The sequence below is a fragment of the Streptomyces sp. T028 genome, assembly GCF_048159505.1.
Taxonomy (GTDB): Bacteria; Actinomycetota; Actinomycetes; order Streptomycetales; family Streptomycetaceae; genus Streptomyces.
Genome location: NZ_JBLRVZ010000020.1, coordinates 113,791 through 170,963, shown reverse-complemented (window position 1 = coordinate 170,963; position 57,173 = coordinate 113,791). Strand labels below are relative to the sequence as shown.

General features: G+C 72.4%; 47 protein-coding genes and 2 pseudogenes (2 of these 49 only partly in view). 25 read left to right on the top strand and 24 right to left on the bottom strand.

The window, feature by feature from the left end; genetic code table 11:
• Both ACLZN2_RS20875 and ACLZN2_RS20870 read right to left on the bottom strand, forming a co-directional pair.
• Positions 1-741, bottom strand: partial view of an NAD(P)/FAD-dependent oxidoreductase gene (locus tag ACLZN2_RS20875; RefSeq protein ID WP_416980195.1) — the 5' portion only. The gene continues 366 nt to the left of window position 1, outside the view; only the first 741 of its 1,107 coding nucleotides appear in the window; its start codon is at positions 739-741; the stop codon falls past the left edge of the window.
• Between the two features lie 55 nt (positions 742-796).
• Complete coding sequence (locus ACLZN2_RS20870) at positions 797-1,828, bottom strand: LacI family DNA-binding transcriptional regulator (RefSeq protein WP_416980233.1); 1,032 nt, start codon at positions 1,826-1,828, stop codon at positions 797-799.
• Between the two features lie 238 nt (positions 1,829-2,066).
• Here ACLZN2_RS20870 and iolC point away from each other — a divergent pair, with 238 nt between their 5' ends.
• The 12 genes and pseudogenes from iolC to ACLZN2_RS20810 all read left to right on the top strand — a co-directional run bounded on the left by iolC (position 2,067) and on the right by ACLZN2_RS20810 (position 14,716).
• Positions 2,067-3,020: a 5-dehydro-2-deoxygluconokinase gene (gene iolC, locus ACLZN2_RS20865; RefSeq protein WP_416980193.1), complete on the top strand. Its 954-nt coding sequence runs from the start codon at positions 2,067-2,069 to the stop codon at positions 3,018-3,020.
• Positions 3,010-3,882 (top strand): aldolase, encoded by an 873-nt coding sequence (locus ACLZN2_RS20860; protein ID WP_416980191.1) that lies wholly within the window; start codon positions 3,010-3,012, stop codon positions 3,880-3,882. Before iolC ends, ACLZN2_RS20860 begins: the two co-directional genes overlap by 11 nt.
• Positions 3,879-4,748 (top strand): 5-deoxy-glucuronate isomerase, encoded by an 870-nt coding sequence (gene iolB / locus ACLZN2_RS20855; protein ID WP_416980189.1) that lies wholly within the window; start codon positions 3,879-3,881, stop codon positions 4,746-4,748. Before ACLZN2_RS20860 ends, iolB begins: the two co-directional genes overlap by 4 nt.
• Positions 4,745-6,622, top strand: a complete 1,878-nt coding sequence (gene iolD, locus ACLZN2_RS20850; RefSeq protein ID WP_416980187.1) for a 3D-(3,5/4)-trihydroxycyclohexane-1,2-dione acylhydrolase (decyclizing) — start codon at positions 4,745-4,747, stop codon at positions 6,620-6,622. The genes iolB and iolD overlap by 4 nt, the downstream gene beginning before the upstream one ends.
• Positions 6,623-6,634: 12 nt before the next feature.
• Positions 6,635-8,125, top strand: coding sequence for a CoA-acylating methylmalonate-semialdehyde dehydrogenase (locus ACLZN2_RS20845; protein WP_416980185.1), 1,491 nt, complete (start codon positions 6,635-6,637; stop codon positions 8,123-8,125).
• A 28-nt stretch (positions 8,126-8,153) separates the two neighbouring features.
• Positions 8,154-9,104 (top strand): TIM barrel protein, encoded by a 951-nt coding sequence (locus ACLZN2_RS20840; protein ID WP_416980183.1) that lies wholly within the window; start codon positions 8,154-8,156, stop codon positions 9,102-9,104.
• A gap of 60 nt (positions 9,105-9,164) precedes the next feature.
• A pseudogene (locus tag ACLZN2_RS20835) lies at positions 9,165-9,335 on the top strand (MFS transporter); the annotation flags it as partial.
• 86 nt (positions 9,336-9,421) lie between these two features.
• Positions 9,422-10,438, top strand: coding sequence for a Gfo/Idh/MocA family oxidoreductase (locus ACLZN2_RS20830; RefSeq protein WP_416980181.1), 1,017 nt, complete (start codon positions 9,422-9,424; stop codon positions 10,436-10,438).
• Positions 10,435-11,301, top strand: a complete 867-nt coding sequence (locus ACLZN2_RS20825; protein WP_416980179.1) for a sugar phosphate isomerase/epimerase family protein — start codon at positions 10,435-10,437, stop codon at positions 11,299-11,301. Before ACLZN2_RS20830 ends, ACLZN2_RS20825 begins: the two co-directional genes overlap by 4 nt.
• Before the next feature lie 285 nt (positions 11,302-11,586).
• A complete protein-coding gene (locus tag ACLZN2_RS20820; RefSeq protein WP_416980177.1) occupies positions 11,587-12,636 on the top strand; it encodes a substrate-binding domain-containing protein in 1,050 nt (349 codons plus the stop codon).
• A 116-nt stretch (positions 12,637-12,752) separates the two neighbouring features.
• The gene (locus tag ACLZN2_RS20815; protein WP_416980175.1) at positions 12,753-13,865 is read left to right on the top strand and encodes an ABC transporter permease; all 1,113 of its coding nucleotides are present in this window, start codon (positions 12,753-12,755) and stop codon (positions 13,863-13,865) included.
• 35 nt (positions 13,866-13,900) lie between these two features.
• Positions 13,901-14,716 (top strand): ATP-binding cassette domain-containing protein, encoded by an 816-nt coding sequence (locus ACLZN2_RS20810; RefSeq protein ID WP_416980173.1) that lies wholly within the window; start codon positions 13,901-13,903, stop codon positions 14,714-14,716.
• Positions 14,717-14,820: 104 nt separating this feature from the next.
• Here the strand turns inward: ACLZN2_RS20810 and ACLZN2_RS20805 are convergent, their stop codons facing one another.
• Positions 14,821-16,251 (bottom strand): amino acid permease, encoded by a 1,431-nt coding sequence (locus ACLZN2_RS20805; RefSeq protein WP_416980171.1) that lies wholly within the window; start codon positions 16,249-16,251, stop codon positions 14,821-14,823.
• 186 nt (positions 16,252-16,437) lie between these two features.
• On the opposite strand from ACLZN2_RS20805, the gene ACLZN2_RS20800 reads away from it, so the two are divergent.
• Together ACLZN2_RS20800 and ACLZN2_RS20795 are read left to right on the top strand one after the other, a co-directional pair.
• Positions 16,438-17,136 (top strand): FadR/GntR family transcriptional regulator, encoded by a 699-nt coding sequence (locus ACLZN2_RS20800; protein WP_416980169.1) that lies wholly within the window; start codon positions 16,438-16,440, stop codon positions 17,134-17,136.
• 79 nt (positions 17,137-17,215) lie between these two features.
• Positions 17,216-18,688 (top strand): APC family permease, encoded by a 1,473-nt coding sequence (locus ACLZN2_RS20795; RefSeq protein ID WP_416980167.1) that lies wholly within the window; start codon positions 17,216-17,218, stop codon positions 18,686-18,688.
• A 106-nt stretch (positions 18,689-18,794) separates the two neighbouring features.
• On the opposite strand, the gene pqqE is transcribed toward ACLZN2_RS20795, so the two are convergent.
• The 7 genes and pseudogenes from pqqE to ACLZN2_RS20760 all read right to left on the bottom strand — a co-directional run bounded on the left by pqqE (position 18,795) and on the right by ACLZN2_RS20760 (position 24,537).
• Positions 18,795-19,919, bottom strand: coding sequence for a pyrroloquinoline quinone biosynthesis protein PqqE (gene pqqE / locus ACLZN2_RS20790; RefSeq protein WP_416980165.1), 1,125 nt, complete (start codon positions 19,917-19,919; stop codon positions 18,795-18,797).
• Positions 19,916-20,179, bottom strand: coding sequence for a pyrroloquinoline quinone biosynthesis peptide chaperone PqqD (gene pqqD / locus ACLZN2_RS20785; protein WP_416980163.1), 264 nt, complete (start codon positions 20,177-20,179; stop codon positions 19,916-19,918). Before pqqD ends, pqqE begins: the two co-directional genes overlap by 4 nt.
• Before the next feature lie 260 nt (positions 20,180-20,439).
• Positions 20,440-21,150: pseudogene (gene pqqC / locus ACLZN2_RS20780) on the bottom strand (pyrroloquinoline-quinone synthase PqqC); the annotation flags it as partial.
• Positions 21,147-22,052: a pyrroloquinoline quinone biosynthesis protein PqqB gene (gene pqqB / locus ACLZN2_RS20775; protein ID WP_416980161.1), complete on the bottom strand. Its 906-nt coding sequence runs from the start codon at positions 22,050-22,052 to the stop codon at positions 21,147-21,149. The pseudogene pqqC and the gene pqqB, both read right to left, overlap by 4 nt.
• A 9-nt stretch (positions 22,053-22,061) precedes the next feature.
• Positions 22,062-22,202 carry a pyrroloquinoline quinone precursor peptide PqqA gene (pqqA, locus tag ACLZN2_RS20770; protein WP_416980159.1) on the bottom strand — a complete coding sequence of 47 codons (141 nt, stop codon included), beginning with the start codon at positions 22,200-22,202 and terminating at the stop codon, positions 22,062-22,064.
• Between the two features lie 68 nt (positions 22,203-22,270).
• The gene (locus tag ACLZN2_RS20765) at positions 22,271-23,371 is read right to left on the bottom strand and encodes a PQQ-dependent sugar dehydrogenase (protein WP_416980157.1); all 1,101 of its coding nucleotides are present in this window, start codon (positions 23,369-23,371) and stop codon (positions 22,271-22,273) included.
• A gap of 59 nt (positions 23,372-23,430) precedes the next feature.
• Complete coding sequence (locus ACLZN2_RS20760) at positions 23,431-24,537, bottom strand: PQQ-dependent sugar dehydrogenase (protein ID WP_416980155.1); 1,107 nt, start codon at positions 24,535-24,537, stop codon at positions 23,431-23,433.
• A gap of 253 nt (positions 24,538-24,790) precedes the next feature.
• On the opposite strand from ACLZN2_RS20760, the gene ACLZN2_RS20755 reads away from it, so the two are divergent.
• Genes ACLZN2_RS20755 through ACLZN2_RS20745 form a run of 3 tightly spaced genes read left to right on the top strand, consistent with a single transcriptional unit; the run spans position 24,791 to position 30,592 of the window.
• Positions 24,791-25,636 (top strand): hypothetical protein, encoded by an 846-nt coding sequence (locus tag ACLZN2_RS20755; protein ID WP_416980153.1) that lies wholly within the window; start codon positions 24,791-24,793, stop codon positions 25,634-25,636.
• Positions 25,636-27,927 carry an ABC transporter substrate-binding protein gene (locus tag ACLZN2_RS20750; RefSeq protein ID WP_416980151.1) on the top strand — a complete coding sequence of 764 codons (2,292 nt, stop codon included), beginning with the start codon at positions 25,636-25,638 and terminating at the stop codon, positions 27,925-27,927. Before ACLZN2_RS20755 ends, ACLZN2_RS20750 begins: the two co-directional genes overlap by 1 nt.
• Before the next feature lie 10 nt (positions 27,928-27,937).
• Positions 27,938-30,592: an ABC transporter substrate-binding protein gene (locus ACLZN2_RS20745; protein ID WP_416980149.1), complete on the top strand. Its 2,655-nt coding sequence runs from the start codon at positions 27,938-27,940 to the stop codon at positions 30,590-30,592.
• A 10-nt stretch (positions 30,593-30,602) separates the two neighbouring features.
• Here the strand turns inward: ACLZN2_RS20745 and ACLZN2_RS20740 are convergent, their stop codons facing one another.
• Complete coding sequence (locus ACLZN2_RS20740) at positions 30,603-33,560, bottom strand: helix-turn-helix transcriptional regulator (RefSeq protein ID WP_416980147.1); 2,958 nt, start codon at positions 33,558-33,560, stop codon at positions 30,603-30,605.
• Positions 33,561-33,677: 117 nt separating this feature from the next.
• Positions 33,678-35,552: an ABC transporter ATP-binding protein gene (locus ACLZN2_RS20735; protein ID WP_416980231.1), complete on the bottom strand. Its 1,875-nt coding sequence runs from the start codon at positions 35,550-35,552 to the stop codon at positions 33,678-33,680.
• Positions 35,553-35,738: 186 nt separating this feature from the next.
• Here ACLZN2_RS20735 and ACLZN2_RS20730 point away from each other — a divergent pair, with 186 nt between their 5' ends.
• Both ACLZN2_RS20730 and ACLZN2_RS20725 read left to right on the top strand, forming a co-directional pair.
• Positions 35,739-36,698 carry a lysylphosphatidylglycerol synthase transmembrane domain-containing protein gene (locus ACLZN2_RS20730; RefSeq protein ID WP_416980145.1) on the top strand — a complete coding sequence of 320 codons (960 nt, stop codon included), beginning with the start codon at positions 35,739-35,741 and terminating at the stop codon, positions 36,696-36,698.
• A gap of 227 nt (positions 36,699-36,925) precedes the next feature.
• Positions 36,926-38,032: a mechanosensitive ion channel family protein gene (locus tag ACLZN2_RS20725; protein WP_416980143.1), complete on the top strand. Its 1,107-nt coding sequence runs from the start codon at positions 36,926-36,928 to the stop codon at positions 38,030-38,032.
• 18 nt (positions 38,033-38,050) lie between these two features.
• Here the strand turns inward: ACLZN2_RS20725 and ACLZN2_RS20720 are convergent, their stop codons facing one another.
• Positions 38,051-38,497 carry a hypothetical protein gene (locus ACLZN2_RS20720; protein WP_416980141.1) on the bottom strand — a complete coding sequence of 149 codons (447 nt, stop codon included), beginning with the start codon at positions 38,495-38,497 and terminating at the stop codon, positions 38,051-38,053.
• A gap of 218 nt (positions 38,498-38,715) precedes the next feature.
• Between ACLZN2_RS20720 and ACLZN2_RS20715 the strand changes: the two genes are divergently transcribed.
• On the top strand, positions 38,716-40,935 hold the full coding sequence (locus tag ACLZN2_RS20715; RefSeq protein ID WP_416980139.1) for an NADP-dependent isocitrate dehydrogenase: 2,220 nt from the start codon (positions 38,716-38,718) through the stop codon (positions 40,933-40,935).
• Positions 40,936-41,029: 94 nt separating this feature from the next.
• Here ACLZN2_RS20715 and ACLZN2_RS20710 read toward each other — a convergent pair whose 3' ends face one another.
• Positions 41,030-41,371 carry a DUF5713 family protein gene (locus ACLZN2_RS20710; protein ID WP_416980137.1) on the bottom strand — a complete coding sequence of 114 codons (342 nt, stop codon included), beginning with the start codon at positions 41,369-41,371 and terminating at the stop codon, positions 41,030-41,032.
• 87 nt (positions 41,372-41,458) lie between these two features.
• On the opposite strand from ACLZN2_RS20710, the gene ACLZN2_RS20705 reads away from it, so the two are divergent.
• Complete coding sequence (locus tag ACLZN2_RS20705; RefSeq protein WP_416980135.1) at positions 41,459-42,253, top strand: N-formylglutamate amidohydrolase; 795 nt, start codon at positions 41,459-41,461, stop codon at positions 42,251-42,253.
• Between the two features lie 32 nt (positions 42,254-42,285).
• On the opposite strand, the gene ACLZN2_RS20700 is transcribed toward ACLZN2_RS20705, so the two are convergent.
• The 3 genes from ACLZN2_RS20700 to ACLZN2_RS20690 all read right to left on the bottom strand — a co-directional run bounded on the left by ACLZN2_RS20700 (position 42,286) and on the right by ACLZN2_RS20690 (position 44,889).
• The gene (locus ACLZN2_RS20700) at positions 42,286-42,795 is read right to left on the bottom strand and encodes a hypothetical protein (RefSeq protein WP_416980229.1); all 510 of its coding nucleotides are present in this window, start codon (positions 42,793-42,795) and stop codon (positions 42,286-42,288) included.
• Positions 42,796-42,818: 23 nt separating this feature from the next.
• A complete protein-coding gene (locus ACLZN2_RS20695) occupies positions 42,819-43,394 on the bottom strand; it encodes an RNA polymerase sigma factor (RefSeq protein ID WP_416980133.1) in 576 nt (191 codons plus the stop codon).
• 82 nt (positions 43,395-43,476) lie between these two features.
• Positions 43,477-44,889, bottom strand: a complete 1,413-nt coding sequence (locus tag ACLZN2_RS20690) for a S8/S53 family peptidase (protein ID WP_416980131.1) — start codon at positions 44,887-44,889, stop codon at positions 43,477-43,479.
• A 346-nt stretch (positions 44,890-45,235) separates the two neighbouring features.
• On the opposite strand from ACLZN2_RS20690, the gene ACLZN2_RS20685 reads away from it, so the two are divergent.
• Entirely contained in the window at positions 45,236-47,839 is a 2,604-nt protein-coding gene (locus ACLZN2_RS20685; RefSeq protein WP_416980129.1) for a CHAT domain-containing protein, read from the top strand.
• Between the two features lie 12 nt (positions 47,840-47,851).
• On the opposite strand, the gene ACLZN2_RS20680 is transcribed toward ACLZN2_RS20685, so the two are convergent.
• Entirely contained in the window at positions 47,852-50,218 is a 2,367-nt protein-coding gene (locus tag ACLZN2_RS20680; RefSeq protein WP_416980127.1) for a LuxR C-terminal-related transcriptional regulator, read from the bottom strand.
• A gap of 96 nt (positions 50,219-50,314) precedes the next feature.
• On the opposite strand from ACLZN2_RS20680, the gene ACLZN2_RS20675 reads away from it, so the two are divergent.
• Positions 50,315-51,400 (top strand): M12 family metallopeptidase, encoded by a 1,086-nt coding sequence (locus ACLZN2_RS20675; RefSeq protein WP_416980125.1) that lies wholly within the window; start codon positions 50,315-50,317, stop codon positions 51,398-51,400.
• A gap of 58 nt (positions 51,401-51,458) precedes the next feature.
• On the opposite strand, the gene ACLZN2_RS20670 is transcribed toward ACLZN2_RS20675, so the two are convergent.
• The 6 genes from ACLZN2_RS20670 to ACLZN2_RS20645 all read right to left on the bottom strand — a co-directional run bounded on the left by ACLZN2_RS20670 (position 51,459) and on the right by ACLZN2_RS20645 (position 56,227).
• Positions 51,459-51,800: a hypothetical protein gene (locus ACLZN2_RS20670; RefSeq protein ID WP_416980239.1), complete on the bottom strand. Its 342-nt coding sequence runs from the start codon at positions 51,798-51,800 to the stop codon at positions 51,459-51,461.
• A 105-nt stretch (positions 51,801-51,905) separates the two neighbouring features.
• Positions 51,906-52,226 carry a hypothetical protein gene (locus ACLZN2_RS20665; protein WP_416980123.1) on the bottom strand — a complete coding sequence of 107 codons (321 nt, stop codon included), beginning with the start codon at positions 52,224-52,226 and terminating at the stop codon, positions 51,906-51,908.
• Complete coding sequence (locus ACLZN2_RS20660; protein ID WP_416980121.1) at positions 52,189-52,698, bottom strand: hypothetical protein; 510 nt, start codon at positions 52,696-52,698, stop codon at positions 52,189-52,191. Before ACLZN2_RS20660 ends, ACLZN2_RS20665 begins: the two co-directional genes overlap by 38 nt.
• A gap of 28 nt (positions 52,699-52,726) precedes the next feature.
• Entirely contained in the window at positions 52,727-53,431 is a 705-nt protein-coding gene (locus ACLZN2_RS20655) for an ABC transporter ATP-binding protein (RefSeq protein ID WP_416980119.1), read from the bottom strand.
• On the bottom strand, positions 53,428-54,138 hold the full coding sequence (locus tag ACLZN2_RS20650; RefSeq protein ID WP_416980117.1) for an ABC transporter ATP-binding protein: 711 nt from the start codon (positions 54,136-54,138) through the stop codon (positions 53,428-53,430). Before ACLZN2_RS20650 ends, ACLZN2_RS20655 begins: the two co-directional genes overlap by 4 nt.
• Positions 54,119-56,227, bottom strand: coding sequence for an ABC transporter permease subunit (locus ACLZN2_RS20645; RefSeq protein WP_416980115.1), 2,109 nt, complete (start codon positions 56,225-56,227; stop codon positions 54,119-54,121). Before ACLZN2_RS20645 ends, ACLZN2_RS20650 begins: the two co-directional genes overlap by 20 nt.
• A gap of 71 nt (positions 56,228-56,298) precedes the next feature.
• Between ACLZN2_RS20645 and ACLZN2_RS20640 the strand changes: the two genes are divergently transcribed.
• Entirely contained in the window at positions 56,299-56,763 is a 465-nt protein-coding gene (locus tag ACLZN2_RS20640; RefSeq protein WP_416980113.1) for a pyridoxamine 5'-phosphate oxidase family protein, read from the top strand.
• Between the two features lie 72 nt (positions 56,764-56,835).
• Positions 56,836-57,173, top strand: partial view of a nuclear transport factor 2 family protein gene (locus tag ACLZN2_RS20635; protein ID WP_416980111.1) — the 5' portion only. 73 nt of this gene lie beyond the right edge of the window; the window shows 338 of its 411 coding nt (coding positions 1-338); its start codon is at positions 56,836-56,838; the stop codon falls past the right edge of the window.

Sequence of the window (57,173 nt, the reverse complement as noted above, 5' to 3'; positions counted from 1 at the left end):
CGTGCCGTTGAGCCAGTCACCGTGCCCGGCCAGGCGCAGCCAGAGCGTGTTGGGGGTGGTGCCGGTGGCCCAGAAGGACAGGTCGGCGGCCAGGACGGTGCCGCGGGCGTCGCGGTAGGTGCCGAAGTCGTTGCCGGGGGACATGAAGGACTCCAGCCGCACCTCCACCCCGTGGGACTCCAGCCAGGCGCGGGCCTTGCGACCGGCCCGGGCACTGCCCGTGGAGGTCAGCAGTTCCGGTCCGGAGTGGGCGAGGGTGACACGGGCGCCCGGGCGGGCCAACCGGATCTCGGCGCTCAGCTCGACCCCGGAGGGGCCGCCGCCGACCACCAGGACGTGCTCGGCAGCGGCGACCTTCCGCTGGTACTGGCCGAACACCCTCGCCGCCTCCTCGGCCGTCCCGCCGCTGAAGCGGGCCGGCTCGGGGTAGTCGGCCCCGGTGGCGATCACCAGGACGTCGTACGGCAGCCGTTCGCCCGCCGCGAGGACGACCTCCCGGCCGACGGGGTCGATCCGGACCGCCTTGCCCACGACCACCCGGCCGTTACGCAGCAGCCGGTCGTAGGGGATGAACGGGGTCACCGTCCACTCCGGGCGCACACCGGCACGCAGGGAGGCTATACGGTGGAAGAAGACCTCCTTGCGGTCCACGAGTGTCACGTTCGCCGTCGCGTCCAGGCGCTTCGCGAGGCGGACGCCCGCGTAACCGCCGCCTATCACCACTACGTTGCCGTCTCGCACAACGAGTCTCCTGTGCTGGGTGGGGGGAATGAGCGCGAGCGTAGTCCCTTGAAACCTAAAGTACTTGCGGACTTCGTGAAGGTTCGGTGAAGACGTGCACCGGCGCCGGCCCGCTGGACCCCCGCACCACCAACTTGGGATCCAACACCACTTCCCGCGGCTGGAGTTCGGGGTTCTCCAACCGCTCCATGGCGAACCGCACGGCGTGTTCCGCCATCAGCACCGCGTCCTGGCGGACGGTGGTCAGGCCGATCGGCATCAGATGGGAGAGGTGGCTGTCGTCGTAGCCGACGACGGACAGATCGCGGGGCACCTCCACGCCGGCCCGGGTCAGGGACATCAACAGGCCCATGGCGCAGCGGTCGTTGCCGGCGAGGACCGCCGTCGGCAGCGGCCCGCCCTGGTCGCGTTCGGTGAGCAGCAGCAGCCCGGTCTCGATGCCCGACTGCTCGGTGTGCTCCCCGGGGATGACCCGGGCCTCGGACCCCAGCCCGTGCCGGCGCATCGCGGAGCGGTAGGCGCGCCGCCGCTCGACGGAACCGGGACCCCGGCCGCCGTCGATGTGCACGATCCGGCGGTGCCCCAGTTCGACGAGGTGGTCCATGGCCTGCCGTACGCCCTCCCCCTCGGCGGAGTGCACGAGGTCCGCGCGCACCCGTGGCGCCCGGCGGCCCACCGAGACGGTGGCCACCCGCCGCCCCAGCTCGTCGAGGTCGACGGCCTCCACCTCGGAGCCGAGCACGATCAGCGCCTCGCAGCGGTGCCCGAGCAGCGCCTCCACGGCCTTGGTCTCGCTGCGGCCCTCGGCGGCGGCGGAGAGCAGCACGTCGTAGCCGAGCCGCTCCGCCTCCGGGTAGATCCCCTGGATGAGGTCCTTGTGGAAGGTCTGCTGCACGGCGAACATCACACCGAGGGTGCGGCTGCGACCGCGCGCCAGCAGCCGGGCCGCACTGTCGGGCCGGTAGCCGATCTCGTCGGCGACCTTCAGCACCCGCTCCCGGGTCTCGTCACTCGCGCCCGGCTGGTTGCGGAACACGATCGAGACCAGCGCCCGCGAGACACCCGCCTTCGCGGCCACGTCCGCCATCGTGGGCCGCTGTCTGCCCGGAGCGTCCACCCCTGATCCACCCTCCGACGGGGCCCACCTCAGCGGGCGCTCCTGAAATCCCCCGGCAACAAGCTATTGACATGACATTTGGACAGGGGTCATCGTACTCGCACTAGAGCGCGCTAGTAGAGCGCGACAGAACCTCCTTCCACCACAGGAACACCACTCGTCCGTGACGGCTCCCCGGAGTCTCCGGAGCGAAAGGAAATCAAGCGTGATGCCGTTCGAAGTGCTGACCATGGGCCGTGTGGGGGTGGATGTGTATCCGCTCCAGACGGGGGTGGGGCTGGCGGAGGTCACCTCGTTCGGCAAGTACCTGGGCGGCAGCCCGACCAACGTCGCGGTGGCGGCGGCGCGGTACGGGCGTTCGGCGGCTGTGATCACGAAGACGGGCCGGGACCCGTTCGGGGATTACGTCCGTACGGCGCTGGAGGGCCATGGCGTCGATGCCCGTTACGTCGGTACGTCGGAGATCGCGCCGACGCCGGTGACGTTCTGCGAGATCTTCCCTCCGGACGACTTCCCGCTGTACTTCTACCGCCTTCCCAAGGCTCCTGACCTGGACATCCGGCCGGACGAGCTGGATGTGGCGGCGGTGCGTGAGGCCTCGGTGTTCTGGATGACGGGGACCGGGCTGAGCGAGGAGCCGAGCCGGTCGGCGACGCTTGCGGCGTTGGAGGCACGGGCCAAGGCCGGTTTGACGGTGTTCGACCTGGACTGGCGGCCGGTGTTCTGGACGGACCCCGCCGAAGCACGCGCGTACTACCGGGATGCGCTGCGGCACACCACGGTCGCGGTCGGCAATCTCGACGAGTGTGAGGTCGCCACCGGTGAGCGTGAGCCGTATGCGGCGGCGAAGGCGCTGCTGGCGGCCGGTGTGGAGCTGGCGGTGGTGAAGCAGGGCCCCAGGGGCGTGCTGGCCATGGGCTGGGACGGGGTCGCGGTGGAGGTGGCGCCGGTGCCGGTGGACGTGGTCAACGGCCTGGGCGCGGGTGACGCGTTCGGCGGTGCGCTGTGCCACGGGCTGCTGTCCGGCTGGGACACCCGGCGCACGGTGTCCTTCGCCAATGCCGCCGGCGCGATCGTCGCCGGCCGGCTGGCCTGCTCGGAGGCGATGCCGACCGAGGCCGAAGTCAACGCCAGGCTCGATGAGGTGACCCGTGCTGTCTGAGAAGCTGAGCCGGATCGTGGACGCCCGGGTGAACGATCCCGGCGCGGTCGCGGCCGCTGCCGCCCGCCGTGTGAAGGCGACTTCGCTGCTGGGGGAGCACGGCAAGGCGATGATCATCGCCGCCGACCACCCCGCCCGCGGCGCGAATGGTGTGGGCGGGGATCCGAACGCCATGGTCGACCGCGCCGAACTCCTCGACCGCATGTGCGTCGCGCTGGAGCGGCCGGGTGTGACGGGTGTCCTCGCCACCGCGGACATCCTGGAGGACCTGCTCCTGCTGGGTGTGCTAAACGGCAAGAGCGTGTTCGGTTCGATGAACCGGGCGGGGCTCGCGGGGTCGGTGTTCGAGATCGACGACCGTTTCACCGGCTACGACGCCGCCACGATCGCCGCGATGGGCTTCGACGGCGGCAAGATGCTCACCCGCATCGCCCTGGGCGACCCGGCCACCCCCTCCGTGCTGGAGAACACCGCCCACGCGATCAACAAACTCAACGACCGCCAACTCGTCGCCATGGTCGAGCCGTTCATCTCCGTGTGGCAGGACGGCAAGATCCGCAACGACCTCTCCACGGACGCGGTCGTCAGGTCGGTCACCATCGCCTCCGGGCTCGGCCGCCGCACGGCCTACACGTGGCTGAAGCTGCCGGTCGTGGAGAACATGGAGCGCGTCCTGGCCTCCTCGACGCTGCCCGCGCTGCTGCTGGGCGGTGAGGTGAAGGACGCGGAGGCCGCCTTCGCGTCCTGGGGCAAGGCGCTGCGGCTGCCGACCGCGCAGGGGCTGGTCGTGGGCCGCTCCCTGCTCTACCCGGCGGGCGGCGATGTCGCGGGCGCGGTGGACAAGGCGGTGAGCCTGCTGTGAGCAGCACCTGCCATCTGCCGGCCGGTTCGTCGGCCGGCGGCCCCTACGAGGTCCTGGTCACGCCGGAGTCGGCGGGCTGGGGATACTCCGGCCTCAGGATCCTGACCCTGGAGGCGGGTGAGGCGCACGCCCTCACCACGGGCGACTCCGAGTTCCTGGTCCTTCCCCTGCGCGGTGGGTGCACTGTCACCGTGGGCGGGCAGAGCTTCGAACTCGACGGTCGGACGGACGTGTTCGCCTCGGTCACCGACTTCGCCTACCTCCCCCGCGAGTCGGAGGCCCTCATCAGCAGCGCGGACGGAGGCATGTTCGCGCTGCCCTGCGCCCGTACCGGGCGGGGCTCACTCCCCGCCCGGTACGGGCCCAAGGAAGACGTCCCCGTCGAGCTGCGCGGCGCGGGGGCGTGCTCGCGGCAGGTCAACAACTACTGCCTGCCGGGGACGTTCGAGGCCGAGCAGCTGCTGGTTTGCGAGGTCCTCACCCCGGGCGGCAACTGGTCCTCGTACCCGCCGCACAAGCACGACGAGGCCCGGCCCGGCGTGGAGTCGGAGCTGGAGGAGATCTACTACTTCCAGGTCGCGGGCGGGGAGAACGCCTTCGGCTACCAGCGGGTCTACGGCACCCCCGAGCGCCCCATCGACGTCCTCGCCGAGGTCCGCTCCGCAGACACCGTCCTCATTCCGCACGGCTGGCACGGGCCGTCCATCGCCGCTCCGGGCTACGACCTGTACTACCTCAACGTCATGGCGGGTCCGGGACAGGACCGTGCCTGGCTGATCTGCGACGACCCCGCCCACGGCTGGGTCCGCTCCACCTGGGACACCCAGGACGTGGACGACCGGCTGCCCTTCGGAGAAGACCGATGAACACCGTACGACTGACCACCGCCCAGGCCCTGGTGCGCTTCCTGGCCAACCAGTACAGCGAGCGTGACGGACAGGAGCAGCGCCTCATCCCCGGTGTGTGGGGCATCTTCGGGCACGGCAACGTCGCCGGTATCGGGCAGGCACTGCTGCAGGCCGCGACGACCGGCGAGGCGGATCTGCCGTACTACCTGGCGCGTAACGAGCAGGGCATGGTCCACGCGTCGGTGGCGTACGCCAAGATGCGCGACCGCCTGGCCACCTTCGCCTGTACGGCCTCCACCGGCCCGGGCTCCACGAACATGATCACGGGTGCGGCACTCGCCACGACCAACCGGCTTCCGGTCCTGCTGCTGCCCTCGGACATGTTCGCCACCCGGGCCGCCGACCCTGTCCTGCAGCAGCTGGAGGACACCCGCGGCGGGGACGTCACGGTCAACGACACCTTCCGTGCCGTGTCGAAGTACTTCGACCGCATCTCCCGCCCCGAACAGCTCATCCCGGCCGCACTCGCCGCGATGCGGGTGCTGACCGACCCCGTCGAGACCGGCGCCGTCACCCTCGCAATGCCGCAGGACGTGCAGGCCGAGGCCTACGACTGGCCGGTCTCCTTCTTCCGGCGCCGGGTGTGGCACGTGGGCCGCCCGGTGCCGGAGCCCGCCGCCGTCGAACGGGCCGCAGCCCTCATCAGAAACGCGAAGAAGCCGCTGATCGTCGCCGGTGGCGGGACCGTGTACTCCGGTGCGGAGACCGTGCTGCGGGCGTTCACCGAGGGCACCGGGATCCCGGTCGCCGACACCCACGCCGGCAAAGGCGCGGTGCCCTGGGACCACCCCTACGCCGTCGGAGGTATCGGCTCGACCGGCTCATACGCGGCCAACGAGCTGGCTCGTGAGGCGGATGTGGTCCTGGGCATCGGCACCCGCTACAGCGACTTCACCACCGCCAGCCACACCGTCTTCGCCAACCCGGACGTCACGTTCGTCAACCTCAACGTGGCCCGCCTCGACGCCGTCAAGCACTCCGCCGAACCCCTCGTCGCGGACGCCCGCCTCGGTATCCAGGCCCTCGCAGCGGCGCTGAAGGACTGGGAGGTCGCACCCGAGTACCGCCGCCATACGCGTGAACTGATCGCCCGTACAAGGGAAATCGAGGAAGCCTGCTTCAGCGTCGGCCATGGCCCGCTACCCGCCCAGACGGAGATCCTCGGCGCCCTCAACGACGTCCTGGACGACCGGGCGGTGGTCATCAACGCGGCGGGCTCCATGCCGGGTGACCTGCAGCAGTTGTGGCGGGCGAGGGATCCGAAGGCCTACCACGTGGAGTACGCGTACTCCTGCATGGGCTACGAGGTCGCCGCCGGCGTCGGCGCCAAGATGGCCGACCCCACCCGCCAGGTCGTCGTCCTGGTCGGCGACGGCTCCTACCTGATGATGGCCCAGGAAATCGTCACCATGGTCTCGGAAGGCCTCAAGGTCATCATCGTCCTGATCCAGAACCACGGCTTCGCCTCCATCGGCGCTCTCTCCGAATCCCTCGGCTCCCAGCGCTTCGGCACCAAATACCGCTACCGCAACGACGATTCGGGCCAGCTCGACGGCGACGTCCTCCCCGTCGACCTCGCCGCCAACGCCTCCTCCCTCGGCGCGGACGTCCTGCACGCCACGTCGGTGGACGAGTTCCGTACGGCGATGGAGAAGGCCAAGGCCGCCACCCACACCACCGTCGTCCACGTCGAGACCGACCTCTACGGCCCCAACCCGCCCGGCCACGGCTGGTGGGACGTCCCCGTCAGCGAAGTCTCCGCCCTCGACACCACCCGGTCCGCGTACGACACCTACGCCGCCCACAAGCAGACCCAGCGCCACTACCTGTAAGGAAACCCCGCTGTGAACACCATCCCGCACTGGATCAACGGCGCCGAGGTCACCACCGAGACCACCGCACCCGTGTTCAACCCCGCCACCGGCGCAGAGCAGGCCCACGTCGCCCTCGGCGGCAGCGCGGAAGTCGACGCCGCCGTCCAGGCCGCCACGACGGCGTTCGAGACCTGGTCGCAGTCCTCCCTCACCCAGCGCACCCAGATCATGTTCACCTTCCGCCAACTCCTGATGGAGCACGAGGAAGAACTCGGCCGGATCATCTCCGCCGAGCACGGCAAGACCGTCGACGACGCCCGCGGCGAGATCACCCGCGGCCGCGAAGTCGTCGAATACGTCTGCGGCCTCGGCGACGTCCTCAAGGGCAGCTTCTCCGACCAGGTCTCCCGCGGCGTCGACGTGCACAACTTCCGCCAGCCCCTCGGCGTCGTCGCCGGCATCACCCCCTTCAACTTCCCCGCCATGGTGCCCCTGTGGATGCACCCCGTCGCCATCGCCACCGGCAACACCTTCATCCTCAAGCCCTCCGAACGCGACCCCTCCGCCGCCAACTTCGTCGCCGACCTCTACCAGAAGGCCGGCCTGCCCGACGGCGTCTTCAACGTCGTCCACGGCGGCAAGCCCGCCGTCGACGCCATCCTCACCCACCCCGGCATCGAAGCCGTCTCCTTCGTCGGCTCCACCCCCATCGCCAAGTACGTCCACGAACAGGCCACCGCCCACCACAAGCGCGTCCAGGCCCTCGGCGGCGCCAAGAACCACGCCGTCGTCCTGCCCGACGCCGATATGGAGTTCGCCGCCAACCACATCACCGCCGGCGCCTACGGCTCCGCAGGCGAACGCTGCATGGCGGTGTCGGTAGCCGTCGCCGTCGGCGACGCCGCCGACCAGCTGATCGAGATCCTCACCCGCAAGGCAGGCGAGGTGAAGGTCGGCCCCGGCGACCAACCCGGCACCGACATGGGACCCCTCGTCACCAAGGCCGCCCAGGAACGCGTCGAGAACGCCGTCGCCACCGCCGCCACCCAGGGCGCCACCATCGTCGTCGACGGCCGCGGACTGAAGATCGAAGGCCACGAGAACGGCTTCTTCACCGGCCCCTCCCTCCTCGACCACGTCACCACCGACATGGACGCCTACAAGGAAGAACTCTTCGGCCCCGTCCTCGCCATCCTCCGCACCGACACCCTCGACCAGGCCATCGACCTCATCAACGCCAACCCCTACGGCAACGGCACCGCCCTCTTCACCGCCTCCGGCGAAGCCGCCCGCCGCTTCCAGCGCAAGATCAAGGTCGGCATGATCGGCATCAACGTCCCCGTCCCGGTCCCGATGTCGTACTACTCCTTCGGCGGCTGGAAGGACTCCCTCATCGGCGACAACCCCATCCACGGCCCCGAAGGCATCCGCTTCTACACCCGCCCCAAGGTCGTCACCACCCGCTGGCCCCAGCCCACCCAGCAGGTCACCGCCGGCTTCAACTTCCCCACCTCCAACTGACCGCTCCCCTCCCCCCGAAGGACACACCATGGCAACGGCGCCATCCTCCCTCCGTACCACTGTGGGCAATCTGTGCCTCGGCTCCGCTCCCGACTCCTGGGGCATCTGGTTCCCGGAGGACGAGCACCAGGTCCCGCACACCCGCTTCCTCGACGAGCTGAAGCAGGCCGGCTACGAGTGGTTCGAGCTCGGCCCGTACGGCTACCTCCCCACCGACCCCCAGCGTCTGAAGGAGGAGCTGGACGCGCGCGGTCTGAAGGTCTCCGGCGGTACCGCCTTCGGCGCGCTGCACCGCCCCGAGGCATGGGACGAGATGCTCGCCCACGTCCGCCAGGTCGCCACGCTGACCGCCGCCGCGGGCGCCCACCACCTGGTGCTCATCCCGCCGATGTACCGCGACGAGAAGACCGGTGAGTTCACCGAGTCGCCCGAGCTGACCGCCGTCCAGTGGGCGGGCTTCGGCCGGGCCGCCGACCGGCTGGGCAAGCTGCTGCTCGACGAGTACGACGTCCGCCTCGTGGTCCACCCGCACGCGGACAGCCACATCCAGACGCAGCCCGAGATCGAGCGGCTGCTCAACGAGTCCGACTCCCGGTACACCAACCTGTGCCTGGACACCGGTCACGTGGCCTACGGCGGCGGTGACAACATCGATCTGATCCGCCGGTTCGGCGAGCGCGTCGGATACGTGCACATCAAGCAGATGGACCCGGCGGTCCTCGCCCAGGTCGCCGCCGAGGACCTGTCGTTCGGCGAGGCCGTCAAGCGGGGCGTGTGCGTCTCGCCGCCGGCCGGGGTGCCGAACCCGGCCGACGTGGTGGCCGAACTGGCCAAGCTGGACGCCGAGTTGTTCGTGATCGTCGAACAGGACCTGTATCCGTGCGCGCCCGAGGTGCCACTGCCCATCGCGGTCAGCACCCGTGAGCACCTCGCCGGCTGCGGCCTGAGCGGGACCCGGCGCCCGAACCTCGACCGGTAGAGGACGGCTCATGAACGTCAGGGACGACGCGATTCAGGCCCCCGCCCTCACCACCGACCCGGCTATGACACGGGCGTCATCAACGGCGCCCTGCCCTACATGACCGACGACCTCGGTCTGACCCCGGTCACCGAGGGCATGGTCACCAGCTCGCTGCTGCTGGGGGCCGCGCTCGGCGCGGTGACCGGCGGGCGAGACGGGGATCTTCTCGCTCATCTTCGTCAAGCTCTACGTCCCCGAGATCAGGGGACGCACCCTCGAAACCCTCGAAGCCGAACTCCGGGCGCGCTTCTCCTGACCCCCTGAAGGGAATGACCATGACCGTACGCGTAGGAGTCATCGGTGCCGGCTGGATCGGCAAGGAACACATCCGGCGGCTCACCGAGACCGTCACCGGTGCCCGGGTCACCGCGGTCACCGACATCGACGCGGCCCGTGCCGAGGGGGCGGCGGCGCCGGTCGGCGCCCGGGTGCTGCCGGACGGCGCGGCCGTGATCGCGGCGGACGACGTCGACGCCGTCCTCGTGACCTCGTGGGGCCCGACCCACGCCGAGCACGTGCTGAACGCGATCGCCGCCGGGAAGCCGGTGTTCTGCGAGAAGCCCCTCGCCACCACCGCCGAGGACTGTCTGAAGATCATCGAGGCGGAGACGGCGCACGGCCGCCGACTGGTCCAGGTGGGTTTCATGCGTCGCTACGACATCGGCTACCGGCAGCTGAAGCAGGTCATCGACTCCGGCCGGATCGGCGAGCCGCTGATCGTGCACTGCGCCCACCGCAACCCGACCGTCCCGGAGTCGTACACCTCCGCCATGGCCGCGCTGGACACGGCGGTGCACGAGGTGGACGTGCTGCGCTGGCTGCTCGACGACGAGATCGTCTCCGCCCAGGTGGTCACCCCGCGCTCCACGAGCAAGCGGTTCGCGCACCTCAAGGACCCGCAGATCATGCTGTTCGAGACCGCCAAGGGTGTCCGTATCGACCTGGAGGTCTTCGTCAACTGCCAGTACGGCTACGACATCCAGTGCGAGGCGGTCGGCGAGGAGGGCCTGGTCCGGCTGCCCGACCCGGCCTCGGTCGCCGTACGCACCGCCGGTGCGCAGACCACGACGGTGCTCACGGACTGGGTGGGCCGTTTCGCGGACGCCTTCGACACCGAGTTCCGCGAGTGGATCGCGAACCTCGCCGCCGGCGACGAGCCCACCGGGCCCTCGGCCTGGGACGGCTACGCCGCCACCGTCATCACCGCCGCGACCGTCGAGGCCCTGGAGTCGGGCCGCGTCGTCGCCACCGACCTCAAGCCCCGTCCCACCCTCTACGGAGGCACCGCGTGAAAATCGCCCTCGACCCGTACATGTTCCGCGCCCTGCCGATCGACGACATGGTGCGCACGGTGGCCGAACTCGGCTACGAGTACATCGAGTTGTCGCCGCGTGACGACTTCATGCCGTTCTTCCTGCATCCGCGGGCGGACGACGAGCGCATCCAGGAGCTCAAGAACTCCCTGCGCACACACGGCGTGAAGCTGTCGTCGGTGCTGCCCCTGTACAAATGGTCCTCGCCCGACGAGACCGAGCGGCATGCCGCCGTCCGCTACTGGAAGCGGATGATCGAGATCACCGCGGACCTCGGATGTCCGCTGATGAACTCGGAGTTCAACGGCCTCCCCGAAAGGGCCGCCGAGAGCGAGGCCGCGTTCTGGCGCTCGCTGGAGGAACTGCTGCCGTTGTTCGAGCGCGAGGGCATCGCGCTGAACCTGGAGGCGCACCCGGACGACTTCTGCGAGGAGAACACCCCCGCGGTCGATCTCGTCCGGGCGATCAACAAGCCGTGGGTGAACTACCTGTACTGCGCGCCGCATTCCTTCCATCTGTCGGGCGCCGACCCGACGGCGGACATCGCGGCGATGATGCGCTACGCCGGCGACAAGCTCCAGCACGTGCACATCGCGGACTCCTTCAACCACAAGGGCTCCTCCGGTCTGCGGTACATCCTCAACCCGCCCGGCACCGCCGCGCGCATCCATCAGCACCTCGACATCGGTCAGGGCGAGGTGGACTGGGACGCGTTCTTCGGCACCCTGCGCGAGCTGGGCTTCGACGGGGTCGCCACGGCCTGTGTGTTCGCCTGGGAGGAGCGCGCCCGCGAATCCTCCGCATTCATGCTCGACCGCATCACCAAGGAACTCGCCGCCTGATTTCGGCAATGAATTAATTCGAAAATAGCGAAGAAAGAGCCTTGCCGAGCGCTGCCCGCGACCCGGTAGGGCCCTTTCCTCTGCCCAAAAACACCCTCCCCACCAGGCAGAACGACTCACAGAACACGTGACCTCTTCGTTGGAATTCGATATGCGCCACCGTATTGACACCCCCGGCCAAAAAGGCGCTAATTTTCGCCAACGGGGTCGCCGACCGCACTGCGGCGAATTCAGGACCTCAACTCATTCAGCGCCGTTCTGATTCCTCATAGGAGAGGTAGGACCATGTCGCACTCCGCTCACTCCCCCCGGAGAGCCCGCCGGATCGCCGGCTGGCGCGCGCTCGCCGTCGTCCCCGCGCTGGCCCTGCTCGCCGTCGGCTGTTCCGGGGGCTCCGGCGACACCGCGTCCGCCTCGGGCAAGGGAACCTCGCTGAAGTCGGGTCTCGGCAGCAAGGCGAAGGACCGCAAGGTCACCTTCCTGCTCCCGCAGGACCCGGGCGACCCGTTCTGGACCACCATCGCCCAGGGCGCCAAGGACGCCGCGCAGTTGCTCAACCTGGACCTCAACCTGCAGACCAGCTCGGGCGACCAGACCAAGTACAACGACCTGATCGGCAGCGCCGTCGCGGACAAGCCCGCCGCCCTGGCCGTCGTCCTCGACGACCCGAACAAGTACACCGAGAACGTCTGCGCGGCCGACAAGGCCGGCATCCCGGTGATGAGCTACAACATCACCCAGGAGGGCGAGGTCGGCGAGTGCACCCTCGGGTTCGTCGGCCAGGACTTCGAGGAGGTCGGCTACCTGCTCGGCAAGCGCCTCCTCGCCGACAACCCGGACATCGGCAAGGGCGACACCGTCCTGACCCCGGTCGAGTTCCCGGACCAGGTCTACGCCGTCCAGCGGCACGCCGGCGTCAAGCGGGCGCTGGACGAGGTGGGCGCCAAGACGGACATCCTCGGCACCGGCATCGAGGACTCGGCCGCGCTCGACAAGATCACGCAGTACCTGCTCGGCCACAAGGACACCGCCGCGGTCGTCCCGCTGGGCGGCACCCCGCACCGCAACGTCGTCAAGGCCATGGAGGACGCCGGGGTGAAGGCCCCGGTCGTCGGCTTCGACCTGGCGCCGCAGATCGTGAACGGCATCAAGTCCGGCGCCATCGACGCGGCGGCCGACCAGCAGGGCTATGTGCAGGGCTTCCAGACCGTCATGGAGCTCGGTCTGAAGCTGGACTTCGGTCTCAGCCCGGCCAGCATCAACTCCGGTGGCAGCGGCCTGGTCGACAAGGACAACGTCGGCATCGCCGAGGAGCTCGCCGGCAAGGTCCGCTGACCTCCCCGTCAGCACCCGCGGCACCACCTCGTCCGCCGACGAATCGGCCCCGGGGCGGCCAGGCACCATCTCGGCCGGCCGCCCCGCCCACCCCACATCAGGAAGGCAGTACGACCATGAGCGAGCGCAGCGGTCAGGTGACCGCGGGGAGCGTCCCGGCGGCAGGGGGCGCCGTCGCGGACCCGGACGCCACCACCGAGGGCGTTCCCGCCCAGAAGCGGACTCTCGCGGACTCCGCCCCCGTCTCCACCTCCGACCGGCTGGCCGAGCGCCTGCGCCAGATCCGCGGGCGCGGCGCGCTGGAGATCGGCCTGGTCTTCGTCCTGGTGCAGCTCGGCTGCGTCATCTACTACCTCGTCGACCCGGCGGGCTTCCCCTACCTGGAGAAGTCGAACTTCAACGTCCTCAGCCAGAGCATCCCGGTGCTGGCGATCCTGGCCATCGGTGCCGGCATCCTGATCATCGCCGGTGAGTTCGACCTGTCGCTGGGCGCCAACTTCACGTTCTGCGCGCTGGTGTTCACCCGCTGGTACTCCGACGGGGCGAGCGCCTGGACCGCGACCGGCATGGCCCTGCTGACCGGTGTCGCGATCGCCCTGCTCAACGCCCTGCTCGTCACCAAGGCCAAGATCCCCTCCTTCATCGTGACGCTGGGCATGATGCTGTTCTGGGAAGGCGCCGCGCTCTTCTACAACGGCACCACGGCCGCGCTGATGGTCCCGAGCGACAGCGTGAAGCAGGTGTTCACCGCCGACCTCGGCTTCTTCCGCGGTCAGGCGCTGTGGATGCTCGGCGTCGGGGTGGTGTTCTGGCTGCTGGTGCACCGCCACCGGCTCGGCAACCACGTGTTCGCCGTCGGCGGCAACCCCGCCGCCGCCCGCGCCATCTCGATCAACCCCGACCGGGTCAAGATCATCGCGTTCGGCATCCTCGGTGTGTGCGTGGCGCTCGCCGCGGTCCTGACCGCCGTACGTACCGGTTCGGTCCAGCCCGGCACCGGCCGCGGCATGGAGCTGAAGGCGATCGCGGCCGCGGTCGTCGGCGGGGTCGCGCTCTCCGGCGGCCGGGGCAGCGTCCTCGGCATGGTGCTGGGCGCGGCGCTCATCCTCACCGTGCAGGACATCCTGCTGCTCGGTGGTGCCCCCGGCTTCTACCTGGACCTGTTCGTCGGTCTGATCATCGTCGCCGCGGCCTTCTTCAACCGTCTGATCGAGGGGAAGGCGAAGTGAGCGCCGCCGAGCCCACCGCCGGAAACGGAGCAACCATGTCCCCCACCGCCACCGCCGAAGCCACCGAGGCAGCCACGGGCGAGGTGCTGCTGGAACTGTCCGGCATCACCAAGCGGTACGGAGCCAACACCGTCCTGAACGATGTCGGTTTCCGGATCCACCAGGGCGAGGTCGTCGGCCTGCTCGGTGACAACGGCGCCGGCAAGTCGACCCTGGTGAAGACGATGTCCGGGGTCGTCGTCGCCGACGAGGGCGACTACCTGTGGCGCGGCGAGAAGCTGGGCACGCTCAACCGGCAGGAGACCGAGAAGCGCGGCGTCGAGACGATCTTCCAGGACTCCGCCCTGGTGCCGTCCATGACGATCACCCGCAACATCTTCATGGGCCGTGAACTCACCAACGCGCTGGGGCTGCTGAAGCTGAAGCAGATGGACGAGATCGCGGCGCAGATCCTCGACAGCGTGGTGACCATCGAGGGCATCAAGAGCCCGCGTCAGCTCGTCGGTTCGCTCTCCGGCGGACAGCAGCAGGCGGTGGCGATCGCGCGTGCGGTGCACTTCAAGCGGAGCCTGCTGATCCTGGACGAGCCGACCAGCGCGCTGGCGGTGCGGGCGACCGAGGCCCTGCTCAACTACCTGCTGCAGTTGAAGCAGGAGGGCGTGAGCTCGGTGCTGGTCACGCACAACCTGCACCACGCGTTCCAGATCTGCGACCGGCACATCGTGATGAACCACGGCCGCAAGATCCTCGACGTGCGGCGTGAGGACACCAGCGTCGAAGAGCTCACCGCGGCGGTCGTCGAGGGCCCGGAGGGCCTGCGCCGCTTTCGTGAGGGCAAGCCCCTCGCCTGACCGGCGCCGGTGCGCGTACGCCGACGAGGCCGGACCCGCCGTGGAAGAGGCGGATCCGGCCTTCGGTGCAGGTGCAGGTGCAGGTGCGGGTGCAGGTGCAGGTGTTACGGCTTCGACGACGTGACGGCGTCGTGCGCGGCGCCCCGGCCGAGGCGCTGGCGGACCACGGCCACGACCACCACGGCAACGGCCACCAGGGTCGACAGGACGACCTGGTCGCGGCCGCCGCCGTCGGCGGTGTCGGTGAGCATGTAGCCGAGGACGAAGGTGATCAGGGCGATGGTGGCCCAGGTGAGGTAGGGGTAGAGCCACATCCTGACGACCAGCTTCTCGGGCGCCTCCCGCTGGATGATCCTGCGCATCCGCAGCTGGGAGAAGCAGATCACCAGCCAGACGAACAGGGCGATGGCGCCGGAGGAGTTCAGCAGGAACTGGAAGACCGTGTCGGGCCAGAGGTAGTTGAAGGCGACCGCGACGAAGCCGAAGACGACCGAGGCCAGGATGGCCGCGCGCGGCACCCCGCTGTTCGTGGTCTGCCCGAAGGAGGCGGGGGCGTCGCTGCGGCGGCCGAGGGAGAAGGCCATGCGCGAGGCGGTGTACAGACCGGAGTTGAGGCAGGACAGCACCGAGGTCAGCACGATCGCGTTCATGATCTGGGCGGCGTGCGGGATGCCGATGGAGCTCAGGGCGGCGACGTACGAGCCGTCCTCGAGGATCGCCGGGTCGTCCCAGCGCAGCAGCGAGACGACGATCAGGATCGAGCCGAGGTAGAACACGGCGATCCGCCAGATCACGCTGTTGGTGGCCTTGGTGACCGCGCCGCGCGGGTCGGCGGTCTCACCGGCGGCGAGGGTGACGATCTCGCTGCCCATGAAGGAGAAGACGACCATCAGGACGCCGGTGAGGATCGCCCCGGGTCCGTTGGGCAGGAAGCCGCCGTGCGCGGTGAGGTTGGAGAAGCCGCTCGCCGGGTGGTCCGAGCCGGGCAGCAGACCGAAGATCGCGAGACCGCCGATCACGATGAACGCGCCGATCGCGACGACCTTGATCCCGGCGAACCAGAACTCGAACTCGCCGTAGGAGCTGACCGAGACCAGGTTGGTGGCGGTCAGGACGACCATGACGATCAGGGCCCAGCCCCACTGCGGGACCGCGGGGATCCAGCCGGCCAGGATCTTGGCGCCGGCGGTCGCCTCGACGGCGAGGACGACGACCCAGAAGAACCAGTACAGCCAGCCGATGGTGAACCCGGCCCAGCGGCCGAGCGCCCGGTCCGCGTAGGCGGAGAACGAGCCGGAGGTGGGGTTGGCCGCCGCCATCTCGCCGAGCATCCGCATCACGAGGACGACGAGGACGCCGACGAGCGCGTACGAGATCAGGATGCCCGGACCGGCGGCGGCGATGCCGGAGCCGGAGCCGACGAACAGACCGGCGCCGATGACACCGCCGATCGCGATCATCGACAGATGGCGGTTCTTGAGTCCGGCCTTCAGACCGGGCTCTTCGGGAGGTGCTTCGGGGAGGGTTGTGGTCATCTCGACATCCGATGAGGAGGGGACGGGCTGTCGAGGCTGGAAATTAGTTCACTACGATCGAAAAGAACAAGACTTGTTTAAGTGTTCACCTTGCTCTATTTTGCAGGCAACCGTGGAACCGCCTCTTCCGGGAGCCCTCCGTGCACCACGCCATGACCTCGCTCAGCAGGCAGTTAGGGTGGCGCCGTGGTGAATCCAGCGGGCAAGTTCGGGCCCTACGGCGGCGGGGACACCCGCCTGCGCTCCGGCGGGAGTCAGACGGGGTCGGACCTGGTCCGCTCCCGGGTCGCGCTGCGGGTGCGCCTGAAGTCCGTGGCTCCGGGTGACCGGCTCCCGGACGCGGGCGTCCTCGCCGAGGAACTCGGGATCGGTGAGATCACCGTGCGCCGCGCGCTGGAGGGGATGTGCCAGGACGGCCTGCTCGACCGGCGGCGAGGCCGGGCGGGCGGCACCTTCGTCGCCCCGGACTGGGACACCGTCGTCGCCCTGATGCACGACGCCGAGGAGGCCGCCGCACTGGACTCCTTCCACCTGCTGCTCGAATGCGGACTGGTGGCGCACGGCGCGGGCGACGTCCAGGACGGCTCGCTCGAAGGGCTGCGCTCGCTGGTCGCGGAGATGGACCTGACCGAGGACCCGGCCCGGCTCGTCGAACTGGAGACCCGCTTCCACCTCGACCTCGCCGAACTGCTCGGCGGCGCCGGCATCCGCGAGTTCGCCGCCGACCTGCTCGGCCGCCAGTGTCTGCTGCTGCCCCCGCCCGCACCCGACGTCGTACGGGCCCGCAACCGCTGCCACGCCGACCTCCTCACCGAACTCGGCCGCGGCGCGATGGACCCGGCCGTACGGGCCGTGAAGGAACACCAACGGGCCCACCCGAACTGACGGACGACCAGCCGACCAGCCGACCAGCCGATCCCGCGCACCCGGTGCGCTCCGCCCCACCGCACAAGGAGCAGTCGCCATGTCCGAACCCGGAGCCGTCGGCCCGCCGCCGACGTCGGGCCCCGCCGGCGGCACGACCCAGCGCCTGCGCGGCGGTGTGCTCGGCATGGCGGACATCGCCGCCGCCACCATGGCCAACGTCGGCCCGGCGATGAGCTTCTTCTTCGGCTTCGCCTTCCTCTCCACCACCGCGGGCGTCGCCTCCCCGCTGACCATCGCCGCCGCCGGCGTCGCCGTCGCCCTGCTCGGCAACACCCTCGCCGAGTTCTCCCGCGCCCACCCCTCGGCGGGCAGCTTCATCACCTTCGTCGGCAAGACCTTCGGGCCGGTCAGCGCCGTGACCACCGCGCTCCTCGCCGGCCTCGGCTACATCATCGCGATGGCCTCGGTGATCGCGATCTCCGGCGGGTTCGTGCAGATCACCCTGCACCACTACACCGGCATCGACCTGCCGTGGATCCTGTGGACGCTGCTGCTCACCGGCGTGTCGGTGGTGCTGATGCTGCGCGGGATCGTGGTCTCCACCAAGTGGGCCGGCTATTTCTTCGGCGTGGAGATGCTGGTGCTGGTCGTGGTGTCCGTGGCGGCACTCGTCGAGCATCGCGGCGATCTGTCCGCCGACCCGTTCCTGCCGGGTCAGCTGCGCCACGGCGTCAGCGGCCTCGCGGCCGGGTTCCCGCTCGCGGTGTACCTGTTCATCGGCTGGGAGAACTCGGCGGCGCTGGCCGAGGAGACCGAGAACCCGCGGCGCAACGTCGGCCGCGCCGTCCTCTCCTCCGTCGCGATCATGACAGTGAGCTACATCCTCTTCTCCTACGCCACCGTCACCGGCTTCGACTACGACACGGCCGCACTCGGCGACTCCCCCATCCCGTTCATCGACGTCGCCCAGCACACGCTCGGCGCGTTGGCGTTCCTCGCCTATGTCGGGGGGCTGACCTCCACCCTCGGGGTGCTGATCGCCGGCATCAACTCGCAGGCCCGGCTGATCTTCAACGCCGGACGGGAGGGGCTGCTGCCTTCGTTCTTCGGATACGTCCACCCCACCCGCCGTACGCCCAACAACGCGATCATCACGTTCGCCGTCACCTCGCTGCTGATCATCGGCGGCTGGGGGCTCGGGCATCTGCTCGGCCCCGACGGCGGCCGCATGGATCCCGTGGTCTTCTTCACCGAGTCCTCCAGCCTGGGCGCGCTGCTGATCCTGCTGGTGTACCTCGCCTCCAACATCGCGCTGCCGCTGTACTACCGCCGGTACCGGCCGCAGGAGTTCCGGACCGTACGGCATCTGGTGCTGCCGGCGATCGGGGCGCTGGCGATTCTGGTGCCGCTGTACTACCTGGCCAAGCCGGGGCAGCCTGCGCCGTACAGCTGGTTTCCGTATGTGGCGCTGGCGGCGCTGCTCGGTTCCGTCGGGTATGCCACGGTGTTGGTGCGGCGGGATCCGACGCTGGCGGAGCGGGTGGGGTCGGTTGTCGCCGATGTGGAGTGAGCGGAGTGAGCTGCGCTCGGTTTGAGTGTCGTTGTTCGTCTGCGGCGCCGTCGTGGCTGGTCGCGCAGTTCCCCGCGCCCCTGAAGTTGCGGACCTTGCCGCCTGCTTAGACGGCGTCCTGAGTCGGTTGTCCAGGTGCTCCGGGGTGGCGGTAGATGTACGGCGGCGGGGCAGGCGCGGTGTCGGGGTCGGTCAGGGTACGTAGGAGCTGGTGGTCCGGGGAGAGCGTGCAGGCCGGGTCTGTGCGGGTGGGGTCGCCGGTGAGGGCGTGGGCCTGGCAGCGGCAGCCGGCGAAGTCCTCCTCGCGGCGGGGGCAGGTGCGGCAGGGTCCGGTCATCCAGTCGGTGCCGCGGTAGCGGTTGAACGCCGGGGAACTGTCCCAGATCCAGGCGAGCGGATGGTCCCGTACGTTGGGCGGGTCCAGGCCCGGCAGGGAGGCGGCGGCCGGGCAGGGCAGCACGGTGCCGTCGGGGGTGACGGTGAGAGAGACCGCTCCCCAGCCGCCCATGCAGGGCTTGGCGACCCCGTCGAAGTAGTCCGGGACGACCCACACCAGGTCGATCCGCCCGGCCAGCCGCTCCCGCCGACGTTCCACGGTCTCCCGGGCGCGGGCCAGCTGGTCGCGGGTCGGCAGCAGCGCGGCGCGGTTGAGCAGGCCCCAGCCGTAGAACTGGGTGTTGGCCAGTTCGACGCGGTCCGCGCCCCAGGCCTCGCCCAGGTCGATGAGATCGCCGACGGCGTCGAGGTTGTCGCGGTGCAGGACGATGTTGAGGCCGAGCGGGAGGCCCGCCGCGCGGACCAGGGCGGCGGCCCGCTCCTTGGCTGCGAAGGCGGACGGGTGCCCGGCGATCCGGTCGCCCGCCCGGGCGTCGGAGTGCTGCACCGAGAGCTGGACGCTGCGCAGGCCGGCCTCGCGGAGCGCGGTCAGCCTGGGCTCGTCCAGGCCGATGCCGCTGGTGACCAGCTGGGTGTAGATCCCGGCGTCCTCGGCGGCGGCGACGATCCGCTCCAGGTCGGGGCGCAGCAGGGGTTCGCCGCCGGAGAGATGGGTGTGGACGACGCCCAGCTCGGCGGCCTGCCGTAGGACGTCCGTCCATTCGTCGGTGCTCAGTTCGCCCGAGCGGCGGGCCAGTTCGAGCGGGTTGGAGCAGTACGGGCAGTGCAGGGGGCAGGCGTGGGTGAGTTCGGCGAGCAGTGCCCAGGGGCGGGCCGGCGGCTGGGCGGCGGTCATGTGAGCCAGCCCTCCCCTCGCAGCCGGTCGAGGAAGGCGGGGACCTCGGCGGCGACCGGCGCGCCCGGGAAGCGCGCGGCCAGTTCGCCGACGATCCCGGGCACGGTACGGGTCCCGTCGCACAGACCGACCACATGGCCCGCGTTGCCTTCGAGGACGACCACCCGTTCGGGCAGGACCAGCAGGTCCGCGCCCCGCACCGGGTCGTGCCGCAGCATCAGCGCCGGCGCGAGGGCGGGACACCATGCACCGCCGGGCACGACCGTCACCCCTGCCCGCGCCAGGGCCGCAGGTCCCGCTGCGACGGCCCGCCGTCCCCGACCGCGTTGCGCACCGGCCCCGGCCGGCCCTGAGCGGCACCCTGCCGCCATGGCCGACTGTCCGTCTCAGGCCGCTCGTCGCGTACGGCCCGCTCGTCTCGTACGAGGCGTTCGTCGCGTACGGCTCGCTCGTCCCGGGCGCCGGTGCGCCACGGGCGGAGGTCCGGCCAGGGCCGGGCGTGCCCGTTCCGGGCGGCGGGGCCCTCCTGCTGGACCGCGTCGAGCAGGGCCCACAGCACCTCGCACTTGAAGGTGAGCGCGGCCAGGGCCCGCTGCTGGTCCTCGCGGGTGCGGGCCCAGTCCAGGACGAGGGCGAGGGCCTCGGTGCTGTCGCGTCGGCCCTGGTCGACCCGGGTGCGGAAGTAGGCGAGGCCCTCCGGCCGGATCCAGGAGTAGTGGCGTTCGAAGGCGTCGATGCGCACCCGCATCAGACCGGGCGCGGTGAGCTCGGTGAGCGAGGCCGCGACGGCCTCCAGCGGCGGCCGCAGCCGGCAGAAGTTGACGTATCCCTCGACCGCGAGCCGTACGCCCGGCAGGACGGAGTCGCCCTTCAGCAGATCGTGGCGGTCCAGGCCGGCCGCCTCGCCGAGCCGCAGCCAGCGTTCGATGCCGCCCTCGCCCTCCGCGCGCCCGTCGTGGTCCTCGATGCGCCGCAGCCACAGGCGCCGCAGCTGCGGGGAGTCGAGCTTGGCGGTGATCAGCGCGTCCTTGACGGGGATGTGCCGCTGGTAGTGGAAGCGGTTGGTGATCCAGGCCCGCACCTCCTCGGGGCGGAGGTCGCCCTCGTGCATACGGACGTTGAAGGGGTGCCGGTCGTGATAGCGCTCCTGGGCCACCGCGCGCAGGCGGTCCTCGAATTCGGCGGGGCTCCAGGGTTCGGTTTCGGTCCGGGGGGCGAGGGTCGTGGTCACAGCTCGATCACCAACTCGTCGTCGGCCACCTCGATGCCCAGCCGGGCGAGCCGCTTGTGCTGCGCCGCGGTCGGGTCGACGAGGGGGTTCGTGTTGTTGAGGTGCGTGTAGTAGCAGCGGGCGGACAGCGTGGCGAGGACGGCCGCGGTGCCGCCGGGGCCGTCGATGGGCAGATGGCCCATGCCGGTGGCGGTGCGGGAGGAGATGCCGGTGCGGCGCGGCTCCTCCTCGTCCCAGAAGGTGCCGTCGACGATCACGACGTCGGCCTCGGCGGCGACCTGGTGCAGGGCGTCGGACCAGACGGCGACGGCGGGTGCGTAGACCGCCGTACGGCCGGTGGCGGGTTCGTACAGGCGCAGCGCGACGACCCAGGCCTCGTCCTCGTCCTCGGGTGCGTCGGCGGCGTACCGGGGGCGCTTGGCGGACACGGGTACGGCGGTGATCCGCAGGCCCTCGTCGGGCGGGCCGAGGGAGCGCGCGCCGTGACAGGTGAGTTCCCGCCAGGTCAGAGCGGTGTAGGGGGCTAGGACCTCGCCGAGGCGGAGGCGGTCCTCCAGGGCCCGGCGGACCGGGGGCGTGGCGTGGATCTCCAGGGCGTCCGCCTCGCGCAGCCGTGCGATGCCCAGGGTGTGGTCGAGTTCGGCGTCGGTGAGGACGACCCCGGCGATCGGTGTCTGCCGGGGCCCGGGACCGGGGTGCAGCGCCGGGTGGGCCTCGATCTGGTCGCCGATGTCGGGGGTGGCGTTGACGAGGTACCAGCGGCCCTCGTCGGTACGGACCGCGAGGGAGGCGTGACGGCGGCGGCGTTCGGGATGCGCGCGTGCCCCGGAGCACCCGGGGCACGCGCAGTTCCACTGCGGGATGCCGCCGCCGGCCGCGGTGCCGAGCAGCTGCAGCAGCACGGCGGCGGGCTAGCGGGCCGCGAGGGAGTAGGCGGTGACCTCGAGGGCGGTGTCGACGACCGTGTAGCCGGGTGTCCGCCAGGCACTCGTGTCCGCCGCCTCGCCGGTGGTCGCGGCCTGGTGCTCCGCCCGCTCGGTGGTGTCGTTCATGGTGCGTACCTTCCTTTCGGTGAAGGTGGGTTCACCCCTCGGTGAGGGGAGCCTGGGGGCTGGGGAGCTCACCCGATGGTGACCCTGAGGAGGGAGTCCTTGTCGGTGCCGCGGTCGCTCGTGCCGAGCCAGAGCTCGTCGGCGTCGGGCACCTTGGCCAGGGCGCGCATCCTGCCGTAGACACCGGCGTAGTACGACACGGCGGTGCCGAGGCCCGTGCCGGTGCCGTCGATGGGCAGCGTCCACAGCCGTTCGCCGCGCAGGGTGGCGACGTACAGGACGTCGTGGGCGATCGCGACGTGGGCGGGCACGCCTCCCTCGGAAGGGCGCCAGACGTGCAGGGGGTTGGTCATGCCCGCGGTGGTGCAGGACCCCTCGCACGTGGGCCAGCCGTAGTTGGCGCCCGGACTGATCAGGTTGACCTCGTCCCAGGTGGCATCGCCGATCTCGGTCTCCCACAGCCGGCCGCGCGCGTCCCAGGCGAAGCCCTGGGGGTTGCGGTGGCCGAGGCTGTAGACGCGGGTGCCGAACGGGTTGCCGGGTGCCGCCTCTCCGCTCCTGGTGAGGCGCAGGATCTTGCCGTTGAGCGAGGCCGGGTCCTGGGCGAGGGGTTTGTCGCGTGCGTCGCCGGTGCTGACGTAGAGGTAACCGTCGGGGCCGAAGGCGATCTTCCCGCCGTTGTGGTCACCGCCGCGGGCGATGCCGCCGAGCAGGACCTGGTAGTCGCTGAGCGAGGTGCCGTCGAAGCGCATCCTGACGACCCTGGTCTCGTCGGCGGCCGTGTGGACGAAGAAGACGTCCTGGTCGGTGGTGCCGTTCCAGGTCGGCGAGGGGGCGACCCCCAGCAGCCCGCCGCCGTTGCCGTTGTCGCCTCCGGCGGGGGCGAAGACGGTGTTCGGCACCTCGCCCACCTTCGTACGGGAGCCGTCCCGCGCCACCGTCCACACCCTGGCGCTGTGCCGCTCCGTCACCAGTGCCTTCTGCCCGTCGGGCAGGAACGTGATGGCCCAGGGCCGGGTCCACTGCTCGGAGAGGACGGAGACGGCCGTGGGCGCGGCACCGGCCCGGCCGGGTGCCCCGGGGTCGGCGGCCACCGACGCGGGCTGTGCGCCGCAGAGGGCGAGAAGGGCGGCGAGGAGGGTGGCCACCACGCGGCGGTCCGGGGTCATTTGACGGCGACTTGGGGTCATCTGAGGGCGCCTTGAGGTCATTTGATGGCGGCTTGAGGTCATTTGACGGTGACTTTGAGGATGCGGTCCTTGTTGTCGCCGCCGTCGGTCGTGCCGACCCACAGCTCGTCGGCGCCGGGCACCTTGGCGAGCGCGCGCAGTCGGCCGTAGCTGCCGTTGTAGTACGACTTCCCGGCCCCGACGGCCTTGCCGGTGCCGTCGATCGGCAGGGCCCACAGCCGCTGGCCGAGCAGCGTCGTGACGTAGATGACGTCCTTCTTGATCGCGATCTGGGCGGGGACACCGCCCTGGTCCGGGTGCCAGACCTTCTTGGGGTTGGTCATCCCGGTCTTCGCGCACGAGCCCTCGCAACTGGGCCAGCCGTAGTTGCGGCCCGGCTCCACGAGGTTGAGCTCGTCCCAGGTGTTCTCGCCGATCTCGCTCTCCCAGAGCCGGCCGCGGCTGTCCCAGGCGAGGCCTTGGGGGTTGCGGTGGCCGAGGCTGTAGACCCGGGTGCCGAACGGGTTGCCGGGTGCCGCGGCGCCGCTCTTCGTGATGCGCAGGATCTTGCCGTTGAGGGAGTTCCTGTCCTGCGCGAGATTGCGCTTGAGGGCGTCACCGACGCTGACGTACAGATGGCCGTCGGGGCCGAACGCGATCTTTCCGCCGTTGTGGTCGCCGCCCCGGGTGATGCCGCCGAGGACGACCTTGTAGTCGCGCAGCGAGCTGCCGTCGAAGTGCATGCGCACGACACGGATCTCGGAGGTGGCCGTGTGGACGAAGAAGACGTCCTGGTCCGTGGTGCCGTTCCAGGTCGGCGAGGGGGCGACGCCCAGCAGCCCGCCCTTGCCGCCGCTCGGTGAGGGGGGCACGGTGTTCGGCACGGTGCCGACCCTCTTCTTGGCGCCGTCGCTCGACTGGAGCCATACGGCGGCCGTGAAGCGCTCGGTCACCAGGGCCCGCTTCCCGTCGGGCAGGAAGGTGATGCCCCAGGGCCTGGTCCAGTCGCGGGACAGGACGGTGACGCCCGTCGGTGCCGCGGCGGCGGCCCGGGGGTCTTCCTCCGGGCCGGCCGCGGCCGGCCTCGCGGGCTGCAGCAGGCAGGCGCCGAGGACAACGGTGACGGCGGCGATCGTGGCCCGGCCGCGCCGGACTCGATGCGGCACCGGTTGCGCCAAGCGTGACATTCCGAGGCCTTTCCTGTCGTGAGGGGGCGACAGGTGTCGACTCCCTCAAGGAGTATTGGGGCCTGGTTTCCGCGCGGGCCACCGGAGCTCGCCCATCCTGCTGACGGCCCGGGCGGCCGGGTGAACCCGGGGCGAATACGTAGGCGTTTACGTGGTTCTACGGAGGTGTCGCCCCTCGGGGGCCGTCTACGTTCGGGGTGTCGAACGTCGTGAGTCGTGTTGAGGGGACCGAGTGAGAGGCAACGCCCGAGGCGTGCGGGGCAGAGGGGTGACCCTGCTGGTGGCGGGGAGTCTGCTGGTCGGATGCTCGGTCGGAGGAGACGACGGCGGGGACGACGGGGGGACCGCGAAGAGCGGTTCGCCCTCCGCCGACGCCACCGCCCGTGCCACGCCCGCCCCTTCCACCTCCTCCACCTCCTCCTCCGCTTCCTCCGTCTCCTCCGTCTTCACCCCTGACGCCTCGCTCGTCCCCCGGACCTCCAAGGACGGCGTGGCCCTCGCCGACTCCGTCGTACTCGCCCCCGCCGACTGGGGCCGGGGGTTCGTCGCCCAGCAGCAGGCCGCGAGCACCCCGGGCACCTGGGCCGTGCTGGACGACGACTGCCGCTGGGAGCGGGAGAAACTGCCGGCCGGGGTGCTGGCCGGCTCGTCCCGCTACAGCCGGCTCCCGGCCGGCGGCGGCAAGGGCGCGGTCAAGGTGACGGCCGCGGTCACCGTCCACGATTCCGTCCTCGGCGCCGACGAACAGCTCAGCACCACCCTCGAAGAGGTACTGCGCTGCCCGGACCAGCAGCCCCGGAGCAACGAGCGGATCACCGGCCTGAATTCGCTCGGCACCCCCTTCGGCGCCCGTGAGCAGGAGTACGCCGACGACTCCGTCCTGGAGGCCGGCCAGTACGTCGAGAACGGCGGCGCCGCCCAGCCGTACTCGTGGATGGTCGCCCGGCTGGGCACGGTCGTCGTGGCCGTCTCCGTGACCGGCGCGAAGGGCAACACCGAGCAGGAGCTGAGACAACTGGGCGCCGAAGCGCTGGCCAAGATGCTGGAGCGGATCCAGCAGCGGTTGAAGGGGAATTGATGGAGCCGCTGCGTACCTCCGACCCGGCCCGGCTGGCGGGCTACCGGCTGCTCGGGCGGCTCGGCGCGGGTGGCATGGGCGTGGTCTACCTGGGCCGTTCGGCCGGTGGCACCCTGGTCGCGCTGAAGGTGATCCAGGCCGAGTACGCCGAGGACCCCGGCTTCCGGGAGCGGTTCCGGCGCGAGGCGGACACGGCCCGCCGGATGACCAGCCCGTGGGTGGCGCCCCTGGTGGACGCCGATCCCGGGGCGGAGCAGCCGTGGCTGGCGACCGCGTTCGTACCGGGGCCCTCGCTCGCCGAGGCCGTCGCCGCGCACGGGCCGCTGCCGGTGCGCACCCTGAGGGCGCTGGGGGCGCGGCTCGCCGAGGCGCTGCGGGAGCTGCACGCGGCGGGGCTCGTGCACCGGGACGTCAAGCCGGGCAATGTGCTGCTGGCACTGGACGGACCGCGGCTGATCGACTTCGGTGTGGCCCGGGATCCCGAGGACACCTCGCTCACCTCGACCGGTGTCGTGGTCGGCACACCCGGCTTCCTCTCCCCCGAACAGGCGCGGGGCGCCCGGGAGTCGGGGGCGGCGGGTGATGTGTTCTCGCTGGGCTGTGTGCTGGCGTACGCGGCGACCGGCCGTCCTCCGTTCGGCACCGGGTCGCTCGACGCGCTGCTGTACCGCACGGCGCACGACGCGCCCGATCTGGAGGGCGTACCGGAGGAGATCGCCCCGGTGGTGGGCGGCTGCCTGGAGAAGGACCCGGAGCTGCGGCCCACGGCCGGGGCGCTGGCGCAGTCCTTGTCTGCCCCCGCCCCGACCTCGCCTCCCGATCCGCGTGAGGCGCTGCGTGCGGTGCGGCCCGAGGCGGCGGACGGGCCCGCCGCGCCCCATCCGGAGCCCGCGGACGCGGCTCCCGAGGACGCCGTCCCCGGTGACGAGGCCTGGCTGCCGGAGCCGTTGGTCCGGCTCATCGCCGAGCGGTCGGCGGCGGGGCTGGCGCTGCCGGGCATCGACGACACCGAGATCGACGCCTCGGACGCGACCGTGCCGTCCCCGGCCACGCCGCCGGGGCGGGGTGTCGGCCGGCGCCGCTTCCTGCTGCTGGCCGGTGGTGCGGCCGCGGTGGCGGCGGGCGGGGGCGCGCTGGCCGTCTGGGGGGTTCCCTTCGGCGGGGGCGGGGGCTCGGCGTCCTCCGGATCGACGCCGAACGACAGCATGCCCCTGTACACCATCGGGCTGCACGCCGATCTGAGCGGTGATCAGAAGGCGGTCGGGCGGGCTCAGGAGCGGGGGCTGCGGCTCGCGGTCGACGAGTTCAACGCCCGGGGGGACGCGTCGTTCGCGCTGGCCGTGAAGACGGTGGACGACGGCGGCGATTCCGCGAGGGCGGCCGAGGTGGCGAAGCAGCTCGTCGCGGACCGTTCCGTCGTGGCCGTGGTCGGTCCCACCACGGACGCCACCGCGCTGGCCTCGCTCGCGACGTACGACGCCGCGTCGCTGCCCCTGATCGCGGTGTCGCCCGGCGCCACCGTGCTGGGGGTGATGGGCAGCCGGTCCTTCCTGCACGCCCGCGTCACGGACACGATCCTGCCGTTCTACCTCAACGCGTATCTGCGCGGCACGGCCAAGTCGCGCACCATCGGGATCGTCGACGACCGGGCGGCGGACACCTACGGCTGGGAGATCAGCAGCACGCTCAGCCGGATCCTGCGCGACGACCGGCAGCCGGCCGTGCCGAAGGTGGTCAGCGCGCTGCGGACCGACTTCGCGCCGACCCTGGACGCGCTGCTCGACGGGGGCGCCGACTCGGTGGTCTTCGCCGGCTACCACGACCGGGCGGCGCTGCTGGCCCGGGAGCTGACCCGCCGTGACTTCCCCGGCGCGCGGGCCGCCGCACACGGGGTGCTCGACGCGCGGTTCCTGTCCGCCGCCGGGGACGCCGCCGAGGGCTGGGCGGTTCTCGCCCCCGTCATGGACGCGGCCACGGCACCCGAGGCGAAGGCGTTCGCGGCGGCCTACCGAGAGAAGTTCGACGCGGAGCCCGAGCGGTACTCCGTCGAGACGTACGACGTGGCGCAGCTCGTGCTCAGGACCCTGGGCTCGCTCGGCGTCGCGAAGCGCACCCGGCCCGGCCTGACGGCGGCGCTGCGCTCGGCCACGTACGAGGGGATCAGCCGGAACCTCGCGTTCGACAGGACGACCGGGGCGCTGGTCGTCGACGGCAGCGGGGTCTATCTGTGGAAGGTCACGGACGGCGGGTTCGCGTACCAGGGCGTGGCGCCCTATCAGGTCTCCGCCTGAGGGGGCGTCGATGGAGCCGTTGCGCGGCGCCGATCCGGCCGGGATCGGGGGCTACCGGCTGCTGCGCCGGCTGGGCGCGGGCGGCATGGGCGTGGTGTACCTGGCCCGCTCCACGGGCGGTTCCCTCGCGGCGCTGAAGGTGATCCGCGCCGGACACGCGGACGACCCGGGGTTCCGGGCCCGTTTCCGGCGCGAGGTGGAGACGGCGGGCCGGGTCACGAGCCCCTGGGTGGTGCCGCTCCTGGACGCGGACCCGGACGCGGCCTCGCCCTGGCTGGCCACGGCGTTCGTGCCGGGCCCCTCGCTGGCGGAGGCGGTCGAGGAGTGCGGGCCGCTGCCGTACGCGACCGTCCGCGTCCTCGGCGCCCGGCTCGCCGAGGCGCTGGACGCCGTGCACGGGGCGGGGCTGGTGCACCGGGACGTCAAGCCGGGCAATGTGCTGCTCGCGGTCGACGGGCCCCGGATGATCGACTTCGGTATCGCCCGGATGCCGGAGGACACCGCGCTCACCGCGAGCGGCATGGTGGTCGGCTCACCCGGCTTCCTCTCCCCCGAGCAGGCCCGGGGCCGAGGCCGGGAGATCGGGCCGGCCAGTGACGTCTTCTCGCTCGGCTGTCTGCTGGCGTACGCCGTGACGGGCGAGCGTCCCTTCGGCTCGGGCTCCGCCGCCGAGGCACTGATGCGTACGGTCCACGACGAGCCGGACCTGGCCGGCGTACCGGATCCGCTGCTGCCGCTGCTGCACGCCTGTCTGGCGAAGGAGGCGGGGGCCCGTCCCGGCGTGCCGGACATCCGGCGGGCCCTGGGGGGCGGCGAGGCGCGGGGCGGGGCCGCGGTGGAGGGCTCCGATGCGCGGGGCGGGGCCGCGGTGGAGGAGGCCGAGGCGCAAGGCAGGACCCCTGCGGAAAGGGCCGAGACACAGGGCAGGGCCGTGGCGGAGGGGGGCGTGGCCCAGGGCGGGACCCCAGCCGAAAACGCCGAAGCCCAGGGCAGGGCCGTGGCCGAGGAGGGCAAGGCACAGGGCGGAACCCCGGCCGAAAACGCCGAAGCCCAGGGCAGGGCCGTGGCCGAGGAGGGCAAGGCACAGGGCAGGACCCCAGCCGAAAACGCCGAAGCCCAGGGCAGGGCCGTGGCCGAGGAGGGCAAGGCACAGGGCGGAACCCCGGCCGAAAACGCCGAAGCCCAGGGCGGGACCCCAGCCGAAAACGCCCGGACACAGGGCGCGAACCCGGCCGAGAGCGCCCAGGCGCAGGGCGGGGGCTGGTTGCCGGAGTCGCTCACTCGGTTGATCGCTCGTCGTTCGGCCGTGGTGCTCGCGTTGCCGGACGTGTCGGCAACGGAGGTGTCGGGGGCGTCGGGGGCGTCGGCTGCGGGGGACCGTGCCGGTGCGGAGACGGCTGCGGGTGACCGGCCGGGTGGGCCGACGGCCGCGGACGGCGGGGCGGGTTCCGGCGGGAGCACCATGCGGCGGCGGTTCCTGGTGCTGGGGTCGGCCGCGGGGGTGCTGGCCGCAGCCGGTACGGCGGCCTGGTGGACCGCCAAACGCCCTGACGGGACCTCGGACGAGGGCGGCTCCACCGCGTTGCCGCGTCTGACCCTCGCCGTGCACGCCGACCTCAGCGGCAGCGGCCGTACGACGGGCCGGGCCCAGGAGAACGGCGTCCGGCTCGCCGTCGATCGGCTCAACTCCCGTACCGGACGCACCTTCGACCTGGCGCTCCAGGTGCACGACGACCAGGGCGGCACGGCCCGGGCACGGCAGATCGCCGAGCGGCTGGCGGCCGACGAACGGGTCCGCGCCGTGCTCGGGCCGAGCACCGACGCCTGCACGAAGGCCACCCTCGCCCTCTACCAGAAGGCCCTGCTGCCGATGGTGTCCGTGTCGGTCGGCCTCGACGACGTGTCCGCCTCGAAATACCGGGTGTACGCCGCCACCCGCCCGAACGACGCGACCCTCGCGGCGCCGCTCGTGGCGTATCTCGTCCGCACCGCCGAGGCCCGCACGACGGTGCTGGTCGACGACGAGGCCGAGGGCGACTTCAGCTGGGGCGTCTGCTCGGGGGTCGCCGAGGCGCTGGGCTCGGGGCACACCACGATCCGGCGCACGCTGGCCGCCGACGCCGGCTCGGACGGCGCGTTCCGTGCGCTCGCCGAGGCGGTGACGGACGCCGGGGCGGACGCGGTCGTGTTCGGCGGAGGGTACGCGCGGGCGGCGCGGCTGGCCCGTGCGCTGCGCACCGCCGGCTTCTCCGGTGCCCGGCTGGCCACCCAGCGCGCCTGCGACGCACGCTTCCTCACCGCGGCGGGGGACGCCGCCGACGGCTGGGTCTTCGCCACCGCCTACCTCGACGCGACCCGGGTGACGGCCGCGAAGTCCTTCGTCACCGCCTACCGCGCGCGCTTCGGCACCGTCCCGCCGCCGTACTCCGCCGAGGCCTACGACGCGACCCTGTTCGTCGCCCGTGCGCTGACCTCGCTGGGCGCGGACCGTGCCGAACGGGGCGCGATCGTGGGCCGGTTGCGCGAGACCGACTACCGGGGGATCACCAAGCGCCTGCGCTACACGAGCTCCAGCACCGGCTACACCCTGGACGCGCTGTATCTGTTCCGGGCCTCCGGGGGCGCCTTCCGTTTCCTCGGGCAGTACGAAGACGCGACGACCTGAGCACGGCGGTTCAGCCGCTGAACGCGGGCCCTGACATGCGCGTCACGATCAGCGCCGCCAGGGCGGCCCGCGAGGAGACTCCCGTCTTGCGGTAGATCCGCGAGACATGGGTCTCGACCGTGCGCCGGCTCAGACAGAGGCGGTCGGCGATCGCGGGGCTGGTGAGGCCCTCGGCGACGAGACCGGCGATCTCCCGTTCGCGGGCGGTGAGTTCGGCGAGCCGCCGCTCGGGGCCGTCCCCGGCCTCGGCCACCGCGGGCCCGACCGCGTCGGCGAGGCCGGTCAGCAGCGCGGAGCCGCCGGCGACGGCGAGCCTGCGCCCCCGGTGCCAGGCCGCCTGTCCCCGCCGGGGCCCCTCCGGGTCCGCCGCCAGCAGGGGGGCGCCCAGGAGCAGGGAGAACGCCTCCCAGAACAGCCCGCCGCTGCGGGTGCTCTCCTCGGCCGCCGACAGGAACAGGTCCGCCGCCGCCCCGGTGTCGCCCAGGCCCAGGGATATGTTGGCGGCGCTGCGCATCGCCGAGGCGCGCTGCACGGGCAGGTCGAGCCGCTCGGCCTCCTCGCGGGCCCGCCGGGCCCACTGCTTCGCCTCGTCCACGTCGCCGGCGGCGACGGCGGCGGTCACCAGAACCTCCAGGAACAGGGGGCGCATCGAGGGCTGGAGTCGGTGCAGGCCGGGGCCGCCCGCCTGGAGGACCGCCTCGCGGGCGCGGGCCGGATCGCCGGCGGTGAGGGCCGCGTAGCCGAGCATGCAGCGGGCGATGGACGCCCACCAGTTGACGCCCAGTCCGGCCGCCGCGACCGCTTCCTCGGCCACCGCGAGGGGTCGCGGATCGCCGGGCGGGCAGGCGGCCACCACCGCGTGGGCCTTGGTGGCGAGGACGAAGGCGAGCAGTTCGTCGCTGCCGATGCCGCGGGCGATGTCCTCGGCCTCGTCCGCCAGCTCCACGGCGGACACCGGCCGGCAGATCTGGATGTGCACATGCGCCTTGCACAGCAGCAGATGGGGCAGGAGGTGGAGCCGGCCGGTGCGGCGGGCGATGGCGAGGCCGCGGTCGGCGTGCCGCTCGGCGTCGGCGAGGCGTTCCAGGAAGGCCTCGGCCCAGCCCAGCCGGGCCAGTTGCTCGCACAGGCCGGTGAGGTCGTCGTCCGGCAGTGAGTCGACGAGGGCGGCCGCCTGCCGGGCGTACATGTCGGCCTCGGTCGTCTCGCCCTCGTAGGCCTCCCCCAGCGCGGCGACGGCCAGGGCGCCGGCGACGCCCACCTCGTCCCCGAGGGAGCGGGCCACCGCGAGGGTGCGGGCCATGTCGGCGCGCACGGTCGGGTAGGAGGTGTCGTGCGGGGCCGAGGAGCCCAGTTCCAGGCCCAGCGCCACCTGGTCGGCCGGTGAGGGCGCCGGGTCGTCGCGGTGCAGTTCGCGGCGGAGCAGGGCCGCCGCCTCCGTGTAGCGGCCCAGGTGGCGCTCCATCACCGCGCACAGCACGACGGCGGACGCCCGCGAGCCGCCTGTTCCCGCGCCAGTTACTTCGCCTGTTTCCTCGCTTGTTCCCTCGTCTGCTCTCCCGCCGTTTCCTGCGCCGGCCGGGTCGGGCATGGCGATCACCTGGTGCAGCAGGTCGCGGCTCTCCTGGAGTTCACCGCAGGCGCCGAGCGCGCGGGCCCGCCGCAGCATCAGCTCACGGCGTCGCGCCGCGTGGTCCGGGGTGTGCGGCAGATGCCGCAGTACCGCCCCCAGCCAGTGCGCGCAGCTCGCGGGCGCGGTGTCCGCGGCCTGTTCGGCGGCCTGGATCAGCACGCCCGCCGTCTCGGGGTCCCAGCCGGAGAGCGAGCGCTCGGCATGGTGGGCCAGCTCGGCGGGCGGGGCGCCGGCGCGGGCGAGTGCGGCGGCGGCGAGCCGGTGGGTCTCGGTGCGCAGCCAGGGGTCGGTGCCGTCGTGCACGAGGCTGCGCAGCACCGGGTGGCGCAGGGTCAGCCGTCCGTGCGGGCCGGTGCGCAGCAGGTCGCGGCGGGTCAGCTCGGCGAGGTCGGCGGCCAGGTCGGCCGGGGCGCGGCCGGTGACCGGGGCGAGCAGGGCGGGGGTGGCGTGGTCGCCGAGCGCGGCCACCACCTCGACCAGCCGGCGCTGCTCGGCGCCGAGCCGGGTCAGTTCGTCCAGCAGCAGCGCGCCGAGTCCGGTCGTGGACAGCCGGTTGACCGAGGCGCCCTCGCGGTGCGCCTGGAGCAGGGCCAGCAGATACAGCGGGTTGCCCTCGCTGGCGGCGAAGAGCCGTACGGCCTCCTCGCGGTCCAGGCCGGGGGTGAGCCGCGCGACGCAGCTGCGTTCGTCCAGCGGTCCGAGGACCGTGCGGCGCACGGCCCCGGTGTCGGTGCCGCGCAGGAGGGCCGCGGTCAGTGGGGCGGGGCTCTGCCGTTCCCTGCGGGCGACGGCGAGCAGGACCCGGGCACGCGGGGGATGCCGTACGAGATGGTCGAGGAGTTCCAGGGAGGCGGGGTCCGCCCAGTGCAGGTCGTCGAGCACCATCACCAGGGGTGTGGTGGCGGCGTGGGTCAGCAGAGCGGCGGTGGCGCGGTGCAGGCCGAAGCGGGCGGCGCTGCGGGCGGCGCCGGTCAGAGCCTGTGTCATATCCCCGGCCGGGGATATGACACAGGCTCTCAGCACCGGGGCGACCTCGGCGACGGCGGGGAAGGACTCCCGGACGGCCGGGTCGAGGTCGGCAAAGGCGTCGGTGAACGGCTGGAAGGGGATGTGCCGTTCGTACTCGGTGGCCCGGCCGCGCAGCACCGTGGCTCCGCCGCGTGCGGCGCGCCGGCAGAGCTCGTGGGCGAGGCGGCTCTTGCCGATGCCCGCCTCACCGCTGATGTCCAGTACCGCCGGGCGGCCCTCCGCGTCCGCCGCCAGGTCCGCGAGCAGGCGGTCGAGCAGCCCGAGTTCGCTGTCCCTGCCGATCAGCGGCATCCGTTCCGTCGTCATGTCCCCGTCCCCGTCCGACCCGTGGTGCTGATCATCCTGCCGTATGCCACTGACAGTCCGGCCACGGAGGTACGTAAGCCGCGTACGTGGCACCTCGGTCGTCCTGGCCCGACGCGCTCAGGCGACCCGCTCCCGCTCCGGTTCCTCGAACTGGGTTCGGTACAGCTCGGCGTACCGTCCGTCCGCCGCGAGGAGGTCCTCGTGGGTGCCGCGTTCCACGATGTGGCCGGACTCGACGACGAGGATGAGGTCGGCGGCGCGCACGGTGGACAGGCGGTGGGCGATGACGACGGCGGTGCGGCCGGCCAGCGCCTCGGTGAGGGCCTCCTGGACGGCCGCCTCCGAGGTGTTGTCGAGGTGGGCGGTGGCCTCGTCGAGGACGACGACCTGCTGGCGGGCCAGGAGGAGCCGGGCGATGGTCATGCGCTGGCGTTCGCCGCCGGAGAGCCGGTAGCCGCGTTCGCCGACGACGGTGTCGAGACCGTCGGGCAGAGAGCGGACGAGGCCGTCCAGGCGGGCGCGGAGCAGCGCGTCCCACAGCTCGTCCTCGCCCGCCTCCGGCCGGGCCAGCAGCAGGTTGGCGCGGACCGAGTCGTGGAAGAGGTGGCCGTCCTGGGTGACCATGCCGAGGGTGGCCCGCAGGGAGCCGGCGCTCAGGTCGCGGACGTCGGCCCCGCCGATGCGGACGGCGCCGCCGTCGACGTCGTACAGGCGCGGCAGGAGCTGGGCGATCGTCGACTTCCCGGCGCCCGAGGAGCCGACGAGCGCGACGGTCTGGCCGGGTTCGGCGCGGAAGGACACGCCGTGCAGGACCTCGTCGCCCCCGCGTGTGTCGAGGGTGGCGACCTCCTCCAGGGAGGCGAGGGAGACCTTGTCGGCGGACGGGTAGCCGAAGCGGACGTCGTCGAACTCCACGGACACGGGGCCCTCGGGGACCTTGCGGGCGTCCGGCTTCTCCTCGATGAGCGGTTTCAGGTCGAGTACCTCGAAGACGCGCTCGAAGCTGACCAGGGCGCTCATCACTTCGACGCGCGCCCCGGCGAGCGCCGTGAGCGGCGCGTACAGGCGGGTGAGCAGGAGCGCCAGGGCGACGACGGCGCCCGCGTCGAGGGTGCCGTTCAGCGCGAGCCGGCCGCCGAGGCCGTAGACGAGGGCGAGGGCCAGGGCGGAGACGAGGGTGAGGGAGGTGAGGAACACCGACTGGGCGGTGGCGGTGCGTACGCCGATGTCCCGGACCCGGGCGGCGCGCGCCGCGAACTCGGCGGACTCCTCCTCGGGGCGCCCGAACAGTTTGACCAGGGTCGCGCCGGGTGCGGAGAACCGCTCGGTCATGCGGGTGCCCATCGCGGCGTTGAGCGCGGCGGCCTCCCGCTGCATCCCGGCCATCCTGCGGCCCATGCGGCGGGCCGGGATCACGAACACCGGCAGCAGGGCCAGCGCCAGCAGGGTGACCTGCCAGGACAGGGTGAGCATGACGGCGAGCGTGAGCAGCAGGGTGACCAGGTTGGACACCACGCCGGAGAGGGTGTTGCTGAACGCGCGCTGGGCGCCGATCACGTCGTTGTTGAGTCGGGAGACGAGCGCCCCCGTACGAGTACGTGTGAAGAACGCGACCGGCATTTTCTGCACATGATCGAACACGGCCGTGCGCAGATCGAGGATGAGTCCCTCCCCGAGCGTCGCCGACAGCCTCCTGCCCAGGATGCCGAGCGCCGCCTCCAGGACCGCGATGAGCGCGATGAGCAGCGCCAGCCGGACGACCCGGTCGGGGTCGCCGTGCGACACGATCGCGTCGACGACGCGTCCGGCGAGTACGGGTGTGGCGACGGCGAGCAGCGCGGTCACCACCCCGAGCAGCACGAACAGCGCCATACGGCGGCGGTGCGGCCGCGCGAACGCGCCGATGCGGCGCAGCGTGGCGGGGTGGAAGGGGCGCTGTTCCTGCTGGGAGTTGATCACGCTGTACAGCTGCGTCATAGCGACGGCGTCCATGCTCATGGAAGCGACCGTAGAACCTCAACCATTCTCGAGGTCAACCTCTGCCTCACCCACCCCCGCCCGAAGGCCCGCCCGAAGGCCCGCCCGACGGACCGTCCGAAGGACCCGATGACCGTACGTAATGCTCCGTCCCCGCTTCCGCAACCCGCTGTTGGGACCGCGCGGAAAACCTCTCCCACTGTGACAGCGGTTCCGCTCCCCTCGCCTCCCCGGCGCTTCCCCGTCCGCCGGGTCCTTTGTCTGCTTCCCCTCCTGTTGGTCACCGTGGTCGCGGTGCGCCACCACTCGGTGCTCGCGGACGGCTTCGGCCATCTGCGTACGGCGCAGTGGCCCTGGCTGCTGGCCGCGGCGGGGGCGACCTGTCTGACGTGGGTCGCCGCGGCCGTCACCCGGCAGGGGGCGGTGGTGCAGCGGCTGCCCCGGCTGCGGCTGCTGGCCACCCAGTTCGCGGCGGGCGCGGCCAACCATCTGCTGCCGACGGGGCTGGGCGCGAGCGCGGTCAACCTGCGCTTCATGACGGTGTGCGGGGTGCCGCTGGCCCGTTCCTCGGCGGCCCTCGCGCTGTATCTGCTGGCGGAGGGCGTGGCCCGGGTGGGGCTGCTGGCCGTGCTGCTGCTGGTGTTCCCCGACGCGCTGCGGCTCGGCTCGCTGCTGCCGCACGGAGCGGTGGGCCCGCTGCTGGCCGCCCTGGTGGCGGTGGTGGTTCTTGCCGCGGTCGCGCTGACGTGCGTACGACGGCTGCGGGCGGCCGTGTTCTCGTTCCTGCGCACCGCGCTCGGCGAGGCCCGCTCGGTGCACACCTGCCCGGCCCGGGCGATGGCCCTGTGGGGCGGTTCGCTGGCGTTCCCGGTGCTCCAGGCGGCCGGACTGGCGGCGGTCGGGCAGGCGTTGGGCCTGCCGGTCCCGGCCTTCCACATGGCGGTGGCGTATCTCGCGGCGACGGTGGCGGTGGCCCTGGTGCCCACCCCGGGCGGCATCGGTTCGGTGGAGGCGGCCCTGATCGTGGCCCTCGTGGCGGCGGGTGGTCCGCCGGCCCTCGCCACGGCGGTCGTCCTCACCTACCGCGTCATCACCGTGTGGCTGCCGCTGGTGCCGGGGGCGGTGACACTGGGGGCGCTGGTGCGCTGGAAGGTGATCTGAACGCCTCCGCGTGCCGGGGCACCGGGGGTGCCCGGAAGTCGCCGTCGGGGAAGCCCTGGGGTGCCAACCGCCGTGCCCGATACGGCAGGATGAAGGATCGTGCCTGCTTGCGGCGGGCGCGACCGCACATCCAGTGAACAAGCAGGTGACAACGTGACGAGACTTCACATCCGGCCGTCGGCGGGCCACTCGGGCCGTGCCGCGGATCGACTTCCCGGAGGTGACCGGTGAACCGCGCGCTGACCCTGGACGACCTCGTACTCGCCGGGATCGCCCTGGCCACGGGGTTCCTGGTGGCCTTCCTGTCGCGCACGCTGCTGCGCTGGCTGGGCAAGCACGCCAAGCGCACGAGGTGGAGCGGCGACGACGTCGTCGTGGACGCGCTGCGCACGGTGGTGCCGTGGGCGGCGATCGTGGGCGGCGCGGCGGCCGCGGCGGCGGTGCTGCCGCTGACGAGGACGGTCCAGCACACCGTCAACCAGTGTCTGACGGTGCTGATGATCTTCGTGGTGACGGTGTCTGCGGCCCGAGTGGTCGCCGGTCTGGTGCAGGCGCTGACCCAGTCCCGCTCCGGTGTCGCGGGCTCCGCCACGATCTTCGTGAACATCACGCGCGTGCTGGTGCTGGCCATCGGCTTCCTGGTGATGCTGCAGTCGCTGGGCATCTCCATAGCCCCGATGCTCACCGCGCTGGGCGTCGGCGGTCTGGCCGTCGCGCTAGCTCTCCAGGACACGCTCGCCAACCTCTTCGCGGGCATCCACATCCTCGCCTCCAAGACCGTCCAGCCCGGTGACTACATCAAGCTGAGCAGCGGTGAGGAGGGGTACGTCGAGGACATCAACTGGCGTCAGACCACGGTACGGGCGCTGTCCAACAACCTGATCGTGATCCCCAACGGGCAGCTCGCCAAGGCCAACATGACCAACTTCATGCGGCCCGAGCAGCAGTTGACGATCCTGGTGCAGGTGGGTGTGGCCTACGACAGCGACCTGGAGCACGTGGAGCGGGTGACCATGGACGTGGTCGCCGAGGTGATGACGGAGATCACCGGCGCGGTCCCGGACCATGAACCGGCCGTCCGCTTCCACACCTTCGGTGACTCCCGCATCGGCTTCACGGTGATCCTGGGCGTGGGCGAGTTCAGCGACCAGTACCGGATCAAGCACGAGTTCATCAAGCGGCTGCACAAGCGCTACCGCGAGGAGGGCATCCGGGTCCCGGCCCCGGCCCGCAACGTCTCGCTGCAGCAGGGCGCCGTCGTCATCCCGCAGCAGCGCACCGGCACCGGCACCGCCGAGGCGGACGAAGTGGCCTCCGCCCGCCCCGAGAAGTGACGCGCCTCGACAACTGACCTACAGGGTCGCCGAGTTCTCGTGCCAACGTGCCCGGGACCTGTTGTGCGGGGCCGTGAGGGACGGCGTCACCGGGGTGACCGTCCAGTCCGGATGGCCGGGCATCCTCGGTGTCGTCGTGCCGTACAGCCAGTCGCGCAGGAAGCCGGAGACGTCCAGGGAGAAACGGGACAGGCACCGGGTCGTACGGATGTCCAGGGTCGCCGTGGCCTCGACCAGGGTGGTCGTGGCGTCGCAGGAGAGGTCCAGGTCGTAGTCGGTGACCCGGTAGCCGTCGTTGCCGAGGGCCGGGAAGACGGGGTCACCGAGGGTCTCGGGGGCCGGGGTGGCGGCCGTGTCCTTCCCGTCGCCCGCGGGGGCGGCGTGGGCCGCGCCGCCCCCGGCGACGACGACTGCGGTGCCGACGAGGGCCGCGGCGGGGCCCGTCACTCTGGTGCGATATCTCATGATCCGCTTTCGCTCGGGCGGCCGGATGGCCGGTCCGGCCGGTGGACGAGGTCGACTCTCTGCCTCCTCGACCACCGGATCGGCCGCATCGGTTGCCCGTACGGAGCACACCGCCGGCGAAAAGTGTGAGCAGCCCCCGGCGGACCCCTGTCGAGCACGCCCCGCTCACGAGATATCTTGATGTCGAGCAATGTTGCAGACGTGGAGCGGAGCACCCGGTGACTGACTCGACCATCATCTATACGCACACTGACGAGGCCCCGGCCCTGGCGACGTATTCCTTCCTGCCGGTGGTCCAGGCGTACGCCTCGCAGGCGGGTGTCGCCGTGACGACGCGGGACATCTCGCTGGCCGGGCGCATCATCGCCGTCTTCCCGGAGTACCTGACCGAGGACCAGCGCATCCCGGACGCGCTGAGCGAGCTCGGCGAGCTGGCCAAGACGCCCGAGGCCAACATCATCAAGCTGCCGAACATCTCGGCGTCGATCCCGCAGCTCAAGGCCGCGATCGCCGAGCTCCAGGGCAAGGGCTACGCGCTGCCGGACTACCCGGACGACCCGAAGACCGACGAGGAGCGGGACGTCCAGGCCCGCTACGACAAGATCAAGGGTTCCGCGGTGAACCCGGTCCTGCGCGAGGGCAACTCCGACCGCCGCGCCCCCGCCTCGGTCAAGAACTACGCCAAGACCCACCCGCACCGCATGGGCGCCTGGTCCGGCGAGTCCAGGACGAACGTCGCGACGATGAGCGAGAACGACTTCGCCTCCACCGAGAAGGCCGTGGTGATCCCCGAGGACACCACGCTCCGCTTCGAGCTGGTCGGCGCCGACGGCTCCGCCACCGCCCTGCGCGCGCCGCTCAAGGTCATCGCCGGCGAGGTCGTCGACGCCTCCGTGCTGCGTGTCGCCGCGCTGCGCGAGTTCCTCACGGCGCAGGTCGCCCGCGCCAAGGCGGAGGGCGTCCTGTTCTCCGTGCACCTGAAGGCCACGATGATGAAGGTCTCCGACCCGATCATCTTCGGTCACGTGGTACGCGCCTTCTTCCCGAAGACGTTCGAGCAGTACGGCGAGACGCTGGCCGCCGCCGGTCTGTCCCCGAACGACGGCCTGGGCACCATCCTCAAGGGCCTTCAGTCCCTCCCCGAGGGCGACGCGATCAAGGCGTCCTTCGACGCGGAGATCGCCGAGGGCCCGGCTCTGGCGATGGTCGACTCCGACAAGGGCGTCACCAACCTGCACGTGCCGTCCGACGTCATCGTCGACGCCTCGATGCCGGCCATGATCCGCACCTCCGGCCACATGTGGGGCCCGGACGGCCAGGAGGCCGACACGCTCGCCGTCCTGCCCGACCACTCCTACTCCGGCGTCTACCAGGCCGTGATCGAGGACTGCCGCGCCAACGGCGCCTTCGACCCGTCGACCATGGGCTCGGTCCCGAACGTCGGTCTGATGGCGCAGAAGGCCGAGGAGTACGGCTCCCACGACAAGACCTTCGAGATCCCGGCCGACGGCACGGTCCGCCTGGTCGACGAGGCCGGCAACGTCGTCCTGGAGCAGGCCGTGGCCGCCGGTGACATCTTCCGCGCCTGCCAGACCAAGGACGCCCCGATCCGCGACTGGGTCAAGCTGGCCGTCACCCGCGCCCGCGCCACCGGCGACCCGGCCGTCTTCTGGCTGGACCCGAGCCGCGGCCACGACGCCGTGATCATCGAGAAGGTCAAGGCGTACCTGCCGGAGCACGACACCGAGGGTCTGGACATCCGGATCCTGTCCCCGGTCGAGGCCACCAAGCTGTCGATCGAGCGCATCCGCCGCGGCGAGAACACCATCTCGGTGACCGGCAACGTGCTGCGCGACTACCTGACCGACCTCTTCCCCATCCTGGAGCTGGGCACCAGCGCCAAGATGCTGTCGGTCGTCCCGCTGATGGCGGGCGGCGGCCTGTTCGAGACGGGCGCCGGCGGTTCCGCGCCGAAGCACGTCCAGCAGCTGGTCAAGGAGAACTACCTGCGCTGGGACTCCCTCGGTGAGTTCTTCGCGCTCGTGCCGTCCTTCGAGCAGTACGCCACGGCCACCAACAACGACCGCGCCCAGGTCCTCGCCGACACCCTCGACCGCGCCACGGCGACCTTCCTCAACGAGGACAAGTCCCCGACCCGTCGCGTCGGCGGCATCGACAACCGCGGCAGCCACTTCTACCTGTCCCTGTACTGGGCGCAGGAGCTGGCGCGGCAGACCGACGACGCGGAGCTGGCCAAGGCCTTCCAGCCGCTCGCCGAGACGCTCGGCGCGGCCGAGCAGACCATCGTCGACGAGCTGAACGCCGTCCAGGGCGAGGGCGCCGACCTCGGCGGCTACTACCAGCCCGACCCGGCGAAGGCGGCGGCGGTCATGCGCCCGTCGGCCACCTGGAACACGGCGCTGGCGTCCCTGAGCTGACCCACCCCGCTCCGCCCCGCGCCCCGGCCGGCACCTCCCGGCCGGGGCGCGGTGGTGCGCCGACCGGACATCACGGCGGCGCCGGAACCGGGCCTCACCAGTCCCGGGTGGCGATCAGTTCCTCGATGTCCGCGTCCGTGAAGCCGTAGGCCCGGGCGATGAACCAGAAGTCCTCGGCTATCTCCTCCCGGGCCACCGTCTCGATCTCGCTGCCGGCCTCCCAGAAGGCGTCCTGCAGCGCGTTGAACTCCTCGGTGGCGGCCTGGGTCAGTACGTACAGCGCGTCCAGGTCCGCGGGCCGCTCCGTCTCGACGCGCTCGCACAGGCGCAGCAGGATGTCCCTGCCCCGGTCCACCACCGGGTCCGGGTAGTAGTCGTCCCGGTACAGCGCCTTCAGGAACGCGTGCCCCGTCACCTGCTCGTTCGCCACCGCCATGCCCCGCCCCACCTTCTCGCCCCGCCGTGTTGTGATGGCATCTCCGATCATGCACCACGCCACTGACAACGCCCCGGGAGCCGCCCGATGACCCCTGCCGCACCCTCCTTCCAGCTCCTGCCCGGAGCCGCCGGCTCGCCGGTGATCCTGCATGTGCCGCACTCTGCGCGGGAGATACCGGCCGAGGTGCGGGCGGGCATCGTGCTGGACGACGGGGCACTGGAGCGGGAGCTGGACCACATCACCGACGCGCACACCGCCCGGATCGCCGAGGAGGCGGCCCGGCTGGCCGGTGTGACGCCCTGGCGGTTCGTCAACCGGCTGTCGCGGCTGGTCGTCGATCCGGAGCGGTTCCCCGACGAGCGGGAGGAGATGCGGGCCGTCGGGATGGGGGCCGTGTACACGCGGACCACGCACGGGGAGGTGCTGCGAGGTGACGGTCTCGACCCCGCGCCGCTGGTCGAGCGGTACTTCCGGCCGTACGCCGACGCGATGACCGGGGCCGTGCGGGAGCGGCTCGCGGCGGTCGGGCGGGCCGTCGTCGTCGACGTGCACTCCTATCCGACCGAGCGGCTGCCCTACGAGCTTCACGGCGAGGGACCACGGCCGCCGGTCTGCCTGGGCACCGACTCCTTCCACACCCCGCCGGAACTGCTCGCCGCCGCCCGGAAGGCGTTCGCGGAGATCGGGGACACCGGGCTGGACGGCCCGTTCGCCGGGACGTACGTACCGCTGGAGTACTACGGGCGGGAGCCGAGGGTGTCCGCGCTGATGGTGGAGATCCGGCGGGACACCTACATGACTGAGCCGGGCGGGCCGGCCGGGGCGGGACTGCCCCGGCTGGCCTCGGCCCTCGCGGCCCTGGTGGACGCCGTGTCCTGAACGGTCAGGCGTGAACGGTCAGGTGTGAACGGTCAGGCGCGCATCCACTCCGTGACGACCACCTCGCCGCCGGTCCGCAGCCGCAGGGCGAACGGGCCGGTGGGCGGGGTGGCGCAGGCGAAGCGGCCCATGTCGTCGGCGGTGAGCGGGGCGCCCGCGCGCGGCCCGTGCAGAACCTCGACCGAGGCGGACTGCGGCGGCATCAGCTGCCCCAGCAGGCCCTCCTCGGACACCTCCACGTCGACCGTGAGCCCACCACTGTGGAAGGTCAGCATCCTCGGCACGTCCTCGGCGCCCCTGACCGGGATGGCGTCCGTCAGCGAGTCGAAGGTCAGCTCGGCGATCCGGGCGTCCAGGTCGTGCAGCGCGTACGCCTCGACGGCGAGCCGGCACAGCTCCGGCGGGACCGGGTCCAGGATCGCGGTGGCCCGGCGGAGTTCCTCCTCCAGGCTTCCGAGATCGAACTCGTCGTCGAACCCGTCGTCGTCCAACTCGTCGTCGAACATGCCGCCCATGCCGCCCATGCCGCTCATGTCATTCATGTCATTCATGTCGCCCATGCCGTTCACAGCGCTCCCCGTGCGTCGAGTCGGGCCCGCAGCCGGCGCAGACACCGCTGGCGCATCGGTCCGATGCTGCCGATGGCGATGCCGAGTGCGGTCGACACCTCCTGGTAGCTGGGCGGCGGCGAGGCGATCAGCACCCGCAGCAGCTGCCGGCAGCGGTCGCCGAGCGCCTCGAGCTCCTGCCACAGGAAGCGGACGCGCTCGCTCTGCGCGGCCGCCTCCTCCGAGTCGAGGACCGACTGCTCGGGCGTCGGTTCGTCGCTGGCGCGGTCCAGCAGTTGGGGATCGTCGGTCGGTGTCAGCCGCCTCAAGCTCTTGAGCACCTTCAGGCACTCGTTGCGCGCGGTGCTCGCGAGCCACGATCCCGCCTTGTCCGGTTCACGGATCCGGCCGAGATGCTGGGCGAAGCGGAACCAGACGGTCTGGTAGACCTCGTGTCCGTCGGCCTCGGAGAGCCGGTGTGCGCGCACGACCGACCACACCAGCGGGCTCAGCCGTTCGACCAGCGCTTTCCAGGCCGCCGTTTCACCGTCGACCGCCGACTGGACGAGCGCGCCGACATCTGTACGCTCCACCGCCCCACCCCTCGTGTACGGCCTGTCATCGTACGCCGTGACGGGGGCTCCCTCGGACCTCATGAAGTACTCGCCGGGATCCTCACGACAGGCCGACCGGGGCCGGACGCCAGCCGGCCGGGCGCAGCGCCGGGACATGCGCCCCGCGCACCTCGGCGAACTCGGCGTTCTGTTCGAGCAGTTGACGGGCGGCGGCACGGGGATCGGTCTCCTTGGTCGCGGTCATGTGGGCGGCGACGAGTCCGGCCACCACGGGTGTTGCGAACGAGGTCCCGCTCCAGGAGGCGAGCCCCTCGAACATCACCTGGTCCGGCTTGCCCGACGTGTCGCTCAGCACGCCGGTGTGGCGCGGGGAGCGGCAGGTGCAGGCGTAGCCGAACCCGTAGCGGCAGGTGTCGTAGGTGGAGTGCTGGTAGACGTACGGGACGGGCGCGCCGAAACCGGTGAGGGCGCCGGTGAGGCGCTCGCCGGGGGCGTAGACCCGTACCCAGGGGCCGTGGTTGCTGAAGCAGGCGCCGAACTCGCCGTCGGCGCGCAGGGCGCCGACCGACAGCACGGCGTCGGCGTACTCGGGCAGGGAGGCGTAGGCGGCGGGCCAGAAGGGTGTGGCGCTGGCGTTGTTGCCCGCGGCGGCGACGAGCAGGGTGCGCTGTTCGCCGAGGGCCCGCATGAAGGCGTCGAGGCCGAGGAGGCCGTCGATACGACCGTTGGAGGTGCCGGCGGAGAGGCTGAGGATCTCCGGCCAGCCGCCCTGCTCGACGGCGTCGAAGAGTTTCTCGCCGAACTCGTCCTCCAGGATGGCGCCGCAGTCGTTGAGCGTGCCCCGCACGGTCACGTCGGTGTTGGGCGCGACGGCGGCGACCAGTCCGGCGATGAACGTGCCGTGGCCGACGTACTGCTGGAGGACGCCGTCCCGGTCGGTCTCCTGGATCTGGAGGTCGCCGTCGGTGTGGGCGAGCGGCGGGTAGGAGCGGTAGTCGTGCATCAGGCCGGTGTCGATCACGAGGACGCCGACGGCGGTGTCCGGGTCGTGGTTCCCGTCGGCCGGGGCGGGGTTGGGCTGCTGGGTGGGCGGCGCGGGCACGGGTTCGTCGCCGGGGCAGGCGTTGACGGAGATCGACACGACGTGGTTGCGGCTGACGAGCCGGCGGCCGGTACGGCCCTCCGCCTCGCGCAGGGCGCGCAGGGCGCCGGCGACGTGGTGGTCGGCGGTGCGGTCGCCCTGGCCGGGGTCGCCGACCTGGATGCGGGTGATGCCGGAGCGGTTGGTGCGCGGTCCGGCCCGGCGGACGTGGTCGGCGGTCAGGCCGGGTGCCCCGGTGAAGTGGGTGCGGACGGTGTCCTCGACGACCTGCGCCTCCTCGCCGTCGCGGGCGAGGACGACACCCTTCTCGTAGATGAACTCGGCGGAGTCGTCCGGCCCCATCGCGAGCGGCACGCCGGGCAGCGAGCGCTGGATCTGGTCGAACTGTTCGTGGAATCGCCGTGGTGCCATCGCGTGTCCTCCCCCTGGCCGGTGTGTCGTCAGTCAGATCCGCGAGGCGGTCCGCTGATACAGGTGGTGCGACGGCGGGGGCGGTGGTGCGGTTGCGGAGCCTGGGGGTGAACTTGTGTACGTACGCCCCCTGCGCCCGCCCTCGTGCCGTACGCCCCTTGAGTGCGCCCCCTAATACGCCCCCGAATGCACCCGGTGCGGACGCGTGCGCCTCCCGCGCCGGGCCAAGTCCGCTGCGCGTGCCTTCCGTATCGCGCCAAGTCCACTGCCACGACGCCCTCTTGTTACCGGCCGATACGGCTCCGAACTGGTGTGGCGTGCCGTGCGGAGCACTACCATCCGTGGAGTGACAGCGGCAAACGACCCGGTTCTCGAACTGCTGCCGATGGTGTTCGCCGCCCCCAACGACGCGTTGGCGCGGGCGGAAGGAGTGCTCGACACCGATCCGACACCCCTGCACGCCTCGGTCGCCCATCAGGTGATCGGCATCTGGCAGCGCGACTGGGGCGACATGCGGCTCGCCCTGGACCATCTGCGGCGCGCCCGCGACCTGGCGGCGCGCGCGGACTGCGCGGAGCGCGAGGCGGACGTGCTGGCCACGCTGGGGGTGGCGCTGGTGCACGCGGGCCGCACCCGGCAGGGCCTGACGGCATTCGAGCGGGGCATCGAGCGCGGGACGGGCCACACCCGCGCGCGCGTGCTGTACCGGCGGGCCTACTCGTGGTGGGTGCTGGGGCACCACCGGGAGGCCCTGGAGGACGTACGGCGGGCGATCCCCGTGCTGCGGCAGGCGGACGACGTCATCTGGACGGCGCGCGCCCTGACCCTGCGCGCCACCGTGCATCTCGCGCTCGGGGCGGTGGAGCGGGCCGACGCGGACTTCAATGCGGCCGAGGCGCTGTGGGACACGACCGGCCAGGAGCACGACAAGGCGGACGCGGTGGAGAGCCGGGGCCTGGCCGCGTTCCGCTCGGGGGACGTGCCCGCGGCTCTGCGGCTCCTCGACGAGGCCGAGGAGCGGTACGCCAAGCTCGGCACGCCCACCTTCATGCTCAACATCCGGCGCTGCGAGGTGCTGATGGCGGCGGGGCTGGCGCCGGAGGCCGTCGCCGAGGCGGACGCGGCCATAGCGGTCCTGGACGGCATCGGCGGCCAGTCGACCCGCAAGGCGGAACTGCTGCTGGCCGCCGCCAAGGCCGCGCGGCTGGCGGGCGACGCGGGCACGGCGATCGCGCGTGCGGCGGTGGCGGTGCGGCTGTTCGCGGGGCAGCGGCGCACCTGGTGGGAGGCGCATGCCCAACTGGTGCTGATCGACGCGCGGGTGGCCGCGGGGCGGGGTTCGGGACGGCTGGTCGCCGACGCGGTGAAGGTGGCGGAGCGGCTGTCGTCCTTCGGGGCGCCCGCCGCGCCGGAGGCCTGGCTGCTGGCGGGCCGGATCGCGCTCGGCCTCGACTGGACGGCGGACGCGGAACGGTATCTGGAGATCGCCGCGCGCAGCCGGCGCAGCGGGCCGCCGCTGGCGCGGATGACGGGCTGGGCGGCCCAGGCGCTGTGGGCCCGGGCCACCGGCTCGGACCGGGGCGTGCTGGAGGCGTGCCGGCGCGGCCTCGCCGTCCTCGACGACCACCGTACGACGCTGGGCGCCTCCGAGCTGCGGGCCCGGGCCACCGCGCAGGGCGCCGAACTGGCCGCGCTGGCCCAGCAGGTGAGCCTGAACGGGGGCGGCCCCCGGCGGCTGCTGGAGTGGAGCGAGCGCTGGCGGGCCACGGCGCTGTCCACCCCGCCCACCCGGCCGCCCGCCGACCCGGCGCTGCTGAGCGGTCTGACCGCGTTCCGGGTGATCGCGGCGCGCGCGGAGGAGGCCCGGATGGACGGGCGTCCGGTGCCGACCCTGGAGCGGGAACAGCGCCGGCTGGAGCGGGAGATCCGCTCCCGCACCCTGCACATCCGCGGTCACGCGCCGGGGTACGGCGGCCGGTTCGACACGGGCCGGCTCCTCGACCGGCTCGGCGACGGACGGCTCGTCGAACTCGCCGTACTGGACGGGCGGGTTCAGGTGCTGCTGTGCGGCGGGGGGCGGGTGCGAAGGTTCGCGGGCGGGCTGCTGGCCGAGGCGGAGCGCGAGGCCGAGTACGTGCAGTCGGCGCTGCGCCGGCTGGCCCACCCGGGCGGGGAGGGGCGGCTGCCGCTGGCCGAGGCGGCGGGGCGGCGGCTGGAGGAGCTGCTGCTGGGCGAGGCGGCCGAACGGCTGGGCACGGGGCCGGTGGTGGTTGTGCCGCCGGCGCGCCTGCACCGGGTCCCGTGGGCACTGCTGCCGTCGCTGCGCGAGCGGGTGGTGAGCGTGTCCCCGTCGGCGAGTGGCTGGCTGCGCGCCCGGGAGACCGAGCCGCCGCCGGGCGGCCGGCAGGTTCTGGTGCGCGGGCCGGGCCTCGCGACCGGCGGCGCGGAGGTGCCCGAGGTGGCCGGACGGTACGGCAGACCCACGGTGCTGGAGCAGGACGACGCCCAGGGGAACCGGGTGCTGCGGGAGCTGGACGGGGCCGCGCTGGCGCACATCGCGGCACACGGCACCTTCCGCGCCGACAGCCCGATGTTCTCGGCGCTGCGGATGGCCGACGGCCCGCTGATCGTCCATGACTTCGAGCGGCTCGCCCGCAGCCCGTACCGGATCATCCTCTCCAGCTGCGACACCGCCCGGCTCGCCTCGGTCGGCGCCGACGAACTCCTCGGTCTGGTCACGGCGTTGCTCCCGCTGGGCACGGCGGGTGTGGTGGCGAGCAGCGCGCCGGTGAACGACGCGGCGGTCGTGCCGCTGATGCTGGCCCTGCACAAGGCCCTCAGCGACGGCGCCGGCCTGGCGGAGGCGCTGCGCGACGCACGGGCGGCCCTGCCGGGGGACGCGCTGCACCAGGCGACGGGGTGGGCGTTCACGGCGTTCGGGGCGGCGTGAACGCCCACGGGTTCAGGCGGGTTGCTCCATCAGCCAGGGCAGCGCCGCCCGGTCACCGGCGCCCAGGCGGGTGTACGCGCCGTAGAGATGGTTGCCGACCGTACGGACCGACAGGGTGAGGCGCTCGGCGATCTGACGGTTGCTCAGTCCCGATGCGGCCAGGGTGACGATCTGCCGTTGCCGGGCGGTGAGTTCGCCCAGGGCGAGGCCGGACAGGGCCGGTGTGCACGCCCCTTGGCAGCGGCGGGCGAGGGCGACGGCCCGGGTACGGGCGGTGCGGGCGGCCGTGGGGTCGCGGTGGACCCGTACGGCCTGGGCGTGCGCCTCGGCCGCGAACAGCAGGAACCCGCGCTCCGCCAACTCCTCGGCGACCCGGTCCAGCGCGGGACCGTCGGCGTCGGCGAGGGCGCGGGCGTGTCGGTCGAAGACACTCCCGGACGGGAGGTGCCCGAGGGCACGCTCGGGAACGCCCTGGCGTACGGCGTCGTAGGCGTCGAAGTCGCCACGGGCGGCCGGGGTCGTTCCGTCGTCACGGGCGGCCGGGGTCGTTCCGTCGTCACGGGCGGCCGGGGTCGTTCCGTCGTCACGGGCGGTAGGAGCCGTGCAGACGTCCCGAGCGGCCGGGGCCGTACGGCCGTCACCGGCGACGGAGGCCGTACGGCCGTCTCGAGCGGCCGGGGTCGCGCAGTCGCCACGGGCGGCCGTGGCCGTGCCGTCGTCACCGGCGGTAGGAGCCGTGCAGACGTCCCGAGCGGCCGGGGCCGTACGGCCGTCACGGACGACGGGGGCCCTGCGGCCGTCTCGGGCGTCAAGGGTCGTGCCGTCGTCACGGGTGGTGGGAGCCGTGCAGTCGTTGCGGGCGGCCGTGGCCGTGCCGTCGTCACCGGCGGTAGGAGCCGTGCAGACGTCCCGAGCGGCCGGGGCCGTACGGCCGTCACCGGCGACGGAGGCCGTACGGCCGTCCCGGGCGGCCGGGGCCGCGCAGTCGCCACGGGCGGCCGGGGTCATGCCGTCGTCCCGGGCGGTAGGAGCCGTGCAGTCGTTGCGGGCGGCCGGGGTCGTGCAGTTGTCCTGGGACTCGGGGGCGGGGCGGCGGGCACGGGCCGCGGCGGGGGCGGCGCACTGGTGACGGGCGGTCGCCGGGGCGGTCGTGACTGTCTCACCCAACTCGATGGCCGCCAGGGCGAGTTCGCGGTGGCAGGCCGGGTCCTGCGGGGCGTTCGACAGCCCCTCCCTCGCCCAGGCCGCGGCCTCGCGTGGTGCTCCGCGCAGGCGCGCGTGGCGGGCGCGGACGGCGGCGTACCCGGGCGGGACGGGTTCCCCCTCGGCGACCAGCCACTCCCCCACCGGGGCCCGTACGGTGCGGACGTCGGCCTGTTCGATGCCGTGGGTGAGGGCGGCGGCCTCCGCGTCGAGGGCGGCGTCGAGCGGCCGGCGGGTCATGGTCAGCCGCCTCGCACGGAGTCGGCCGGCGGCGGCGCGCAGGACGGGACCGTACAGGGGGTGGGCCAGGCGGACGGTCGCGGGTTCGCCGTCGTCCGCCTCGATGAGGCCGTCCGTCTCCAGGCGTTCGAGGACGTGCAGGTTGAGGGTGTCCGCGGCCAGGGGCAGGGGTTCGGCGAAGGCGAGCCGGTCGAGGGTCTCGCGTTCGTCGGGGCAGGGGCGGGCGAGGACGGGAGCGGTGCGTTCGCGGAGGGTGGGGGTCAGCGGGATCCGGCCACGCCATGCCCGCTCGTCGGTGCCGGGGAGCGAGGTGAGCAGGCCTTCGTCGCGTACGGCGGCCAGGAGATCGCGCAGCAGGCGCAGGTCGCCCCGGCACAAGCGGTGCAGTCGGTCGACGGTGAGGGCTTCGAGGGGGCCGCCCGCGTCGGCCGTGAGGAGCTGGGCGGTGTCCTCGGCGGGGAGGGGTTCCAGGGCCAGGCGGGGCAGCAGTTCGCCGGTCCACAGGCGGGTGACGGCGTCCGGAACGCAGGCGCCCTCGGTCACGACGACCAGCAGCCGGGTACGGCCCCGAACGGCCAGCTGGTACAGCAGCGCGGCGGAGGCGTCGTCGAGCAGATGGGCGTCGTCGACCAGCAACAGCCGTACGTCGGAAAGGAGTTGGACGGCCCGGTGCAGGGTGACGCCTTCGGGGAGCAGAGGGGCGAACGCGGCGAAGGCGGTGCCCCGGGTGCCGGGTGTGCCGGCCGCGCGGGCGCAGTCGGTGCCACGCAACGCCTCGGCCGCCAGCCGGGTGCGGCCGCAGCCCGCCGGTCCCGTCAGCACGATCCCCGGCCGGCCGGCCGCCAGTGAGCGGCGCACCAGCTCCAGTTCCTCCTCCCGTCCGGTGAACGGCCATGGCAGTCGCAGGGTCCCGGCAGGCGTCCCGATCGTCGTCACGTCATCAGGAGCCCGGATACTCAGGTCTGATACAGGGCGACTTGAGTAGCCCCCGACTCAGGCGCCCGGACGGACCGGCACGGCACGCTGGTGGTCATGACTGCCCGCTACTGCTCGCTCGCGCAGCAGCCGGTGCCCGCCTTCGCGCCGGGGCTGGCCGCCGAGCGGCTCGGCGCGCTCATGAGCGGGCGCCGGATGTGGGTCAACGGCACGGTCCTGCACTACCACTTCTTCGACGCCGAGAGCGACGCGTCGGTGATCCCGGTGCCGGGTTCGGGCGGCACGCGGCGGGTGTCGTGGGTCGGCGACGGGGCCCAGCGGGACGTGGTGCGCGACTGCTTCCGCGCGTGGGCCGGCCTCGGGATCGGGGTGTCGTTCGCCGAGGTCGCCGACCGTTCGGAGGCGGAGCTGCGCATCGGCTTCCAGCAGGGGGACGGGTCCTGGTCGGCGGTGGGCCGGGACGCGCTCCTCGTGGGGCTCAACGAGCGGACCATGAACTTCGGCTGGGACCTGACCGCCCCCGGGGAGCGGGCGACGGCCCTGCACGAGATCGGGCACGCGCTCGGCATGCAGCACGAGCACCAGAGCCCGTTCGCCGGCATCCACTGGGACGACGAGGCCGTCTACGCCGATCTGGCGGGCCCGCCGAACCACTGGAGCCGGGACCGCACGTTCTTCAACGTCCTGCGCAAGCTGGATCCGGCCGAGGTCAACGGCTCGGTCTGGGATCCACAGTCCGTGATGGAGTACCCCTTCGCGGCGGGGCTGATCCTGGAACCGGAGCAGTTCCGCGGCGGTGTCCATCCGCCGGGGGGGCTCTCCCCGCTGGACAAGGAATTCGTACTGCGCTGGTATCCGCCGCTCGACGCGCTCCGGCCGCCTGCGCTGGCGCCGTTCCGGTCGGTGGCGCTGTCGCTGGGGCCGGGCGAGCAGGCCGACTTCACCGTGGAGCCGAGGGAGACCCGCGAGTACACCGTCGGCACCTTCGGGGAGAGCGACTCGGTCGTCGTGGTCTTCGAGGAACGGGACGGCGAACCCCGCTTCCTCGCCGGCCAGGACGACGGCGGCACCCCGCGCAACGCCACGCTCAGGGCCCGGCTCGTCAAGGGCCGCCGCTACTTCGTCCGCGTCCGCCTGTACTCCGGCTGGGGTTCGGGCGAGACGGCGGTCATGTGCTGGTGAGCGGCACAGGACCGCGTGGAGACCACTGTCCGGCGCCGGGGGAAAGGCCGGGGTGACATCACCTTCGGGGGAGGGAGACGTCACCCCGGCCGCACCGGCGCCAGGACGCGGCGCACTCCTCGGCCGTCTCGTCGTCGGCGAACTCGTCGAGGCCGCCGGGCGTGATGTGCGGGACGAGGACGAAGCCGTCGCCGGCGTCCGCCTGGACGTAGTCGTTGATGGTGCGGGCCGACCGGGGCGAGGCCCGGTCCAGGCCGAGGAGGGTGTGCGTGACGGCGATGCGCAGTCCGTCCGGGTCGGCGGCGGTGCGGACAGTGGTCGCCCGGGCGCACGCGAAGGTCGCCGACGCGCGCCGCGAGTTCCACCGCGCATGCGAAACGGGGCGGTGTCCGGAAGACACCGCCGCACGGTCCGGCGCGGGAGGGCCCGGCTCAGCCTTAGAGCCTGTGTCTGATGGCCCTGCAGACGCGCTGCAGGTCGATGTGACGGCGGGAGGTGAGACAGGTCAGTCCGAGGCGGGCAGTGCCTTGGGGGCCTTGACCGTGAGCGGCTGTCCTCCGTAGGTCAGTGATCCCGCACCGGAGGCGGTGCAGAGGAGCTCGAGGGTGTCGGCGGCGTCGACGTACCGCTTGCCGATGAGGGTGCCGGGTGTCTCTCCGGCGGGCGGTGCGGCCGGGGCCTGCCCGGCGGGCACCATCGGGGTGCCGCCGCACTCGATGGGGCCGGCCGCGTCTGCGGGGGCCCGGATGACGATCACCCGGGTGGTGCCGGTCGGCGAGGCGAGCTGGTCACCGGGGCGCGGGGTCGGTGCGGGGGAGGTCGCCATGGCGCGGTTCTCCTTCGGGGGCGGGGGCGGAGGCGGGGGCTTGTGCCGGTGCGGCGGAGGCGGAGGCCGAAGGGGCGGCGGCAGCCGTGAGACGTTCCCCCAGCCGGTCCAGGTCGTACGACTGGCGGGCCAGCCAGAAGCGCAGGAAGCCGGTGAGGGAGTAGCGCAGGAACAGCGCGCCGCCCACCACCGCGGCGGTGACCCCGCCGAGGCCGAGGGCGAGGGCGTCGCCCTGGCCGAGGCTGGAGTCGGTGGCGTGGGCGAGCGGGAAGGCGAGGCCGCCGAGGACCAGGCCGGCGAGCATCAGCAGTCCGCCGAGGCGCAGCCAGAGGGCGGCGCGGGCGGCGGCCGGGTCGGGGATTCTCAGCTCGGCGAGTTCACGGACGAACCGCTCCGCCCGGTCGGCGGGCGGCCCCGGCACGGAGGACACGGAGTTCACGGATGTCACGGATGTCACGGAGGTGCTGGTCATCTGGCGCTCCTCGACAAGCTCAGCGGGCTCATGTGGCGCTCCCCAGGTAGTAGGACGAGAGTTCGGCGTGCAGGGAGCTGTCGGGGTGTCCCTGCCACTGGACGCGGCCGCGGACGACGACGGCGGCGTGGTCGGCGATCTTCAGTACGGCGGTGGCGAACTGTTCGACGACGAGCACCGCGACGCCCTGCCGGGCGATCTCGGCGACGAGTTCGTACAGCCCGGCGACGACCAGCGGGGCGAGGCCCATGGAGAGTTCGTCGAGGAGGAGGACGGCGGGGTCGGTGGCCAGGCCCCGGGCGAGGGCGAGCATCTGCTGCTCGCCGCCGGAGAGGGTGCCCGCGTGCTGGGTGCGGCGTCGGCCGAGGACGGGGAAACGGGCGTAGGCGGTCTCCTCGATCTCCTCCCGGGTGCGGCCGGTGAAGGTCATCATCAGGAGGTTGTCGCGGACGGAGAGGTTGGGGAAGACGCCCCGGCCCTCGGGGACGAGACAGACCCCGGCGCGGGCGAGGTCGCCGGGGCGGACGCCGGTGGCGTCCCGGCCCCCGAGCAGCAGCCGTCCGCCGCTGGGCGGGTGGACCCCGGAGGCGACCTTCAACACGGTCGTCTTTCCCGCCCCGTTGGGGCCGAGGAGGGCGACCACCTGGCCGGCGGCGACCGAGAGGTCCACGCCGTGCAGCACGGTGATGCCGTTGTACGCGGCGCGGACACCCGCGAGTTGGAGCAGGCTCATGCTTCCCCCAGGTAGGCCGCGAGCACCGTCTCGTCGCGCTGGATCCGGGCGGGCGGGCCGCAGGCCACGACCCTGCCGAGGTCGAGGACGTACACCTCGTCGCAGACGCTCATCACCAGGCCCATGTCGTGTTCGACGAGGAGGACGGCGGTGCCGTCGGCGGCGAGCGAGCGCAGCAGGGCGGCGAACCGTTCGGTCTCCTCGGCGTCCTGGCCGGCGGCGGGCTCGTCGAGGAGCAGGACGCGCGGTTCGAGCACGAGGGCGCGGCCGACCTCGACGAGCCGGGCGATGCCGGTGGGCAGGGCGTCTGCCGGGTCGTCGGCGAGGGCCGCGAGGCCGAGCCGGTCGAGCACCGCGTCGGCGGTCCGGGCGGCGTGGCGGCGCTCCGGGCCGAGTTCGGCGGCGACGAGGAGGTTGTCGCGGACGGTGAGCCGACCGAAGAGTTCCAGGTGCTGGAAGGTGCGGGACATGCCGCGCCGGGCGCGCCGGGCGGGACCCTCGCGGGTGATGTCCCGGCCGTCCAGCCGGACCCGTCCGGTGCGGGGGCGGCGCAGCCCGGAGACGACGTCGAACAGGGTGCTCTTTCCTGCCCCGTTGGGCCCGATGAGCCCGGTGATCCGGCCGGCCTCGGCGGTCAGCGACACGGAGTCGAGGGCCCGGCGTCCGCCGAAGGCGACGGTCACCTCCTCAGCCTGCAGCAGTGGCACGGCTCAGCACCTCCCCGTCCTCGGGCCGCCAGGGGCGGCGCACTCCCCACCACTCCAACGGCGTTTCGGCAGGCCCTTGTTGACGGGCGGCGGCCCGGATACGCAGGGCGGTCGCCGCCGCGAGGGCGACGGCGAGCAGTAGCCGGCCGTTCACCGCGTCCAGTGCCGCGAGCAGCCAGCACCCGGCGAGCACCGCGCCGGTCGCGCCGAGCAGCAGCCGGTCGCGGGCCAGTGGCGCCCACTCGGTGCGCAGCCGGGTGATGATCCCGCTGGGGCTGTGCGCGAGCCCCATCCCGGCCAGGGCGATGAGCAGGGCCGACAAGTCCTGGGCCCAGGTGCCGAGTTCGCCGAGCAGCTGGGTCGGTACGACGAACGCGATCCCGGTGAACAGGCCGGCGCCGACCGAGCCGAGTCCGGCGATGACGGCGATCAGAAAGATCGGCAGTCCGGCGACGAGGTTGAACTGGTCGGCGGTGACGGTCTGCAGCTGCATGCCGTACAGGGCCCCGCCCAGCCCCGCGATACCGGCCGACAGCGCGAAGACGGCGACCTTCGCGCCGAGGAGCCGGCCGCCGAGGGTGGCGTACGCCGCCTCGCTGTCGCGCAGGGCGATCAGCCGCCGCCCGAACCGGCCCCGGCGCAGCGCGGCCACCCCGAGGGAGGCGAGCGCGAGACAGCCGGCTGCCAGCAGGAGCAGCTGGGCCGGGCTGGTCAGGTGCAGTCCGAACAGGTCGGGGCCGGTGACGATCACCGAGCCCTGGTCGAACAGGGCGATGCGCACCCCGAGGACGTCGAAGGCGGGCAGGGTGAAGATCCAGCGGTCGAGGATCACGGCGAACGCGGTGGTGCCGAGGGCGAGGTAGATGCCGGACAGCCGTAGGGCCGGTACGGCGACGAGCGCGCCGACGGCCGCGGCGACCAGCACGGCGGCCGGCAGCGCCCACAGCTCGCCGTGCGCTCCGAGGTGCCCCCAGACCACGGCGCCGATCCCGGCGATGGACAGCTGGCACAGGGAGACCTGCCCGGCGAACCCGGCGAGCGGGACGTACGACAGCGCGACGACGCCGAGCGCGAAGATCGTGCCGTACGGGACGATCGCGTCCTCGCTCAGCACCGTCACGAGGACCAGCGCGAGGACGAGAACGGAGCCCCCGAAGAGCAGGGTGCCGCGTCGGCCGGGCAGCGGTACGGGGACCAGGCGCCGGTCGCGCCCGCGCAGCCGGCGGTGCGGGAACGCGAGCAGGGCGAGGAGGAGCAGCAGGGCGGGGGCGGCCAGGCGCAGGCCGGGGAGGTAGTCGTTCTGCGGGAGGTAGCCGGCGAGGTAGGCCTCCAGCAGGCCGACGACGACCGCGCCGAGGAACGTCAGCGGCAGACTGCGCAGCCGGCCGAAGACGGCGGCGGTGTACGCGCTGACAATGAGCAGGGACAGCTGCTGGGCGTCGAGCGCGACGGTCGGCGCGATGAGGATGCCGCCGATCGCGGCGAGCTGGATGCCGAGCACCCAGGCGATCCGACCGGCCCGCAGCGGATCGGCGCCGGTGAGTCCGGCGAGCGCCCGGTCGTCGACGCAGGCGCGCATCTCGGTGCCGGCGCGGGTGCGGTGCAGCAGGAACCACAGTCCGGCGGCGACCGCGACGGCGACGGCCGTGGTGACGGCCTGGTGCCAGGTGACGGCGGCCGGGCCGAGCCGCAGGGCGGGACGGTCGGCGAAGAAGGGGGTGAGGGGGCGGGCGGTGTTGGGGTCCCAGACCCAGCGGGCCAGCGCGATGCACCCGGTGAGCAGGGCGACGGTCATGACCAGGCGTTCCGCCTCGCCGAGCGCCTGCACGGGGCGCATCAGCACCCGCTCGACGAGGAGGCCGAAGGCGGGCGCGAGGACGAGGAGGACGGCGGCGAGCGCGAGCGGCACCGGCCAGCCCCAGCCGACGGCCAGCTGCCAGTAGGCGAAGGCCGCGAGCATCCCGGCCGCGCCGTGGGCGAAGTTGAAGACACCGGCCGTGGTGTGGGTGAGCACGAGGCCGCTGCCGATCACGGCGTAGATCGCGGCGGTACTCAGGCCGACCACCGTGAAGGCCAGGAACTGATCCATGGACTGGAAACTAGCTTCTCACTATTGGAGAATCAACCATTCGGACAGAGGTCGGGCAAAGGGGAGGATCCATGGCCGGAACACAGAGGCGCGGCGCCGCGATCGCGATGGACGCCGCGGAGGTCGACGCGTTCCTGCGCGCGCAGCCGGTCTGCCGGGTCGCCGTGACGGCGTCCGACGGCCATCCGCACCTCAGCCCGCTGTGGTTCGTCTGGGACGGGGCGGCGCTGTGGCTCAACTCGTTGGTGCGCAGCCGCCGCTGGTCCGACGTGGTGAAACAGGGGCGGATCGCGGTCGTGGTGGACGAGGGCGGCTTCGACTTCCTGGCGCTGCGCGGGGTGGAGCTGCGGGGGCCGGCCGAGGTGGTCGGGGAGGTGCCGCGCACGGGTGAGCCGTACGACGGACTCGGTGAGCCCGAGCGGCTGTTCGGGGAGAAGTACGCGGGCGGGAGGTTCCGCCACGACGGGCGGCACGGGTGGCTGCGGCTGATCCCGGACGAGGTGGTCAGCTGGGACTTCGGGAAGCTGCGGCGTTGACGGATTGACGGACGCCACCGGACATGGAAGCTTGATAATCGCTCTAGGAGAATTACATTCTCGGGAGGTCTCTTGAGCGACACCGACGACCTGGTGGAGATCGAGCAGCTCCTCGGCCGCTACGCGGTGGCGATGACGCGCGGCGACGTGGACCGGGTGCTCACGGTCTTCACCCCGGACGGCACCTACAGCGCGTTCGGCGACACCTACCCGCTCGACGAGTTCCCGGCGCTGGCCGCCGCCGCCCCCAAGGGTCTGTTCCTGGTGGGCACGCCGGTGATCGAACTGGCCGGTGACACGGCCACCGGCACACAGCCGCTGTGCTTCGTGGAGCACTCCCGGCACGAGATGCGGATCGGCTACTACAACGACACCTATGCCCGCACCCCGGACGGCTGGCGGCTGCGCAC

What these genes read in the sequence shown, in the direction of transcription:
- ACLZN2_RS20675 (WP_416980125.1), top strand. Translation starts at nt 50,315, where the DNA reads ATGACTGCCCGCTACTGCTCGCTCGCGCAGCAGCCGGTGCCCGCCTTC.
- ACLZN2_RS20870 (WP_416980233.1), bottom strand. Translation starts at nt 1,828, where the DNA reads ATGGCGGACGTGGCCGCGAAGGCGGGTGTCTCGCGGGCGCTGGTCTCG.
- pqqE (WP_416980165.1), bottom strand. Translation starts at nt 19,919, where the DNA reads ATGACCGCCGCCCAGCCGCCGGCCCGCCCCTGGGCACTGCTCGCCGAA.
- ACLZN2_RS20640 (WP_416980113.1), top strand. Translation starts at nt 56,299, where the DNA reads ATGGCCGGAACACAGAGGCGCGGCGCCGCGATCGCGATGGACGCCGCG.
- ACLZN2_RS20705 (WP_416980135.1), top strand. Translation starts at nt 41,459, where the DNA reads ATGACCCCTGCCGCACCCTCCTTCCAGCTCCTGCCCGGAGCCGCCGGC.
- ACLZN2_RS20645 (WP_416980115.1), bottom strand. Translation starts at nt 56,227, where the DNA reads ATGGATCAGTTCCTGGCCTTCACGGTGGTCGGCCTGAGTACCGCCGCG.
- ACLZN2_RS20690 (WP_416980131.1), bottom strand. Translation starts at nt 44,889, where the DNA reads ATGGCACCACGGCGATTCCACGAACAGTTCGACCAGATCCAGCGCTCG.
- iolC (WP_416980193.1), top strand. Translation starts at nt 2,067, where the DNA reads ATGCCGTTCGAAGTGCTGACCATGGGCCGTGTGGGGGTGGATGTGTAT.
- ACLZN2_RS20665 (WP_416980123.1), bottom strand. Translation starts at nt 52,226, where the DNA reads ATGGCGACCTCCCCCGCACCGACCCCGCGCCCCGGTGACCAGCTCGCC.
- ACLZN2_RS20710 (WP_416980137.1), bottom strand. Translation starts at nt 41,371, where the DNA reads ATGGCGGTGGCGAACGAGCAGGTGACGGGGCACGCGTTCCTGAAGGCG.
- ACLZN2_RS20815 (WP_416980175.1), top strand. Translation starts at nt 12,753, where the DNA reads ATGAGCGAGCGCAGCGGTCAGGTGACCGCGGGGAGCGTCCCGGCGGCA.
- ACLZN2_RS20655 (WP_416980119.1), bottom strand. Translation starts at nt 53,431, where the DNA reads ATGAGCCTGCTCCAACTCGCGGGTGTCCGCGCCGCGTACAACGGCATC.
- ACLZN2_RS20700 (WP_416980229.1), bottom strand. Translation starts at nt 42,795, where the DNA reads ATGAATGACATGAGCGGCATGGGCGGCATGGGCGGCATGTTCGACGAC.
- ACLZN2_RS20840 (WP_416980183.1), top strand. Translation starts at nt 8,154, where the DNA reads ATGGCAACGGCGCCATCCTCCCTCCGTACCACTGTGGGCAATCTGTGC.
- pqqA (WP_416980159.1), bottom strand. Translation starts at nt 22,202, where the DNA reads ATGAACGACACCACCGAGCGGGCGGAGCACCAGGCCGCGACCACCGGC.
- ACLZN2_RS20795 (WP_416980167.1), top strand. Translation starts at nt 17,216, where the DNA reads ATGTCCGAACCCGGAGCCGTCGGCCCGCCGCCGACGTCGGGCCCCGCC.
- ACLZN2_RS20805 (WP_416980171.1), bottom strand. Translation starts at nt 16,251, where the DNA reads ATGACCACAACCCTCCCCGAAGCACCTCCCGAAGAGCCCGGTCTGAAG.
- ACLZN2_RS20820 (WP_416980177.1), top strand. Translation starts at nt 11,587, where the DNA reads ATGTCGCACTCCGCTCACTCCCCCCGGAGAGCCCGCCGGATCGCCGGC.
- ACLZN2_RS20810 (WP_416980173.1), top strand. Translation starts at nt 13,901, where the DNA reads ATGTCCCCCACCGCCACCGCCGAAGCCACCGAGGCAGCCACGGGCGAG.
- ACLZN2_RS20735 (WP_416980231.1), bottom strand. Translation starts at nt 35,552, where the DNA reads ATGGACGCCGTCGCTATGACGCAGCTGTACAGCGTGATCAACTCCCAG.
- ACLZN2_RS20750 (WP_416980151.1), top strand. Translation starts at nt 25,636, where the DNA reads ATGGAGCCGCTGCGTACCTCCGACCCGGCCCGGCTGGCGGGCTACCGG.
- ACLZN2_RS20830 (WP_416980181.1), top strand. Translation starts at nt 9,422, where the DNA reads ATGACCGTACGCGTAGGAGTCATCGGTGCCGGCTGGATCGGCAAGGAA.
- ACLZN2_RS20720 (WP_416980141.1), bottom strand. Translation starts at nt 38,497, where the DNA reads ATGAGATATCGCACCAGAGTGACGGGCCCCGCCGCGGCCCTCGTCGGC.
- ACLZN2_RS20745 (WP_416980149.1), top strand. Translation starts at nt 27,938, where the DNA reads ATGGAGCCGTTGCGCGGCGCCGATCCGGCCGGGATCGGGGGCTACCGG.
- ACLZN2_RS20740 (WP_416980147.1), bottom strand. Translation starts at nt 33,560, where the DNA reads ATGACGACGGAACGGATGCCGCTGATCGGCAGGGACAGCGAACTCGGG.
- iolD (WP_416980187.1), top strand. Translation starts at nt 4,745, where the DNA reads ATGAACACCGTACGACTGACCACCGCCCAGGCCCTGGTGCGCTTCCTG.
- ACLZN2_RS20765 (WP_416980157.1), bottom strand. Translation starts at nt 23,371, where the DNA reads ATGACCCCGGACCGCCGCGTGGTGGCCACCCTCCTCGCCGCCCTTCTC.
- ACLZN2_RS20660 (WP_416980121.1), bottom strand. Translation starts at nt 52,698, where the DNA reads ATGACCAGCACCTCCGTGACATCCGTGACATCCGTGAACTCCGTGTCC.